51 protein-coding genes (1 of these 51 cut by a window edge) are annotated in these 56,209 nt (G+C 65.5%); 23 read left to right on the top strand and 28 right to left on the bottom strand.

Annotated elements, in window-relative coordinates; translation table 11 throughout:
* A protein-coding gene (locus JWQ90_RS18765; RefSeq protein ID WP_299696537.1) for a methyl-accepting chemotaxis protein crosses the window boundary here: on the top strand, positions 1-2,317 show its 3' portion. 266 nt of this gene lie to the left of the window's left edge; the window shows 2,317 of its 2,583 coding nt (coding positions 267-2,583); its start codon lies off the left edge, out of view; it ends in the stop codon at positions 2,315-2,317.
* A 141-nt stretch (positions 2,318-2,458) separates the two neighbouring features.
* Here the strand turns inward: JWQ90_RS18765 and JWQ90_RS18760 are convergent, their stop codons facing one another.
* Positions 2,459-4,606 (bottom strand): glycoside hydrolase family 3 N-terminal domain-containing protein, encoded by a 2,148-nt coding sequence (locus JWQ90_RS18760; RefSeq protein WP_299696536.1) that lies wholly within the window; start codon positions 4,604-4,606, stop codon positions 2,459-2,461.
* Between the two features lie 214 nt (positions 4,607-4,820).
* Here JWQ90_RS18760 and JWQ90_RS18755 point away from each other — a divergent pair, with 214 nt between their 5' ends.
* Genes JWQ90_RS18755 through JWQ90_RS18740 form a run of 4 tightly spaced genes read left to right on the top strand, consistent with a single transcriptional unit; the run spans position 4,821 to position 11,576 of the window.
* Positions 4,821-6,161 carry a glucoamylase family protein gene (locus tag JWQ90_RS18755; RefSeq protein WP_299696535.1) on the top strand — a complete coding sequence of 447 codons (1,341 nt, stop codon included), beginning with the start codon at positions 4,821-4,823 and terminating at the stop codon, positions 6,159-6,161.
* On the top strand, positions 6,161-7,498 hold the full coding sequence (locus tag JWQ90_RS18750) for a glycoside hydrolase family 15 protein (RefSeq protein WP_299696534.1): 1,338 nt from the start codon (positions 6,161-6,163) through the stop codon (positions 7,496-7,498). Before JWQ90_RS18755 ends, JWQ90_RS18750 begins: the two co-directional genes overlap by 1 nt.
* Positions 7,495-9,276 (top strand): ABC transporter ATP-binding protein/permease, encoded by a 1,782-nt coding sequence (locus JWQ90_RS18745; RefSeq protein WP_299696533.1) that lies wholly within the window; start codon positions 7,495-7,497, stop codon positions 9,274-9,276. Before JWQ90_RS18750 ends, JWQ90_RS18745 begins: the two co-directional genes overlap by 4 nt.
* Positions 9,276-11,576 carry a CocE/NonD family hydrolase gene (locus tag JWQ90_RS18740; protein WP_299696532.1) on the top strand — a complete coding sequence of 767 codons (2,301 nt, stop codon included), beginning with the start codon at positions 9,276-9,278 and terminating at the stop codon, positions 11,574-11,576. The genes JWQ90_RS18745 and JWQ90_RS18740 overlap by 1 nt, the downstream gene beginning before the upstream one ends.
* 57 nt (positions 11,577-11,633) lie before the next feature.
* On the opposite strand, the gene JWQ90_RS18735 is transcribed toward JWQ90_RS18740, so the two are convergent.
* Positions 11,634-13,274, bottom strand: a complete 1,641-nt coding sequence (locus tag JWQ90_RS18735) for a M23 family metallopeptidase (protein ID WP_299696531.1) — start codon at positions 13,272-13,274, stop codon at positions 11,634-11,636.
* A gap of 222 nt (positions 13,275-13,496) precedes the next feature.
* Here JWQ90_RS18735 and JWQ90_RS18730 point away from each other — a divergent pair, with 222 nt between their 5' ends.
* A complete protein-coding gene (locus JWQ90_RS18730) occupies positions 13,497-13,796 on the top strand; it encodes a hypothetical protein (protein ID WP_299696530.1) in 300 nt (99 codons plus the stop codon).
* Between the two features lie 82 nt (positions 13,797-13,878).
* Here JWQ90_RS18730 and JWQ90_RS18725 read toward each other — a convergent pair whose 3' ends face one another.
* From JWQ90_RS18725 to JWQ90_RS18715, 3 genes are all read right to left on the bottom strand, one after another.
* Entirely contained in the window at positions 13,879-15,267 is a 1,389-nt protein-coding gene (locus JWQ90_RS18725) for a TAXI family TRAP transporter solute-binding subunit (protein WP_299696529.1), read from the bottom strand.
* A 179-nt stretch (positions 15,268-15,446) separates the two neighbouring features.
* Positions 15,447-16,277, bottom strand: coding sequence for an HAD-IA family hydrolase (locus JWQ90_RS18720; RefSeq protein ID WP_299696528.1), 831 nt, complete (start codon positions 16,275-16,277; stop codon positions 15,447-15,449).
* A 44-nt stretch (positions 16,278-16,321) separates the two neighbouring features.
* Entirely contained in the window at positions 16,322-17,071 is a 750-nt protein-coding gene (locus JWQ90_RS18715) for a transporter (protein ID WP_299696527.1), read from the bottom strand.
* A gap of 125 nt (positions 17,072-17,196) precedes the next feature.
* Between JWQ90_RS18715 and JWQ90_RS18710 the strand changes: the two genes are divergently transcribed.
* Positions 17,197-17,376 (top strand): hypothetical protein, encoded by a 180-nt coding sequence (locus tag JWQ90_RS18710; RefSeq protein WP_299696526.1) that lies wholly within the window; start codon positions 17,197-17,199, stop codon positions 17,374-17,376.
* Between the two features lie 5 nt (positions 17,377-17,381).
* On the opposite strand, the gene JWQ90_RS18705 is transcribed toward JWQ90_RS18710, so the two are convergent.
* The 3 genes from JWQ90_RS18705 to JWQ90_RS18695 all read right to left on the bottom strand — a co-directional run bounded on the left by JWQ90_RS18705 (position 17,382) and on the right by JWQ90_RS18695 (position 18,807).
* The gene (locus tag JWQ90_RS18705; RefSeq protein WP_299696525.1) at positions 17,382-17,567 is read right to left on the bottom strand and encodes a DUF2158 domain-containing protein; all 186 of its coding nucleotides are present in this window, start codon (positions 17,565-17,567) and stop codon (positions 17,382-17,384) included.
* A complete protein-coding gene (locus JWQ90_RS18700) occupies positions 17,557-17,934 on the bottom strand; it encodes a hypothetical protein (protein WP_299696524.1) in 378 nt (125 codons plus the stop codon). Before JWQ90_RS18700 ends, JWQ90_RS18705 begins: the two co-directional genes overlap by 11 nt.
* A gap of 291 nt (positions 17,935-18,225) precedes the next feature.
* Positions 18,226-18,807: a phospholipase D family protein gene (locus JWQ90_RS18695; RefSeq protein WP_299696523.1), complete on the bottom strand. Its 582-nt coding sequence runs from the start codon at positions 18,805-18,807 to the stop codon at positions 18,226-18,228.
* 105 nt (positions 18,808-18,912) lie between these two features.
* Between JWQ90_RS18695 and lexA the strand changes: the two genes are divergently transcribed.
* Positions 18,913-19,572, top strand: coding sequence for a transcriptional repressor LexA (gene lexA, locus JWQ90_RS18690; RefSeq protein WP_299696522.1), 660 nt, complete (start codon positions 18,913-18,915; stop codon positions 19,570-19,572).
* 202 nt (positions 19,573-19,774) lie between these two features.
* Here lexA and JWQ90_RS18685 read toward each other — a convergent pair whose 3' ends face one another.
* Entirely contained in the window at positions 19,775-20,314 is a 540-nt protein-coding gene (locus tag JWQ90_RS18685) for a cytochrome b (RefSeq protein ID WP_299696521.1), read from the bottom strand.
* Positions 20,311-21,402, bottom strand: a complete 1,092-nt coding sequence (locus tag JWQ90_RS18680; RefSeq protein WP_299696520.1) for a catalase family peroxidase — start codon at positions 21,400-21,402, stop codon at positions 20,311-20,313. Before JWQ90_RS18680 ends, JWQ90_RS18685 begins: the two co-directional genes overlap by 4 nt.
* Before the next feature lie 424 nt (positions 21,403-21,826).
* Here JWQ90_RS18680 and JWQ90_RS18675 point away from each other — a divergent pair, with 424 nt between their 5' ends.
* The 8 genes from JWQ90_RS18675 (at position 21,827) to JWQ90_RS18640 (ending at position 32,503) form a co-directional block, all read left to right on the top strand.
* Positions 21,827-22,549, top strand: a complete 723-nt coding sequence (locus JWQ90_RS18675; RefSeq protein WP_299696519.1) for an ROK family protein — start codon at positions 21,827-21,829, stop codon at positions 22,547-22,549.
* Positions 22,550-22,719: 170 nt separating this feature from the next.
* Positions 22,720-24,780 carry a transketolase gene (gene tkt, locus JWQ90_RS18670; protein WP_299696518.1) on the top strand — a complete coding sequence of 687 codons (2,061 nt, stop codon included), beginning with the start codon at positions 22,720-22,722 and terminating at the stop codon, positions 24,778-24,780.
* Between the two features lie 55 nt (positions 24,781-24,835).
* A complete protein-coding gene (locus tag JWQ90_RS18665; protein ID WP_366919544.1) occupies positions 24,836-27,670 on the top strand; it encodes a bifunctional transaldolase/phosoglucose isomerase in 2,835 nt (944 codons plus the stop codon).
* Between the two features lie 162 nt (positions 27,671-27,832).
* The gene (gene gnd, locus JWQ90_RS18660) at positions 27,833-28,810 is read left to right on the top strand and encodes a phosphogluconate dehydrogenase (NAD(+)-dependent, decarboxylating) (RefSeq protein ID WP_299696516.1); all 978 of its coding nucleotides are present in this window, start codon (positions 27,833-27,835) and stop codon (positions 28,808-28,810) included.
* Between the two features lie 71 nt (positions 28,811-28,881).
* Positions 28,882-30,381 (top strand): glucose-6-phosphate dehydrogenase, encoded by a 1,500-nt coding sequence (zwf, locus tag JWQ90_RS18655; protein WP_366919546.1) that lies wholly within the window; start codon positions 28,882-28,884, stop codon positions 30,379-30,381.
* 8 nt (positions 30,382-30,389) lie between these two features.
* Positions 30,390-31,226 carry an HAD family hydrolase gene (locus JWQ90_RS18650; RefSeq protein ID WP_299696514.1) on the top strand — a complete coding sequence of 279 codons (837 nt, stop codon included), beginning with the start codon at positions 30,390-30,392 and terminating at the stop codon, positions 31,224-31,226.
* Between the two features lie 9 nt (positions 31,227-31,235).
* The gene (dkgB, locus tag JWQ90_RS18645) at positions 31,236-32,039 is read left to right on the top strand and encodes a 2,5-didehydrogluconate reductase DkgB (RefSeq protein ID WP_299696513.1); all 804 of its coding nucleotides are present in this window, start codon (positions 31,236-31,238) and stop codon (positions 32,037-32,039) included.
* A 218-nt stretch (positions 32,040-32,257) separates the two neighbouring features.
* Positions 32,258-32,503, top strand: coding sequence for a hypothetical protein (locus tag JWQ90_RS18640; RefSeq protein WP_299696512.1), 246 nt, complete (start codon positions 32,258-32,260; stop codon positions 32,501-32,503).
* 288 nt (positions 32,504-32,791) lie between these two features.
* Here the strand turns inward: JWQ90_RS18640 and JWQ90_RS18635 are convergent, their stop codons facing one another.
* Complete coding sequence (locus JWQ90_RS18635; RefSeq protein WP_299696511.1) at positions 32,792-33,133, bottom strand: hypothetical protein; 342 nt, start codon at positions 33,131-33,133, stop codon at positions 32,792-32,794.
* A gap of 110 nt (positions 33,134-33,243) precedes the next feature.
* On the opposite strand from JWQ90_RS18635, the gene JWQ90_RS18630 reads away from it, so the two are divergent.
* A complete protein-coding gene (locus tag JWQ90_RS18630) occupies positions 33,244-33,393 on the top strand; it encodes a hypothetical protein (protein ID WP_299696510.1) in 150 nt (49 codons plus the stop codon).
* Positions 33,394-33,507: 114 nt separating this feature from the next.
* Here JWQ90_RS18630 and JWQ90_RS18625 read toward each other — a convergent pair whose 3' ends face one another.
* On the bottom strand, positions 33,508-34,047 hold the full coding sequence (locus JWQ90_RS18625) for a hypothetical protein (protein ID WP_299696509.1): 540 nt from the start codon (positions 34,045-34,047) through the stop codon (positions 33,508-33,510).
* 109 nt (positions 34,048-34,156) lie between these two features.
* Here JWQ90_RS18625 and JWQ90_RS18620 point away from each other — a divergent pair, with 109 nt between their 5' ends.
* Positions 34,157-34,849 carry an AraC family transcriptional regulator gene (locus JWQ90_RS18620; RefSeq protein ID WP_299696508.1) on the top strand — a complete coding sequence of 231 codons (693 nt, stop codon included), beginning with the start codon at positions 34,157-34,159 and terminating at the stop codon, positions 34,847-34,849.
* A 6-nt stretch (positions 34,850-34,855) separates the two neighbouring features.
* Here JWQ90_RS18620 and JWQ90_RS18615 read toward each other — a convergent pair whose 3' ends face one another.
* The 5 genes from JWQ90_RS18615 to JWQ90_RS18595 form a co-directional block, all read right to left on the bottom strand.
* Positions 34,856-35,767, bottom strand: coding sequence for a sterol desaturase family protein (locus JWQ90_RS18615; protein ID WP_299696507.1), 912 nt, complete (start codon positions 35,765-35,767; stop codon positions 34,856-34,858).
* A gap of 122 nt (positions 35,768-35,889) precedes the next feature.
* Entirely contained in the window at positions 35,890-36,729 is an 840-nt protein-coding gene (locus tag JWQ90_RS18610) for an aldo/keto reductase (RefSeq protein ID WP_299696506.1), read from the bottom strand.
* 63 nt (positions 36,730-36,792) lie between these two features.
* Positions 36,793-39,234, bottom strand: coding sequence for an endopeptidase La (gene lon / locus JWQ90_RS18605; protein ID WP_299696505.1), 2,442 nt, complete (start codon positions 39,232-39,234; stop codon positions 36,793-36,795).
* A 62-nt stretch (positions 39,235-39,296) separates the two neighbouring features.
* Entirely contained in the window at positions 39,297-39,692 is a 396-nt protein-coding gene (locus JWQ90_RS18600; protein WP_299696504.1) for an Hsp20/alpha crystallin family protein, read from the bottom strand.
* A gap of 213 nt (positions 39,693-39,905) precedes the next feature.
* The gene (locus tag JWQ90_RS18595) at positions 39,906-40,517 is read right to left on the bottom strand and encodes an OmpW family outer membrane protein (RefSeq protein WP_299696503.1); all 612 of its coding nucleotides are present in this window, start codon (positions 40,515-40,517) and stop codon (positions 39,906-39,908) included.
* A gap of 214 nt (positions 40,518-40,731) precedes the next feature.
* On the opposite strand from JWQ90_RS18595, the gene JWQ90_RS18590 reads away from it, so the two are divergent.
* Positions 40,732-41,508: a Crp/Fnr family transcriptional regulator gene (locus tag JWQ90_RS18590; protein ID WP_299696502.1), complete on the top strand. Its 777-nt coding sequence runs from the start codon at positions 40,732-40,734 to the stop codon at positions 41,506-41,508.
* A gap of 115 nt (positions 41,509-41,623) precedes the next feature.
* Positions 41,624-41,971 (top strand): cupin domain-containing protein, encoded by a 348-nt coding sequence (locus tag JWQ90_RS18585; protein WP_299696501.1) that lies wholly within the window; start codon positions 41,624-41,626, stop codon positions 41,969-41,971.
* A 449-nt stretch (positions 41,972-42,420) separates the two neighbouring features.
* On the opposite strand, the gene JWQ90_RS18580 is transcribed toward JWQ90_RS18585, so the two are convergent.
* From JWQ90_RS18580 to JWQ90_RS18570, 3 genes are all read right to left on the bottom strand, one after another.
* Positions 42,421-43,539 (bottom strand): acetate/propionate family kinase, encoded by a 1,119-nt coding sequence (locus JWQ90_RS18580; protein WP_299696500.1) that lies wholly within the window; start codon positions 43,537-43,539, stop codon positions 42,421-42,423.
* A complete protein-coding gene (locus JWQ90_RS18575; RefSeq protein ID WP_366919545.1) occupies positions 43,536-45,899 on the bottom strand; it encodes a phosphoketolase family protein in 2,364 nt (787 codons plus the stop codon). Before JWQ90_RS18575 ends, JWQ90_RS18580 begins: the two co-directional genes overlap by 4 nt.
* Before the next feature lie 217 nt (positions 45,900-46,116).
* Positions 46,117-47,562, bottom strand: a complete 1,446-nt coding sequence (locus JWQ90_RS18570) for a PAS domain S-box protein (protein WP_299696498.1) — start codon at positions 47,560-47,562, stop codon at positions 46,117-46,119.
* 184 nt (positions 47,563-47,746) lie between these two features.
* Here JWQ90_RS18570 and JWQ90_RS18565 point away from each other — a divergent pair, with 184 nt between their 5' ends.
* Both JWQ90_RS18565 and JWQ90_RS18560 read left to right on the top strand, forming a co-directional pair.
* On the top strand, positions 47,747-47,974 hold the full coding sequence (locus JWQ90_RS18565; protein ID WP_299696497.1) for a DUF2934 domain-containing protein: 228 nt from the start codon (positions 47,747-47,749) through the stop codon (positions 47,972-47,974).
* A 62-nt stretch (positions 47,975-48,036) separates the two neighbouring features.
* Positions 48,037-48,618: an NAD(P)H-dependent oxidoreductase gene (locus JWQ90_RS18560; protein ID WP_299696496.1), complete on the top strand. Its 582-nt coding sequence runs from the start codon at positions 48,037-48,039 to the stop codon at positions 48,616-48,618.
* Between the two features lie 111 nt (positions 48,619-48,729).
* Here JWQ90_RS18560 and JWQ90_RS18555 read toward each other — a convergent pair whose 3' ends face one another.
* The 5 genes from JWQ90_RS18555 to JWQ90_RS18535 all read right to left on the bottom strand — a co-directional run bounded on the left by JWQ90_RS18555 (position 48,730) and on the right by JWQ90_RS18535 (position 52,954).
* Positions 48,730-50,157 carry a WS/DGAT domain-containing protein gene (locus tag JWQ90_RS18555; protein ID WP_299696495.1) on the bottom strand — a complete coding sequence of 476 codons (1,428 nt, stop codon included), beginning with the start codon at positions 50,155-50,157 and terminating at the stop codon, positions 48,730-48,732.
* A 77-nt stretch (positions 50,158-50,234) separates the two neighbouring features.
* Entirely contained in the window at positions 50,235-50,630 is a 396-nt protein-coding gene (locus tag JWQ90_RS18550; protein WP_299696493.1) for a hypothetical protein, read from the bottom strand.
* Between the two features lie 2 nt (positions 50,631-50,632).
* Positions 50,633-51,286, bottom strand: coding sequence for a BON domain-containing protein (locus JWQ90_RS18545; protein ID WP_299696492.1), 654 nt, complete (start codon positions 51,284-51,286; stop codon positions 50,633-50,635).
* Positions 51,287-51,326: 40 nt separating this feature from the next.
* Positions 51,327-52,220, bottom strand: a complete 894-nt coding sequence (locus tag JWQ90_RS18540; protein WP_299696491.1) for a universal stress protein — start codon at positions 52,218-52,220, stop codon at positions 51,327-51,329.
* 65 nt (positions 52,221-52,285) lie between these two features.
* Positions 52,286-52,954 (bottom strand): tetratricopeptide repeat protein, encoded by a 669-nt coding sequence (locus tag JWQ90_RS18535; RefSeq protein ID WP_299696490.1) that lies wholly within the window; start codon positions 52,952-52,954, stop codon positions 52,286-52,288.
* A gap of 163 nt (positions 52,955-53,117) precedes the next feature.
* Between JWQ90_RS18535 and JWQ90_RS18530 the strand changes: the two genes are divergently transcribed.
* Entirely contained in the window at positions 53,118-53,423 is a 306-nt protein-coding gene (locus JWQ90_RS18530) for a hypothetical protein (RefSeq protein WP_299696489.1), read from the top strand.
* 139 nt (positions 53,424-53,562) lie between these two features.
* On the opposite strand, the gene JWQ90_RS18525 is transcribed toward JWQ90_RS18530, so the two are convergent.
* The 3 genes from JWQ90_RS18525 to JWQ90_RS18515 form a co-directional block, all read right to left on the bottom strand.
* The gene (locus tag JWQ90_RS18525) at positions 53,563-53,979 is read right to left on the bottom strand and encodes a VOC family protein (protein ID WP_299696488.1); all 417 of its coding nucleotides are present in this window, start codon (positions 53,977-53,979) and stop codon (positions 53,563-53,565) included.
* Positions 53,980-54,013: 34 nt separating this feature from the next.
* A complete protein-coding gene (locus tag JWQ90_RS18520) occupies positions 54,014-54,394 on the bottom strand; it encodes a VOC family protein (protein WP_299696487.1) in 381 nt (126 codons plus the stop codon).
* 209 nt (positions 54,395-54,603) lie between these two features.
* Positions 54,604-55,752 carry an epoxide hydrolase family protein gene (locus JWQ90_RS18515; protein WP_299696486.1) on the bottom strand — a complete coding sequence of 383 codons (1,149 nt, stop codon included), beginning with the start codon at positions 55,750-55,752 and terminating at the stop codon, positions 54,604-54,606.
* Positions 55,753-56,209: the final 457 nt, after the last annotated feature.

Here is a 56,209-nt window from a genome sequence, read left to right as displayed (position 1 = left end):
AGGCCTGGACGCGCAGCTGGCGCCGGCGGCCTCCAAGGTCGAGGCCGCCTTTGCCGCCCTCTCCGAGTGGAGTGACTCCAGCGGCCAGATACTGGATCTGTCCGGCATGGTTTCAGGGCTGCACGAACAATGGTCCGGTCTGAGCGACGGCGGTGTGAAGCTGGGTGCTGCGGCTCCCAAGGCCTACGGCGCCGTCGCCGAAGGCCTCTATCAGTTGGCGCAGGCGATTGCCGACCGTTCGCAGCTGACGCTGGACCCGGTGCTGGAGTCCTACAACCTGATGGACGCCGCAGTCTTCCGTCTGCCGCTGATTGCGCTGGAAAGCGCGCGCCTGCGCGATGTCGGCAACAACGTCATATCGGCCGGCGTGATGTATACCGGTGACCGATCGACCCTCACCAGCCTCGGCTTTCTGGTCGACCGCGAGGCCGGCCTGATGGCGCGCAACCTCAAAGCGATCATCGCGTCGCAGCCGCGGCTGCAGGAATCGCTGGCCGAGCCCCTGGCCGCGGCCGTAGCGGCCACCGCATCGCTGCAGTCCGCCGTGCACACCGGATTGTTGGAGGCCAAGTCCATCGAAATGCCCGTCGCAGACTACCAGCGCACCGGCAACGCGGCGGTCGACGCCTCCCTGGGGCTGATCGATGCGGCGACCGCCGCACTCGACGTGCTGCTGCAGGAGCGCGTCGCCGGGCTGCGTTTCAAGTTGCTGTTCACCGTGGCGGCCGTAGTCGCCGTGATGCTGCTGGCCGGCTATCTGTTCGCCGGATTCACCCGCTCGCTCGGCGAATCCCTGCGCGGGATCGGCGATGCCGTTCGGGACATGAGCCAGGGCCGCTTTCCGGAGGCGGTTTCGGTGACCACGCGCGACGAGATCGGTGAGGTGGCCAAGGGTATCCATGCGGTGGTCGTGACATTGCGCAGCTTCGCCGCGGCGCAGCAGCAGATCTATAGCCGGCATCATGCCGGCGAGATCAGCTACCGCATCGCCGACGGCGAGTTCCAGGGCGGCTACGGCGAGATGGCGGCGAACGTGAACCGGCTGGCCGAGGCGCACATCGGTACCACCGACACCGTGGTCAGCCTGATCCAGCGTTATGCGCTGGGCGATCTTGCCCCGCAGATGGAGCGGCTGCCCGGCGAGATGGAGCGCATCAGCGATGCAATGGGCGGCATCCGCGAGCGGCTGACGGCGGTGCGTGACGAGATTCTGGGCCTGAGCGAGGCGGCCGCGCGCGGCGAGTTCACGCGCCGCGGTGACGCCGGGCGCTTCGAATTCGCGTTCCGCGAAATGGTGGAGGCGCTCAATGCGCTGATGAGCAATGCCGAGAACGGCCTGTCGGGCCTGGGCAAGCTGCTGCATGCGGTCGCCCGCGGCGACCTGACCCCGCGCATGCAGGGTGAATTCCACGGTCAGTTCGCATCCCTTCGCGACGACGCCAACTCGACCGTCGAGCAACTCTCGGGCATCGTCGAAAAGATCCAGTCCTCGTCGGCGGCCATCGAGACCTCGGTGCGCGAGATCGCCTCGGGCAACCAGGATCTGTCGTCGCGCACCGAACAGCAGGCGGCCGCGCTGCAGGAAACCGCGTCATCGATGGAGGAGCTGACCTCCACGGTCAAGCAGAATGCGGAGAACGCGCGCGTTGCCAACCAGTTCGCCATCGGTGCCGGCCGGGTCGCGGTGAAGGGCGGCGAAGTGGTGAGCCAGGTGGTCGGCACGATGAGCGAGATCAGTGCCTCGTCCAAGCGCATCGCCGACATCGTCGGCGTGATCGACGGCATCGCTTTCCAGACCAACATCCTGGCGCTCAACGCCGCGGTCGAAGCGGCCCGCGCCGGCGAGCAGGGCCGCGGCTTCGCGGTCGTGGCAACCGAGGTGCGCAGCCTGGCACAGCGCAGTGCGGCCAGCGCCAGGGAGATCAAAACCTTGATCCAGGAATCCGCCAATCGGGTGCAGGCCGGCTCGCGGCTGGTCGAGGAGGCCGGCACGACGATGAACGAGATCGTCGATTCGGTGAAGCGTGTCACCGACATCATGGCCGACATCACGCTGGCGTCTCAGGAGCAGAGCTCGGGTATCGAGCAGGTCAATCGCACGATCACGCATATGGACGAATCGACGCAGCAGAATGCGGCGCTGGTCGAAGAGGCCGCGGCCTCGGCCCACAACATGGAGGAGATGGCGCAGGCGCTGGGCGCGATGATCCGGCAATTCAAACTGAGTAGCGCGGCGGAACATGAACCCGCGGCTCCCAGCCAGCGCCGGTCAACGGCACCGGTGCGTCTGGCGATCCATCGCGGCAGGGCCGCCTGAGGTTCCTTGGGGACGGTCGGCGCAGGCCTGGAACTCGCAATCGCGGTCAAGGACCGCTCCTACAGGCCTGTCGCGCACCGGTGATACGCGACTGTAGGAGCGGTCCTTGACCGCGATTGCGAGTTCCAGGCCTGCGCAGAGCTAGTCCGTCAGCTGCAAATGCCCGAGCAGTAATCGCGAACGCTCGGCGCTAGCGCCGACCAGGATCTCGATATCGCCCGCTTCGAACACCGGTTTCAGATCGATGCCGAGAAAGCGCAGTTCCGAGGCGGGCAGCAGCAGTTCGACCGTGCCGGTTTCGCCGGGCTGCAGGCTGATCTTGCCGTAGCCTTTCAGCTCCAGCAGCGGCCGCGCGACGCTGGCGACCTTGTCGTGCGTGAACAGGAAGACGGTTTCTTCGGCGCCGTGCCGGCCATGGTTGCCGACATCGACACGCACCGTGATCACGTCGGCTTCGCTGGCGTTGTCGGGTGTGATGCGCAGATTGTCGTAGACGAAGCTGCCGTAACTCAGCCCGTGGCCGAAGGGGTAGAGCGGGTCGTTGGGTACATCCAGATAGCGGCTGGTGAAGGAGTCGCCCTGGCTCAGCGGCCGGCCGCTGTTGCGCTGGCCGAAGAAGATCGGCACCTGGCCCAGCGCGCGCGGCCAGCTCATCGGCGTGCGGCCGCTGGGCGAGACGATGCCGCTGACCACGTCGCTGATCGCGTTGCCGGCCTCGGTGCCGAGGAACCAGGCGGCCAGCAGCGCGTCGGCTTTCTCGGCAAGGAGCGGAATCACCAGCGGCCGGCCCGAGAACAGCACGACGATCACCGGCACGCCGCGTTCACGCGCGTGCTCGAACACCGCCTCGGCCAGCGCCAGCTGCTGGCCGGGCAGTTCGGGATAGGCGCGGCTGGCGGCTTCACCGCTCATCGCGGTGGCTTCGCCAAGGCACAGCAGCACCGCGTCGGTGTCGTTGCACAGCTGCAGCGCCGCGGGGATGCCGCTGCGATCGGCGCTGTTGATCGCGGTGCCTGGCGCGTGGCGGATTTCGGTATTCGGAAAGCCCTTGCGAATGCCGGCCAGCACGCCGACATGCGGCTCGTTCTCGCCGGCACTCCACCAGCAGCCGCGCATTTCGGGGCCGGCATCGGCGAGCGGGCCGATCACGCTGAGACGCTTGACCGTCGGTGACAGCGGCAAGGTGTCGCGCTCATTCTTCAGCATCGTGATCGCGCGCGCGCCGATGCGGCGCGCCAGCTGGCGGCGCTCGATCAATACCTCGGGCGCCTCGGCGCTCGCACCGCGACGGTAGGGATCGTCGAACAGGCCGAGGTCTTCCTTGAGCTTGAGTACGCGGCGCACGCAGACGTCGATGTCGTCCATCGTCACGGTGCCGCGCTCCAGCGCGATCGGCAGGCCCTTGCGATAGCCGTCGGCCATCATGTCGATGTCGACTCCGGCTTTCAGCGCCAGTGCCGCGGCGTCGGCCAGATCGGCGGCGACGCCGTGGCGCATCAGCTCGCCGATCGCGTTGTAGTCGCTGACTAGCACGCCATCGAAGCCGAGCTGATCGCGCAGATAGTCGCGCAGCAGCGCCTTGTGCGCGGTCATCGGAATGCCGGCCAGATCGGTGAACGCGGGCATGATCGTCGCGACGCCGGCCGCGACCGCCGCTACGAACGGCGGCAGGTGGACCTCGTGCAGTGTGCGCTCGGAGATGTCCACCGACGCGTATTCGCGCCCCGCCGTAACCGGGCCATAGGCGCAGAAATGCTTGGCGCAGGCGGCGATCGCATCGGCCGAGGACAGACTGCTGCCCTGGAAGCCGCGCACCTTGGCGCGGGCCATGCGCGATGTCAGATACGGGTCCTCGCCGGAACCTTCGGCGGTGCGGCCCCAGCGCGGATCGCGCGACACGTCGAGCATCGGCGCGAAAGTCATCGAGAGCCCGTCGGACGCGCCCTCCCTGGCGGCCTCGCGCGCGCTCAGCTCCCAGGCCGCATCGTCGAACAGTGCCGCTTCGGCCAGCGGTATCGGGAACAAGGTGCGGTGGCCGTGGATGATGTCCAGGCCGATCAGCAACGGGATGCCCAGGCGCGTCTGCTCGACCGCGATCTGCTGGACCTCGCGCGTCGGCCCGGGGCCGATGATATTCAGCAAATTGCCTATCGTGCCGTCCTTGATCGACTCGGTCGAGTCGCCGGCGATGATCGGGCCGGTCACCGCGTAGCCCGAGGCGGTCATGGTCAACTGGCCGAGTTTTTCGGCCAGCGTCATCTGGCTCAACAATTTTTCTATGCGGCTCATCGTCCCGTCCGGTTGGGTCGCTTGATCATCATGATAGGTCGCTGGCGCCGGTTCGCGTAGGTCGGCAATCCTTTGCCGACGTGTACCTTCAATGTGCAATCGCTGCCTCACGTCGGCAAGGGATTGCCGACCTACTGATGAGCACAATGTCGGCATGGCGATGTGCCAAGCTGGGCAAAGCAGGTCAGAATCGGCAGAACAGGAGACGATGCGGATGCCTAAAGGCGACCGGGCCCCGACGGCAAAAGTTCAGGGCGCCAGCAAGAAAAAAAAAGCCGATGCGCTCAGCGCAGCGGACCTGGCGAAGCTGCCCGATGACGCGCTGGTCGACGCGGTCCAGCGTCAGACGTTCCGGTTTTTCTGGGAGGGCGCGCATCCGGTCAGCGGCCTGGCTTCCGATCGCCGTACCACGCGCGACGAGCCAGTCGACGATCTCGTCGCGATCGGCGGCAGCGGCTTCGGCGTGATGGCGATCATCGTCGCGGTCGAGCGCGGCTGGGTCACGCGCGACGAAGCGGTGCAGAGGCTCATGCACTCGCTCGATGTGCTCGGCAAGGCGACCTGCTTTCATGGCGCCTATCCGCACTTCATCAATGGCCTGACCGGCGCGACCATCCCGTTCGGTCGCAAGGACGATGGCGGCGATCTGGTCGAGACCGCGCTGCTGTTCCAGGGGCTGTTGTGCGTGCGCCAGTATTTTCAGCGCGACACGCCAGAGGAGGCCTCGATCCGCAGCCGGATCACGCGGCTGTGGGAAGAAGTCGAGTGGGACTGGTACACCCAGGGCGGACGCAAGCTGCTGTATTGGCACTGGAGCCCGTGGAACGGCTGGGCGATGGACCATGAGATCCACGGCTGGAACGAGTGCCTGATCACCTATGTGCTCGCCGCCTCGTCGCCACGCTATTCGGTCGGCGCGGACGTTTATCACCGCGGCTACGCGGCCGGGCGCGATTTCATTAACGGCAAGACCTACTACGGCATCGAGCTGCCGCTGGGGCAGCCCTACGGCGGCCCCCTGTTCTTCGCGCACTACTCGTTCTGCGGCCTGGACCCTCGGGGTCTGAGTGATCAGTATGCGAACTACTGGGATCTGAATGTCGCCCATGTCCGCATCAATCATGCGCACTGCGTCGCCAATCCGAAAAAGTTCAAGGGCTACGGCGCCGACTGCTGGGGCCTGACCGCCAGCGATGATGCTTTCGGTTACGGCGCGCACGCGCCGGACAACGACAACGGCACGATCTCGCCGACCGCGGCGCTGTCCAGCCTGCCGTATGCACCGGCCGAAGTGATGAAGGCGCTGCGTCACTTCCTGAGCCGTCATGGCGACAAAATCTGGAAGCGCTACGGCTTCGTCGATGCTTTCAGCGAGCAGCAGGATTGGGCCGCCGATACTTTCCTGGCGATCGACCAGGGGCCGATCGTGGTGATGATGGAGAACCATCGCACCGGCCTGCTATGGAAGCTGTTCATGAGCATCCCCGAAATCCAGAACGGCCTGCGCAAGCTCGGCTTCAGCAGCCCGCATCTGGCCGACAAGGCGCCGCGCTGATGGACTCGTCCGGCAAGGGTCTGGAGCAATGGATCGCTCGCGAGTATCGCTACGCGGCGAGCGCGATGCAGAAGAGCATTTCCGCGGTCGACATCGTCAAGACGCGGCCGGGCTTCGGCCAAACGATCAGGCCGGCGAAGGGCTCGATCATCGCCTCGCCGGTACTGGCGGCCTACGATCCCGACCCGGATTATTTCTTCCACTGGTATCGCGATTCGGCCGTGGTCATCGACGCGCTGCGCCTGCTGCTGGAGGCCGGCGATGTCGGGCCCGAGGCACTGGCGACTTTCGGTGACTTCGTGCGCTTCGGCCTGTCGCTGCAGCAGCTGGACGGCGGTGATCGGGTCGCAGCAAAGGCATGGCGGGCGAAAGCGGCGCCGGATTTTGTGAAGTATCTGCGCGACGATGCGGATCTCGCCGGTGCGCGGGCCGAGTTCGTCGTCGCTGAGACTCGCGTCAATCCCGATGGCACGCTGGATATCTCCAAGTGGGCGCGCCCGCAGCACGATGGCCCGCCGCTGCGGGCACTGGCACTGCTGGGCTGGGTGCGCGGCCATGGCTTCGACGCGAGCCTCGAAGCCGAGCTGGCGCAGCTGATCCGGGCCGATCTCGCCTTCACCGCCGCGCATTGGCGCGAGCCGTCCTTCGATATCTGGGAAGAAGAGCGCGGCCTGCACTACTACACGCTGCGCGTCTCCGCCGCCGCACTGGAGCGCGGTGCGGCCTGGCTGGCCACGCGCTGCGAAGCGGATCGTGCGAACGCCTACCGCGAGCAGGCGGACGCGATCAGCCGGATGCTCGACGGTTTCTGGCTGGCCGACGAGGGTTACTACCGCTCGCGCATTTCGGAATCCGGCGCACGCTCGGCCAAGGATCTGGATATCGCGGTGATTCTGTCGGCGATCCATTCGGCCGGCTCGGGCGCGGCGCATGGCGTGCACGATCCGCGCATGCAAGCGACGCTGGCCAGACTCGACGCGCTGTTCGACGAGCAGTACCTGATCAACCGGCAGCGTCCGGCCGGCCTCGGGCCTGCAATGGGCCGCTATCAGGGCGACGTCTACTACTCGGGCGGGGCGTACTTCTTCTCGACCCTGGGCGCGGCCGAGTTCTGCTTCCGGGCGGCGCCTGGCGCGGCCGACGCTGCAGCGTGGATGGCGCGCGGCGATGCCTACCTGGCAACCGTTCGCCGGTACACGCCGGACAGCGGCGAGTTGTCCGAGCAATTCGATCAGCAGACCGGCGCGCAGACCTCGGCGCGTCATCTCGCCTGGAGCTATGCCGCGTTCATCTCCTGTATCGCGGCGCGCCGCGACGCCGTCGACGGGACGAGATGACCGCAGAGCCGACACCGCGAGCGGTGGTGGCTGCCGCTGCCGTTGCGCCGGCCACCACGGCGATCAGGTCGCCCGGCCTGCTGGCGCAGCTCAGGCAGATCCTGGGCGCGCTGTACGCATCGCCGCTGGGCAAGACCCTGCTCAGCCTGGCGATCGGCATCGTCGTGGTCGTCGCGGCGACGTCCTATGGCCAGATTCGCCTGAATGCCTGGAACAAGGCGTTTTACGACGCGCTGTCGCGCCGCGACCTCAAGGATTTCATGTTCCAGCTGGGCGTGTTCGCACTGATCGCGGGTGTGCTGCTGATTCTCAACGTCGGCCAGCGCTGGCTGACCGAAACCCTGAAAGTGCGGCTGCGCGAAGGCCTGGTCAGCGATCTGGTCGGGCACTGGATGGTGCCGCGCCGCGCGTTCTGGTTGGCCCATGCCGGCGAGATGGGCGTGAACCCCGACCAGCGCATGACCGACGACACGATGGTGCTGTGCAATCTGTCCACCGATCTGGCCGTGGGCCTGCTGCAGGCGACGATTCTGTTCGTCAGCTTCGCCGGCATTCTGTGGGTGCTGTCCGAGGATTTCAGCTTCCGCATCGGCGGTGCCGACTACGCGGTGCCGGGCTTCATGCTATGGGCCGCGGTGATCTATGCGGGCTTCGGATCGCTGCTGAGTTATTTCGTCGGCCGCAGCCTGATCGGCCGCAGTTCGAACCGCTACGCGCGCGAAGCCGATCTGCGCTTTTCGCTGGTCCGCATCAACGAGCATCTCGACGGTATTTCGCTGGCATCCGGCGAGGCGGACGAGCGGCGTCGCATTGAGTCCAGCCTTGGCGATGTGATCGCCGCGATGCGCCGGCTGGTGCGCGGCTGGACCAACCTGACTTGGGTCACCGCGGGTTTCGGCTGGATCACCATCGTCGCGCCGATCGTCGTCGCGGCGCCCCTGTTCTTCTCCGGCAAGCTGTCGTTCGGCGGCCTGATGGCGGCGGCCGCCGCGTTTACGCAGGCGCAGACCTCGCTGCGCTGGTTCGTCGACAATTTCAGCATCATCGCCGACTGGCGCGCGACCCTGCTGCGCGTTGCCGGTTTCCGCCAGGCGCTGACCGCGAATGAAAAGCAGCTGGATTTCGACAGCCGCATCACTTACGTCGAAGGCGCGCCCGGCACGCTGAAGATCGCGAATCTGAAGATCGAATCGCCGGCTGGCCGCGACATGCTCAAGGAGCAGGACATCGTGATCAGTGCCGGCGAGCGCGTGCTGATCACCGCCGACGCGGGCACCGGCAAGACCCTGCTGTTCCGCGCGCTCGCGGCGCTGTGGCCCTGGGGTGCGGGGCAGGTCACCAGCCCGGCTGGCGAGCAGATTTTCTACATGCCGCGCGGCACGCCGTATCTTCCGAGCGGAACGCTGCGTGAAATCCTCGCGTATCCGCTACAGGTGTCGAGTTTTGCCGACGCGTCCTACGCCCGGTCTCTGCAGCGCCTGGGCCTGGAGCGGCTGGTGAGCATGCTCGACAGCTCACGACGCTGGGACCGCGAACTGAGCCAGGACGAACAGCTGAGCCTGGCGTTCGCGCGTATCGTGCTGCAGGCGCCGCCCTGGGTGCTGATCGACGATGCCTTCGGCTCGCTCGACGACGATGTGCTGGCGCACGTGGTCGACGTGTTCGCCAAGGAGCTTGCGCATACCGGCGTGATCCATATCGGCGGCTCGGTGCAGGGCAAGGAGGCGATGTTTTCGCGCGTGCTGCATCTGGTCAAGACACCGGCGAGTGCCAGCTGATGACCGCGCGTCTGGCACAATCGCTGCGCTTTCTGCTGCTGATGATCGCCAGCGCGCCTGCGGCCGCGCTGGCGCAGAACTTCGATTTCAAAGCCCCGGCGAGCGCGGTCGATCCGAACACCCCCGCGGTGATGCGCGATCTCGCCGAACGGGTTCTGCCGGTGTACCAGGACGCGGATATCGAACGCTACCTGGCGACCTTGTCCGCCCTGCAGCTGGTCGCCGGCAATTACCTGGCCGCCAACGATACGCGGCAGATCCTGGCGGACCGGCGCCGCGCGATCGACGCGGGCCGCGCGCCCGGCCGCAGCCTGCTGATCGATCTGTACGCTCACGCCAAGGCGATCGAGACCGGCGACGCGGTGCCGTTCGCGCAGGCCTTCACCGAATCCTTTCGCGATGTCGTGCCGAAGCTCGGCGACCGCGATGCGTACACGGTCACGTCCTGGATGCATACGCCGCTGTCGTCGTATCAGGACGCGCTGCAGAGATCCTTCGACCGCCAGCGAACCCGCCCTGGCGTGAGCCAGGCAGAGGCCATTGAGCTGATCCGCAGCTACCTGTCGTTTGCGGCTTATCGCAGCTTCGGATCGCTGGCCGACAGCTTGGCCGCGGAGGATGACGCGCAGCGCTATGTCGTCGAGGAGAGCGTGCCGATCAAGGGCGCTGGTGGCGCCAGGCTGTATGCGCGTCTGGTACGGCCGAAGAACGCGCCCGGGCGCCTGCCAGCCCTGCTCGAATTCACCATCTTCGTCACCCAGGACGACGCCAGGGCGGCCGCGTCGCACGGCTATGTCGGCATTGTCGCGTATGCGCGCGGCAAGAATCCGCCGGTCGACGACGCGGCACCCGGCAACAGCAAAGCCCGCAGCGCCCGCTTCGTGCCGTTTCAGCACGACGGCGAAGACGCGCGCGCGGTGATCCAGTGGATTACCGCGCAGCCCTGGAGCGACGGCCGCGTCGGCATGATCGGCGGCGGCTACAGCGGCTTTGCCGCCTGGGCCGCGGCCAAGCGCATGCCGGCGGCGCTGAAGGCCATCGCGACCTCCGACGCGATGGCGCCCGGCATCAGCTTCCCGAGCGAAGGCCGGGTGTTCAAGAACAGCTCGCTGCGCTGGGCCTACACCAATGTGCACGGCGTCGACGACATCAGCCGCGACGAAGCACGCTGGGCCGCGCTCGACCAGGCCTGGTACAAGAGCGGCAAGGCTTATCGTTCGCTGGACCGTGTCGCGAAATTGCCGGATGCGGCAGTAGGCTCGGTCTTCCGAACCTGGCTGACCCATCCGAGCTACGACCGCTGGTGGCAGAAGTACGTGCCGTACCGCGAGCAGTTCGCCAAGCTCGATATCCCGGTGCTGTCGACGGCCGGCTATTACTCCAGCGCTGAAGTCGGCGCGCTGTACTACTTCAGCGAGCATCTGCGCTACAAGCCGGACGCGAACCACACGCTGCTGATCGGGCCTTACGACAATGCCACGGTTCTGGCCCGGCCCGCCGGCGCGCTGCGCGGCTACACCGTCGACAATGCGGCGCTGATCGATCTGCGCGAACTGCGTCTGGACTGGTTCGACTCTGTGTTCAAGGCTGCCGGCAGGCCGGCGCTGCTGAAGGACCGGATCAACTACCAGCTCATGGGCGCCAACGAATGGCGGCATGCGCCGACGATCGCGGCGATGGCCAATGCGACGCTGAAGTTGTATCTGGATATCGCGGACAAGAGCGGCCAGCCGCGCCTGTCGTCCAAGCTGCCGGCGGACACGCAGCTGATCGAGCAGACCGTGAAGCTCGCCGATCGCAGCATCGTTACGCAGCCGCCGACCACTGACATCCTGAGCAGGAACCTGCCGCTGAATGATGCGCTGGGCTTCGTCAGCGAGCCGCTGAAGGAGGCGACTGAAATCAGCGGCCTGCTGTCGGGCCAGCTCGATTTCGTGATGAACCGGCAGGATCTGGATCTGAATGTCACGCTCTACGAGCTGATGGCCAACGGCGACTATCTGCAGCTGGCCGATCCTTACGAATTCCGCGCCAGCTATGCCGCGGATCAGGCCAGCCGGCACTTGCTCAGAGCGGGCGAGCGGCAGTTGCTTAAGTTCAGCAGCGAGCAGCTCGGCAGCCGCCGGCTGCAGGCTGGCAGCCGCGTGGTGCTGGTGCTCGGCGTCAACCAGCGGCCGGATCGCGAGATCAACTACGGCTCGGGCAAGAACGTCGGCGAAGAGACCCTCGCCGACGGCAAGCCGCCCTTGCGTATCCGCTGGTACGGCGGCAGCTATATCGAGCTGCCGGTTCGCAAATGACTGATCCGGTCACCGACGCGCCGCAATAAAAAGGGCAGCTTTCGCTGCCCTTTTTTGCTACGGGTACTGCGCTTTTCTGCCTTTCCACGCGACCGGATAGCGTGCGCAGGGCGTCGTGATCGCTTCGTTGAAGCCGGGATAGCAGCCATCGCTGTTCGAAGCGTAGATGCCGAAGGGATCGATGAAGTACCACTCGTTGTCGGTGGTGTCGCGGCGCGAGAAGAAGATGTGCAGATGCGTGTTGACGTGCGGGCTCCAGACATAGCCCGGCTTGTCGCTGGTGCTGCCGGCACCGCCCGGCCCGGTGCAGCCGGCGTGCGCGATCACGCTGCCGGCGGCGACCTGCTTGCCGAGCAGGCTCATGTTGATCTTGTCGGCATCGCTTCCCCAGTACGCCGGATCGGGATGATAGGGCCCGCCCTGCGGGCAGCCGATCGCCTTCAGGTAGGTTTTGAACTGCGAAAGCTGCGGCTCCTTCAAAATGGGAACCGACGAGTTCCAGCTCTGATCCGCATCGTGCTGCGGCCCGTTGCGCAGATGCATGTAGATGGTGCGGAACGCGTCCTTGACGCCGCCCGAGTCGTGACTGACGACCATCGTATTGCCCGACCACGCGTCCCAGCCGATGAAGATCACGGTGCCGGCGGCGGCAGCCTTGACCTCGAAGCTGTGGGTGTCGTCGCGGCTGAAATCGATCGCGTGATGCCAGCTGCCGGGGCTGTATTCCCAGGGGCCATGCATCTTGACGGCTGCATCGGTGAACGGCAGCGTGAACAGGCCCGCGTCCTTGAATTCGAGCGCCGACATGCGCGCCAGCCGCACCGATCCGTCGAACGTCAGGCAGGGCCAGCGATACGCAACCACCGCGCCCGGTGCCGGCGTGCCGGCGCTGCCCGGCAGGCCCTTGCAATGCAGCGCGGTGCTGGTGATGCCGTAGTTGTAGCTGCCCGTCGGCATCACCACCTGGTTCAGGCAGTCGCTGTCGCAGTTGCCCACGTACGGAAACATTTTCGTCAGTCGCAGGCCGCTGTCGAAATAGTGGCGGTCACGGCCCTTGGCCATTTCAAGATCGTTGCCGTAGGACCACCATTGCGCGCCGCTGCCGGGGCGCCACACGCCGTAGAATTTTCCATCGTGGATCTCGATGTCGGCGAGGCGCAGGCCCTGGTCGAAATAGGCCTGGTCCTTGGCCTTGAAATCGGTGGAACTCAGCCCGGCGACCCACCACTGCGCGCCGCTGCCCGGATGCCAGACGCCGGTAAACTTTCCGTCGGCGATGCGCATGCAGATCAGCCGATAGCCCTGGTCGAAATAGCCCTTGTCCTTGGCCTTGAACTCTTCGGAACTCAGGCCGGTGGCCCACCATTGGCCGCCGCTGCCGGGCCGCCATACACCGGACAACTGGCCGTTGTGGACTTCGATATCGACCAGACGCAGGCCCTGGTCGAAATAGCCTTTGTCCTTGGCCTTGAACGCATCGACGCTGAGGCCGGTCGCCCACCATTGCGCGCCGCTGCCGGGATGCCAGACGCCGGTCATCCGGCCGCTGGGCTCGATGCGCATGCTGCTCAGGCGATAGCCCTTGTCGAAGTAGTCCTTGTCCTTCGCCTTGAAGTCCGTCGTGGTCAGGCCGGTGGACCACCATTGGCCGCCACTGCCGCTGCGCCATACCGCCAGATAATTCATTCCGTTCGACATGTGAATCTCCTTGTGCACCCTTCGGTTTTTTGTAACAAGCCAGAAACCATCAGAACCGTTCCTGTCGATGGGTAGGACGTAACGGGCGCAGGGCGCGGCTCACGAAGCCCTGCTCGCGACGTGCGCCAGTTCACACAGCGCCCGAAGCCGTGCCGTGCCCGGAGCTGCAAGCTCGATGCGATAGAATCGGCTTCAGCGGCACCCGCGCCGCGGCGAGACGACATGATCAAACGCCGAGATCCGTTCGACGAGTTTGCGGTGCTGATTCGCGGCGAGACCGCCACCGCGCTCGGCCTGGCTGGCCGCAAGCTGCAACAGGCGCTGGACGAGCTGGCGGCTTTCGATCGCGACGGCCCGAAGAACCGCTATCAGCAGCGTGAGGATCTGGTACGCGAAGCGGCGGCGACGCTGTACGGCTACGTGATCCAGAAAGAACTCAACGGGATCGCCGATCACGAGGCGCTGAACAAGGCCTACGCGATTCCGGCCGAGATCTGGCAGCAGATGGGCGGTGCCGGGTAGGTCATCCGTAGGTCGGCAATCCCTTGCCGACGTGTACGGTCGATGCGCAACGAAGGCTTCACGTCGGCAAAGGATTGCCGACCTACGGGTTTGCCGGGTGAGCCAGGCCGCTGCCGGTGTTCTGCGCCAGGTTCTCGCGCACGAAGCGGATGTGGCGTCTCAGCACGTAGATCTGGTCGGCAAAGGCGCCGGGTGTATTGAAGCTGATGATCGCTTTCTCGATCTCGTCCAGCCGGGTCAGCAGGGCCGCGCGCTGCTCCGGCGTGATCGGCTGCAGCGCGGCACGCTCCAGCGTCATCAGCTCGCCATAGCGCTTGTAGATGCGGCTGTTGATGCGCCAGCCATACAGGTTGGGCGCGTAGCGCAGGCCCGGGATCAGCACCACCAGGACCGGCACCAGGATCACCGCGGCGCGGCTGACCAGGCTGGCCAGCCAGAACGGCAGATAGCGATACGCGATGCCCTTGCCGGATTTGTAATAGCGCGCCGCGTCGTTGCCGATCGGGTAGTCGTGTTGCGCCGGCGACGGGAATTCGCCGGGATTGGCCAGCAGCGTGCCTTTGCCGTGCACTTCATGCGCGGCTTCCACCAGCAGGTCGGACAGGGCCGGATGCAGTTCGGAATGCGCGAGCAGCTCTACCGACGGCGCGAGCATGGTCAGCGGCTGCGGCGGCAGATTCTCGCCGAGATCGAAAGTGCCGGCGGGCAGCTGCAATTTGCTCAGGTAGCGAAAGCGGCGCTCATAGGCGTCGGCCTGTACGAAGTCGAACAGCCGCACGGCGTCGGCGTGCATCAGCTCACGCAGGATCGCGATGCTGCTGGAGTCGCCGGACAGGAAGATCGCGTCGACCTGGCGCGACAGCAGTGCCTTGCGTGCGTCTTCGCCTTCGAGATCGAGCAGCGTGGTTTTGTCGCCTGGCTCGATGCCGTTGGCTTTCAGCAGTGCGAGCGCGAGAAAACGCGTGCCGGTGCCTTCGCCGCCGATGGCGAGGCGCTTGCCCTCCAGCTCGGACAGGCGCGTAACCGGCTTGGCGCTGCGGTAGAACACTATCAGCGGCTGCGGGAACATGCTGCCGAGCGAGATCAGGTCGCTGGTGTCGGCCTTGGTGGTGACGCCGGCCTGGACCAGCGCGATGTCGACACCGCTGTCCGGGTCGGTGAGCATGCCGAGATTGTCCAGCGAGCCTTTCGACGGCACGATCTCGAGATCGATGCCGTTGCGCGCCAGGATCGCCTTGTATTTGACGGCAACGGCTCTGAAGTTGCTGCTCTCGGCGCCGCCCGCCATGACCAGCCGGCTGGGCGGCGCGGGCCTGACGAAGTGCAGCGTCGCGGCGATAGCGGCGGCGCTGATCAGGATCACCGGCCCCAGTGTCGCGGCCAGATCGCGCCAGGAAATCCGCTGCACGCGCAGCAGCTGTTGGCGCCAGCGGGCGATCTCTTTTTTGCTGGGGCCTGATTTTTCGGTCACAGGTAGGTCTTGATGGATCGTCTGATGGATCGGCTACGTAATCCGCACATGGTAGCCGGTCGCGCCGGCGTCTCGAATGATGAAACCGACAGGCGCTCGAACCGTAGGTCGGCAATCCCTTGCCGACGTGTACCCTTCAATGCGTAATCGAGGCCTCACGTCGGCAAGGGATTGCCGACCTACGGGTTCTTCACGTTCTCGGCGCGATTGGCGAACAGCAGTTGCCGCGCGAGCCCGACCAGCTCATCCAGCGTGGTGATCACGCTGTCCGGCCGGTGCGGGTAGCGCGCGGTGCCGGGGAAGATCTTGTCGATCCAGGCCGGCTCCCAGCCGGCGCCGTTGTAGAAGATCGAGGTCACGCCGGCGTTGTTGCCGGCGACCACGTCGCTGGCGCTGTCGCCCACATACCAGCAGCTGCCGTCGGCGGGCAAACCGGTTTCTTCCAGCGCTTTCAATATCAGGTCGGGGAAGGGCTTGCGGCGCGCCACGTCGTCGCCGCAGACCATCGTGTCGAACAGATCGTGCCAACCGCAGTTGTCGACGGTGTAGATCTCGTGGGCCATGAAGCGGCGCGCTCGGTTCGACAGCACGCCGAGCTTCAGCCCCAGGCCGCGCAGCGCCAGCAGCTGGTCGCGGGCGCCGGCTTCCATCGGTTTAACCGCGCCGAAATAACGCTCGTAACTGTGATCGAATTCGCGGTGCGCGATCTTCTTGGCATCCTCATCGTCACCGAACAGCAGCTCGAAGATATCGGTGCGCGAGATGCGCCGCTCGGACTTGATTTTGGGATGCAGGCTGGCGTGTTCGCGGATATAGCGCACCAGCTTGGCGTCTTCCAGCGTCTTCGATTTTCCGGGCGGGACCAGGCGCTCGATCAGGCCGAGCGGGCCCAGCCGCGGCAGCACTTCGTCGAGCGCGTAATACATCGCATCCATCGTGTCGACCAGGGTTGCATGCCAGTCGAACAGGATCAGCTTGGGCCGCGCCCGCGGCAGCTGCAGAATGCTCATGGTTCGGATCTCCTTTATTCGAAGTAGACCTACACGAGGTCAACCTACTCGAAATAGACCGAAACACCGAAACCCGATTGCAGATCGGTGCTCTTTGCTGTCAGGCCCAGGTCCGCATAGACATCGAGTTGCACGTTCGGCAGCACCAGCCAGGTGAAGCCGCCGCCACCGACGTAGTCGTCATCGCCGCGGGCCAGGGTCGCGCCGGCCTCGACGAAGGCGCCGACCGTGTCACTCAGCTCGAAAGAAACATCGGGCGACAGCGTCCAGGTGTTGCGGCCGTCGTTGTGGTCGACATTGGCATACAGCGACAGCGCCTGCTGGTCGCCGAGCGCAAAGCTGGCGCTGGTACCCAGCGACACGGTCGGCTTGCCTTCGCTGAACTCGGTGTCTCCGGTCGGGAACATCAGGCTGCCGAGAAATGCCATCGAACGCCGCCCGTCATTGCCCGGCAGGCCGAGCTTGAGCGCGACTCCGGTATCGCCGCTGCCGTCCGCATGGTGGCTGCCGGACGTGTCGTGCTGATCCAAGCGGTTGTACAGCGCCGTGATCAGCTGCAGCTCGGCATGAGCTGCAGCGCCGACCCGTACCACGGTATCGAATCCGTACTGCGTAGACCGCAGGCCGGAGCCCGAGTCGTAGCTGAGGTCCGGCAGGCCCTGCTCGATGGCGAAGCCGCCGACCGGAATCGTACTGGTCGGGAACGAGATGCCGGGCCGGTCGAACTCGGGCACCTCGGCCCAGCACGGCGGCACCGCAAGCAGCAGGCTCAGAATTGGCAGGCGACTCGGCATCGGTACTCCCTCGGCACCTTTTGAGACGGAATCGGCGGCGCGCCGCCATTGGACCGGGCACAGTAGTGCCGCCCGCGATAGTCCGGGTCAACTATCGAAAAACCTCTCACCAAGGAGAACGATCGATGTCCAACAGATTGAGGTCCAATATCAAGATTATGGCGGCAAATCCGTCCTTGGCGGCGGACAAGCAAGCGGCCAGTGCGGCGGTCAGCGCGATCGAGCGGCTCGCCAAGGCCCGGCTCGATTCGATCAAGCAGGCGATCGAAGCCAGGCATATCCAGAGCCGGGCGCGTGCCTGCTGAACGCGCTAGGCTGTTTCCGCGGCCGGGCCGGCGTCGGCTCTGAGAACCAGCAGAGGGTAGGGCTCGCGATACGGCTTGTTGTTGTCGCGCCACACGCAGACCGCTTTCCATCCTTCGATCGATTCCACCGTCATCGAGGCGCCGCCGGTTTTGAGCCGAACCGCGTCGCCGACCTTGATGTCACTCGACATCGAAGTTCTCGGAAGTCTGCGTCTCCACTGCGACGCCGAGATGCGGCAGTTCGACCGGCGAGATCACGAACGTGCTGTCCTCGTTGTCCTGCTTGATCACGAAGCCGAACGTGAAGCTGCCGACCACGGGCAGCCAGAATACCGCGGGGTCGTTGGTCGAGTCGCCAACCCAGCCGGCATTGGTCGCCGCTTCCTTGGCGCTGTCCCAGGCGTCGAGAAATTCTTCCATGTCGGGCGGCGGGACGTCGCTGCCATGGACGCGCGCCTCGGCATCGTTGATGGCGATCTCGCGCACCGTCTCCCGCACCGTCTTCAGGTACTCCCAGTTGAAATCAACGGGGACTACGTCATAAGCGAACCACTTCATAAGACACCCTGGAAACCTTCAACGGGCGACTCTTTTATCACAAGCGGCATGGACGCTCGTCGAAAACGACTCAGCCGGGTGCATCGCCACCGTGCTCTGCGGATAAACGCCGCGCAAATAAAAAACCCCGCGAGCCGGGGGAGGGACTCGCGGGGGTACAAGCTCCGGCTCGGGGGATGCCGGATCCGCCGTAGGGGGAGTAGGCGGAAAGCGTGTATAGGGGGAGATTCACGCTCAAGGTCTTGGAGGGCGGCTCGAGGAGGTAGTTCAACGCGATCTTGTTACGAAATGTTAGCGCTCGAACAGGCGCATATCGCCGCTGCGTGACACTTCGTTGCGCATCAGCGGACGCGATTCTTTCCACAGGCGGCGCCACTCGGCATCGTATTCGCTGGCAAAGCTCGCATGGTTGCGCACGACCATCGCGTTCTCTGCATTGGCCTTCGCCGCTGCCGAGGTATAGCTGAACGAGCCGGTCTGCACGGTATGGGAGTCGATGACCATGAACTTGTCGTGCATGGCGGCATACTCCGAATCGATGCGCACCGGGATGCCGGTGTTGGCCAGGAACTGGGCGGCGCCGTAGCGTTCCGTCAGGTTGGACTTGTCGAGTACCGCCTGCACGTCGACGCCGCGCCGTTTCGCGGCAAGCAGCGCCTTGGCGATCGGCTTGGAGGTGAACGCATAAGCCGCGAGCCGGATGCTTTGGCGCGCGGTGCCGATGGTCTCGATTACCAGCTCCTCGGCGTTCAGGTCGCCGATGCCAGGCGAGAATGCGACCGCGATCTCGGCGGCACCGGCCGGTCTTGCGCTGATCAGCACCGCGGCGGCGGTGAACCAGACATAAATCCATTTCAGAGGAGCGGTTTTCATGGAGATGCACCGAGGCGGGACGAGATGGTGGTTGCGCCCGGAGACCGGGCAGGGGGATACTACCACTAATGGTAGTACCACTGATGGCCGACAGAAAAAATAAATATGCAGCTCCCGGCACTGACCGAAAAACAGACCAGGGTCCTGGCCTTCCTGCAGCAGTACGTCCAGCAGAAAGGCCGGCCGCCGACGCAGACCGAGATGGGCGATGCGCTGGGCTTCACCCGCTCGATGGCGCGGCTGCATCTGGCGGCGCTGGCCGAGAAGGGCTACATCGCGGCTGAAGACTCGACCGCGCGAGGCCTGACGATCCTGCAGGGCACCGTCGCGGCGCTGCCGCCGAACAGCCTGCCGCTGATCGGCCGGATCGCGGCCGGCACGCCGGTGATGAGCGACGAGAACGTCGAGGAGTACCTGACGGTCGAGCCGACGCTGTTCCGGCCGCGCGCGCAGTTTTTGCGCCGGGTCGAGGGCTGGTCGATGCAGAACGCGAACATCTTCGACCGCGACCTGGTCGGCATTCATCAGACGCACGAGGCGAGCAATCGCCAGATCGTCGCGGTGCGTATCCCCGATCCCCAGACCGGCGACATGACGATGGCGCTGAAGCGGTACACCAGGCAGGGCCGGTTCGTGGTGCTGCTGTCGGAGAACGACGACCAGCAGCGCTACGCCCCGATCCGCATCGACACCGACAACACCGAGTTCGCGATCGAAGGCCTATACGCCGGCCTGATCCGCTATGCCGGTGGTCCGCTGCCCTGAAAAAGCGTCGTACCGTCGGCCATCCTGTGCCGACGTGTACTCCGGATGCGCCATTCCCGACTCTGCACCTGTAGGAGCGGGTCATACCCGCGACCGTGCCGTTCAAGGCCGGAGTCGCGGGTATGACCCGCTCCTACACCGGCTTTTTTTTGGGAGGTAGTGATCGCGCATCCGGGGTACACGTCGGCAAGGGATGGCCGACCTACGGGCGGCGCAGCGAGGCCATCGACGACAACACGCCGTCACGCCGTATCAGCCCATGAAACAGCGCCGCGCCCAGGTGCAGCAGCACCGTGAAGAACAGCAGGTATCCGAGCAGCGAGTGCAGGCTGCGCAGATGCGCATACCACATCGCGTCGGCGTGCATCAGCGGTGGCAGCTGCAGCCCGCCGTAGATCAGGATCGGATAGCCCTCGGCGGACAGCATCGCCCAGCCCACCATCGGCAGCGCGAACATCAGCGCGTACAGCAGCACCTGCGAGGCGAACGCGGCGGCGCGTTGCAGGCGCGGCAAATCGGCAGGCAGCGCTGGCGCCGGATGCAGCAGGCGATAGACAAGCCGGATCGCGGCGAGCAGCAGGATCGTGATGCCGATGCTCTTGTGTACGCGCAGCAGCGCCGAGTACCGCTCCGGCGCGCCGCCGATCATGCCGGCGCCGATGAACAGCATCGCGATGATCAGCACCGCCATACTCCAGTGCAGCAGCCGCGCCAGCGGCCTGAAGCGAGCGTGCAGCTTCATGGCGCGCTCCCGGCCTTGCGGTCATTGATGGCGCTGTCGCCGGGTGGTTCGCCGGCGCGTCGCCGGTAGGAGACCGCATAGGCCGAAGAGCGCGCGCTGAGCAGCGGATCGTCCGAGGCTTCGATGCCGGACGGCAGCACCAGTGGGTCATAGACGATGTCGCGGCAGCTGCCCTGGGGTTCGCTGCTGGCACCGGTCAGCGTCAGCCTGCCGACGTCGATGCGCTCGCGATCGGCGGGCCAGGGCTCGGCGGCCCGGTCGCTGGCGTCGCCGGCCGCAGCGACGGTGACGATCAGATGCCAATGCAGCGGGCCCTGATCGAGCCGGGTCAGCAGATCGTCGAACAGCGCGTCGCGGGCTGCCGGCTCGGCAGCTGCGGCAGTTCGCGGAGCGAAAGGCAGCTCCGGCTCCATGGACCAGCGCACCCGATGCCGGCGGTGATCGGCGGCGACGAATACGAAAGCATTGATGCCGTTGTAAGTGTCGTTGGCGAAGCTCGACGAGCGCGGGCTGGCTTTGAGCCGCTCGCCGAAGGCGGCGGCCTCCGGATACCGCGCCTGGAATGCCTTCATCGCATCGGGCCTGGGTTTGCCGGTCTGCGGATCGGGGTGCGAGGCCTCGGTCAGTTCCTGAAAAGCCTGCGGCGTGGACACCGGGAAGCCCGGAATATCGTTCATGCCGGTACGCCATTCCTGGCCGTCGGGCAGACGCAGCTGCAGGGCCAGGCTGCGGACCGGCACGCTGTCGTCGGCGACGTAGGGATCGCCGCCGGCGAGCGCCAGACGGCCGACGACTTGCGCGCGGGTGGCGGTGAAGAATTCAGCCGACGACAGCCGGGCGCCGTCGCCATTGCCTTCGAAATAACCGCTGACGCAGATGCCCTTGGCGTGATTGCGGCGGAAGCCGGGATGCGGGTCCGCATTGGCCTGCAGCGCGTCGACCATCGCGCTGCCTGTCAAGCCGCGGCTGCCCAGCCATCCGCCGGCATAGCCGAACGCGCTGGCGAAGATCAGCAGCACCAGGGCGATGATCGCAAGCTTCAGCAGTACCGGTGCAGGCGATGCGGAACGGGGCGTGGATGGCGGCATGCGCGGTCATTCCTTTGAGCGGTCGCGGGTACCCGGCTGGAGCCGAAGCAGACTGGCGCGGTTAATTTAGCGCAGTGCCACGGCCTGCGCTGCTGCAATCAGGACGGCGGTTTCGTGACCCTGTGGCGCAGAACCCGTAGCGTGGGCACGCTTCGCTTTGCCCACCCTACGAGCGACCGTGGATTCCCTAGGTTCATGGAGAGCCCCGTGTTCCTTGCGGACCTGCCGACGGACCCTGAACCCCTGCGTAGGCTGGGATGGAGCGAAGCGGAATCCCAGCGTTGCGGCCCGAATCCAGCGCTGGGTTTCCGCTTCGCTGCAACCCAGCCTACGGGTGGGTCGGGCGCTCGGTTCATGGAAAGCCTTATGCAACCATTGTCTTCCTGCATAGTCCACCTACGCATACAACGGACAAGGAACAGTCTTGAAGCCCGGGATTCTGGCGATCGACATCGGTGGCAGCGGCCTGAAAGCGGCCGTGCTGGATCAGCGCGGCAGGATGCGCAGCGAGCGCGTCCGCGTCGAGACGCCGCATCCCTGTCCGCCGAAGCGGCTGGTGGATACCGTGGTTGCGCTGGTCCAGGGCCTGCCGGCATTCGATCGAATCTCGATCGGTTTTCCGGGCGTCATCCGTAATCGCAAGGTGCTGACGGCGCCGCACCTGGACACCGGACTCTGGGCCGGTTTTGCGCTCGCTGACGTGCTGTCGAAAAAACTCGGCGGTCATCCGTCCCGAATCATCAATGACGCCGAAATGCAGGGCCTTGCGCTGATCCGCGGCAAGGGTCTGGAGCTGGTCATCACGCTCGGTACCGGCGTCGGCACCGCGCTGTTCCGCGACGGCGAGATGACGCCGCACATGGAGCTTGCGCATCATCCGCTGCGTGACGACAAGACCTATGACGAAGTCCTGGGCGATGCCGCGTTCCAGCATGGTGGCGCAAAGCGCTGGAACAAGCGGCTGCGCCAGGCGCTGGCGCTGCTCGAGGTGCTGCTGCATCCCGACCGCATCATCATCGGCGGCGGCAACGCGCGGCATGTCGACGCCGACGATCTGCCGCTCTCGGTCAGCATCGGCTCGAACATCGCCGGCATCGAGGGCGGTGCCGCACTGTGGCGGGTCGGCCAGCGGCGCGCAAAAAAATGAAAGCGGCCGTTCGGCACGGGTGTACTCGATCACTCGCCTCCGCGTGCGCTATAAGCGTCTACTTTTGCAGTCGCCAGGCGCTCACGACGGGCAGGGCTCATTCAGCTCGGCTGCCAGCCCAGCTGCGTAACATCGGCGCCTAGCTCATCGCAGTTCAACGGAGCATGAACATGATTGAAAACCCGAGCGATCGCCTGTGCATCGACACGATCCGCACACTGGCGATGGACGCGGTGCAGAAAGCGAACTCCGGGCATCCGGGCACGCCGATGGCGCTGGCCCCGGTCAGCTATACACTGTGGAAGCAGTTCCTCAAGTATCACCCTGAACATCCGGACTGGCCGAATCGCGATCGCTTCGTGCTGTCGGTCGGTCATGCGTCGATGCTGCTGTACTCGCTGCTGCATCTGGCCGGCGTGACGGAGATTGATGCTGATGGCAAGCCCAGCGGCAAACCGGCGGTGAGTCTCGACGACATCAGGCAGTTCCGCCAACTCGACTCGAAGACGCCCGGCCATCCGGAATACCGGCTGACGAGCGGCGTGGAAACCACCACCGGCCCGCTGGGCCAGGGTTGCGGCAACAGTGTCGGCATGGCGATGGCCGAGCGCTGGCTGGCGCAGCACTTCAATCGCGACGACGCGAAAATTTTCGACTACAAGGTCTACGTGTTGTGCGGTGACGGCGACATGATGGAGGGCGTGTCCAACGAGGCCGCCTCGCTGGCCGGCCACTTGAAGCTGTCGAACCTGTGCTGGATCTACGACAACAACACCATCAGCATCGAAGGCCATACCGAGCTGGCATTCAGCGACGATGTCGCGATGCGTTTTCGCGGCCTGGGCTGGAACACGCTGCATGTCGCGGACGCCAACGATACGGCAGCGCTGGCCGCCGCGATCGAGGCGTTCAACCAGACCACCGACAAACCGACTCTCATCGTCGTCGACAGCGTGATCGGCTACGGCTCGCCGAACAAGCACAACACCGCGGCCGCGCATGGCGAGCCGCTGGGTGTCGATGAAATCAAGCTGACCAAGAAGGCCTACGGCTGGCCGGAGGATTCGAGCTTCCTGGTGCCGGAAGCAGCGCGCCATGTGTTGCGCGACGCGATGGCCGAGCATGCCAAGCCGGCTTACGACGACTGGCAGAAGGCCCTCGAGCAGCTCCAATCCTCCGAGCCCGCGCTATACGACGAATTGCAGCGCATGCGCGCCGGCCAGATGCCGCAGGCCTGGGCACAATCCGAGCTGAGCTTCGAGCCCAACGCGAAAGGTATTGCGACGCGCGAGGCCGGCGGCAAAGTGCTCAATGCGTTTGCTCAGCAGCTGCCCTGGTTGATCGGCGGCTCCGCCGATCTGTCGCCGTCGACCAAAACCAATCTGACGTTCGAAGGCGCCGGCAGCTTCCAGGCGAAAAGCTATGGTGGCCGCAACCTGCATTTTGGCGTGCGCGAGCACGTGATGGGCTCTATCGCCAACGGCCTGGCGCTGTCGTATCTGCGGCCGTATACCTCGACTTTCCTGGTGTTCAGCGACTATATGAAGCCGCCGATCCGGCTGGCTGCGATCATGGAGCTGCCGGTGATCTTCGTGTTCACGCACGATTCGATCGGCGTTGGCGAAGACGGCCCCACGCATCAGCCGATCGAGCATTTGGCTATGCTGCGCGGTATCCCGGGCCTGATCACGCTGCGGCCGGGTGATGCCAACGAAGCCGCGGAGGCCTGGAAGCTGGCACTGTCGCTGACCCGGCAGCCGGCGTGCATCGTGCTGACGCGCCAGCCGCTGCCGACGCTGGATCGCAGCCGATACGCCGCCGCCAGTGGCCTGGCGCGCGGCGGCTATGTGCTCGCCGACGCGGACGGCGGCAAGCCCGAGGTGATCCTGATCGGCACCGGCAGCGAAGTGTCGCTGTGCATCGAGGCGCACGAGCAGCTGAAAGCCGCGGGCATCCGCTCGCGCGTGGTGTCGCTGCCGAGCTGGGAGCTGTTCGAGCAGCAGGACGCTGCGTATCGCGAGCAAGTATTGCCGCCGTCGGTCACCGGCCGCGTCGCGGTCGAGCAGGCCGGGCCGCTGGGCTGGGATCGCTACGTCGGTATCAGCGGCGCCAAGCTGGTGATGACAAGCTTCGGCGCATCCGCACCACTGGCCAAGCTGCAGGCGAGGTTCGGCTTCACTGTCGACAACCTGGTCAAGCTCGCTACCGAACAGGCATCGAAAACAAAATAAACCGTCGATTGCGCACCCACGTCGGCAAGGGATTGCCGACCTACACGAAGGACATATGATCGTGAGCACACTTAAAAAACTCAGCGAGGCCGGGCAGTCGCCCTGGCTCGATTTCGTCAGCCGCGAGTTCCTCAACAAGAGAGGTCTGCAGAAACTGGTTGCCGAAGATGGCCTGGGCGGCGTGACCTCGAACCCGTCGATCTTCGAGAAGGCAATGGGCCAGGGCAGCGACTACGACAGCAGCCTGCAGGCGTTTCTGGACCGGGCCGATGCCGATGTCGTCGACGTCTACGAGCATCTGGCGATCCAGGACATCCAGGCCGCTGCCGATGCGCTGCGCCCGGTCTATGAGCGAACTCAGGCGCTCGACGGCTACGTCAGCCTCGAGGTCTCGCCTTATCTCGCCTTCGATATCGCTGGCTCGCTGGTCGAGGCACGGCGGCTGTGGAAGATGGTCGATCGGCCGAACCTGATGATCAAGATCCCCGGAACCGCCGACGGCGTGCCGGCGATCCGCCAGCTGATCGAGGAGGGCATGAACATCAACGTCACCTTGCTGTTCTCGCTGGACTCGTATCGCGCGGTCGCCGAGGCCTATGTTGCCGGCCTGGAAGCGCGGGCCAGAGCCGGCAAGAGCGTGGACCGCATCGCCAGCGTCGCCAGCTTCTTCGTCAGCCGTATCGACGGCAGGATCGATGCGGCGATCGACGCCAGGCTCAAGGCGGGCGCGGGTGCCGACGAAGCCCTGCTCAAATCGCTGAAGGGCAAAGTGGCCATCGCCAACGCGAAGATTGCGTATCAGGACTACGAGCAGCTGATCGCCGGCGCGCGCTGGAAGGCGCTGGCAGCGAAGGGCGCGCAAGTGCAGCGCCTGCTGTGGGCCTCGACCGGCGTCAAGAATCCGGACTATCCCGACACCTTGTACGTCGATACGCTGATCGGCCGCGACACCGTCAACACGATGCCGCCGAAGACCATGGATGCGTTCCGCGATCACGGCACGGTCGCTGAAACCATCAACCAGGATATCGAGTCTGCCAAGCGCGTACTCGCCGATGCCGAGCGTCTGGGGCTCGATCTCGCCGGTGTAACGGCGGATCTGGTCGTCGACGGCGCCAAGCAGTTCACCGACGCGGCCGACGCGCTGCTCGCCGCGGTCGGCGCCAAGCGCAGCACGTTTCTGGGCAAGCGCCAGAACACCGTGAGCTACGACTTGCCGGATACGTTGGCCAAGGCGGTAGAGAAGTGCCTCGATCACGCACGCAAGGACGGCTGGCAGCGCCGTCTGTGGAAAGGCGACGCCAGCCTGTGGACCAGCGGCGACGAATCGAAGTGGACGGGCTGGCTGCCGGCAGCGGAAGGCACGCAGGTCGATGCCAGGCTGCTGTCGCAACTCGGCCGCGACATCGCCGCCGAAGGCTTCCGCGACGCGGTGCTGCTCGGCATGGGCGGATCGAGCCTCGGCCCGGAGGTGCTGTCGCTGACGCTGGGATCGGCGAAGGGCGCGCCGCGCCTGCAGGTGCTCGACTCGACCGATCCGGCGCAGATCGCCGCGGTGCAAAGCCGCATCGATATCGCGCGCAGCGTCTTCATCGTCTCGAGCAAATCCGGCGCGACGCTAGAGCCTGAAATCCTGCGCGCTTATTTCCATGCCGCCGTCGTCAAGGCGGTTGGCGCCGACAAGGCCGGCCGGCAGTTCGTCGCGGTCACCGATCCGGGCTCCCAGCTGGAGGCGGCTGCCCGGCGCGATGGCTACCGCGCGATCATCAGCGGCGATCCCGCGATCGGCGGACGCTACTCGGTACTGTCGGCTTTCGGCATGGTGCCGCTCGCTGTCAGCGGCCACGACGTCGCTGCGTTTTACGAGCGCACCCGGCCGATGGTTCGCGCCTGCGGGCCGAGCGCGCCGCCGGCGATCAATCCCGGTATTTATCTCGGCGCGGTGATCGGCGAAGCGCTCAAGGCCGGGCGCGACAAGCTGACAGTGTTTGCATCGCCCAAGCTTTCGAGCATCGGCTACTGGCTGGAGCAACTGCTGGCGGAATCCACCGGCAAGCAGGGCAAGGGCGTCGTGCCGGTCGCGGCCGAGCCGATCGGGGCACCGGGCGTTTACGGCAGCGATCGTCTGTTCGCGTACCTGAAGCTGGCCGGCGACGACAGCCGCGATCTCGATGCGCAAGTCGATGCGCTGGCCAGGGCCGGACATCCGCTCGTGCGCATCACGCTGGCCGACGCCGGCTTGATCGGCCAGGAGTTCGTGCGCTGGGAAGTCGCCACCGCGATTGCCGGCGCGGTGATCGGCATCGATCCTTTCGACCAGCCCGATGTCGAGGCGAGCAAGATCAAGACGCGCGCGCTGACCGACGACTACGAGAACACCGGCAAGCTGGCCGCGGAAACGCCGCTCGCCGAAGACGGCGCGCTGGTGTTTTACGGCGACGCCGCGTTGAAAGGCGACGGCAGCCTGAAGTCGATCATCGCCGCGCATTTGGCGCGTCTGCAAGCCGGCGACTACGCCGCGGTGCTCGCCTACGTCGAGCGCAACGCCGCGCACGAGGCGCTGATCGAAAGCATGCGCGTTGCCATCCGCGATGCCCGGCACAACGCGACGGTTTCGGGCTTTGGCCCGCGCTTCCTGCATTCCACCGGCCAGGCCTACAAGGGCGGACCGAACAGCGGCGTGTTCCTGCAGATCACCTCGGACGCGGCCAAGGATCTGCCGATCCCGGATCGCAGGATCAGCTTCGGCGTCGTCGAACTGGCGCAGGCCCAGGGCGATCTCGGCGTACTGCGCGAGCGTGGCCGGCGCTGGCTGCGCATTCATATCAAGGGCGGCGACGTCGCTGGTGGTCTCGAGCGCATCGCACACGCGGTCCGGCAAGAGGTATGAGCTTTTCCCCTCTCCGTTGGAGAGGGTGGCCCAAAGGGCCGGGAGAGGGTGGACGCTTGCAGCTGCAAGCATCCCTCTCCCGTCGCTGGCGCGACACCCTCTCCCAGGAGAGGGAATGCAACCGATTACTTTCAACCGATTAATTTCAACAGGGAACCCGCCATGCAACTCGGCATCATTGGACTAGGTCGCATGGGCGGCAATATCGCCCGCCGCCTGATGCGCAAGCATCACCAGACCGTCGTCTACGATCGCAGCGCCGACGCGGTCGCCGCGCTGGTCAAGGACGGCGCCGCCGGAGTCGACAGCCTGAAGGCGATGGTCGCCAGCCTGGCCAGGCCGCGCGCGATCTGGGTGATGCTGCCGGCCGGCGCGCCGACCGAAGACACGATCACGCAGCTTGCATCGATGCTCGATCCGGACGATACGATCATCGACGGCGGTAACAGCTTCTACAAGGACGACATCCGCCGCGCCAGAACGCTGGCCATGCAGCAGCTCCACTACATCGACGTCGGCACCTCCGGCGGCGTCTGGGGCTTGGAGCGCGGCTACTGCATGATGATCGGCGGCGACAAACCAATCTTCGAGCGGCTCGAGCCGCTGTTCGATGCGCTCGCTCCGGGCTACGGCACGATCGACCGCACGCCGAACCGCAAGGCCGCCAACGATCGCGCCGAGCGCGGCTATATCCATGCCGGCCCGGCGGGCTCGGGCCACTTCGTCAAGATGGTTCACAACGGCATCGAGTACGGCCTGATGCAGGCCTATGCCGAAGGCTTCGACATCCTGAAGAACAAGAATTCGACGATGCTGCCCGAGGATCAGCGCTTCGATCTGGATATGGCCGATATCGCAGAAGTCTGGCGCCGCGGCAGCGTCGTGTCCTCGTGGCTGCTGGACCTGACCGCGTCGGCGCTCGCCGGCGACGCCTCGCTGGCCCATTACACCGGCGAAGTCGCCGACAGCGGCGAAGGCCGCTGGACCATCGATGCCGCCGTCGAGCAGGCGGTGCCGGTGCCGGTGCTGGCGACCTCGCTGTTCGCCCGCTTCCGTTCGCGCGAAGAACACACCTATGCCGACCGCCTGCTGTCGGCGATGCGCTTCGGCTTCGGCGGGCATGTCGAGATCCCGCAGTAATGGTGGGCAGCAAGGCCGACGCGAAGCAGCTTGCCGCCGCAACATCCGTGTCGAAAAATAAACCGCCGAAGATCAAGCCCGATCTGAAGCGGGCAGCACTGGCGCCATCGGCGACCCTGTTCCTGTTCGGTGCCGCCGGCGACCTGGTCAAGCGGCTGCTGATGCCGGCGCTGTGCAATCTGCGCCGTGACGGCCTGATTGACGACAGCCTGCGCATCGTCGGCGTCGACCACAATCCGCGCAGCGATGGCGAATACGCCGACAGCCTGCGTGATTTCATCCGCGATGAAATCAAGAATCAGAAGCTCGATCCCAAATTGTGGGGCAAGCTCGCCAAGCGCATCTCGTATCTGCAGGGCGATTTCCTGGCGGATGCGACCTACCAAGGCATCGCCGCCAGGATCAAAGAGGCGAGCAGCGGCAACGCCGTGTTCTACCTGGCCACCGCACCGCGCTTCTTCGGCGACGTGGTCGAATGCCTGGGCAAGGCCGCTCTGCTGCAGGAGACCCGCAGCGCGTTCCGCCGCGTGATCATAGAAAAGCCTTTCGGCTCCGATCTCGCATCCGCACAGCAACTGAATACGCGCATCCTGAACGTGATGAATGAGAAGCAGGTCTATCGCATGGACCATTTTCTCGGCAAGGAGACGGTGCAGAACATCCTCGTCAGCCGTTTCGCCAACGGCATCTTCGAGGCGATCTGGAATCATCACTACATCGACCACATCCAGATCACCGCGGCGGAAACCGTCGGCGTCGAGCAGCGCGGATCGTTTTACGAGAACACCGGCGCGCTGCGCGACATGGTGCCGAATCACCTGATGCAATTACTCGCGATGGTGGCAATGGAGCCGCCGTCGGCGTTCGCGGCCGATGCGGTGCGCGACGAGAAGGCCAAGCTGCTCGGTGCGATCCGGCCGACGATGCCCGACGAGGCGATCGCCAACTCGGCGCGCGGGCAATACACCGCGGCCAAAATCGACGGCAGACAAGTCCTGGCCTACCGCAGTGAAGACAAGGTGGAACGAAGCAGCGAAACCGAAACCTTCGTCGCGCTGAAGCTGATGATCGACAACTGGCGCTGGGTCGGCATGCCGTTCTACCTGCGCACCGGCAAGCGCCTGAGCGCGCGCGATACCGAGATTGCAATCTGCTTCAAGCCGGCGCCGTATGCGCAGTTTCGCGGCACCAAGATCCGCCAGCTCAAGCCCAACTATCTGATCATGCAGATCCAGCCGAACGAAGGCCTGTGGCTGGACTTCCACGCCAAGCGTCCCGGGCCGACCGTCGAGATCGCCGATGTCGACATGGGCTTTTCGTATGCCGACGCCTTCGAGCTGCAGCCCTCGACCGGCTACGAGACGCTGATCTATGACTGCCTGATCGGCGACCAGACCCTGTTCCAGCGTGCCGACGCGATCGAGTCCGGCTGGCGCGCGGTGCAGCCTTTCCTCGACGCCTGGGCCAAGGGCGAGGGCGCCGTGGAAGGCTATGCTGCCGGCAGCGCCGGCCCGAAAGGCGCCGACGAACTGCTAGCCCGCGAGAAGCGCAGCTGGCATTCACTCGGATGACGACCGCCATGAGCCAGGATTCGCTGCCGCCGATCGAGCTGTTGATTTCCGATGTCGACGGGACGCTGGTGCATGCCGACAAGATTGTCGGTGCCGCGACCGTCGCCGCCGTGCAACAGCTGCGCGCTGCCGGCGTGCCGTTCACCATCGTCAGCAGCCGGCCGCCGCAAGGCATGCTGTACCCGAAGCACATGCTGGGCATCGATCAGCCTTACGCCGCATTCAACGGCGGCACGATCGTCAATCCCGACGGCAGCCTTGCGCAGGCCAGCCGGCTGACACTGGCGGCCGCGACCATCGCGCTCGACATGCTGCTGGGGAACCAGCTCGAAACCTGGGTCTATGCCGACAACGAATGGTTCGTGCTCGATGCCGACGGCGAATACGTGCCGCGCGAGCGCCGCACGATCGCCTCCGAACCGGTGCTCGTGAAAAGCTTCGAGCCCTACCTGGATCGCATCGACAAGATCGTCGCCGCCAGCTCGGATCATCCACGGCTCGCGCAGATCGAAAAGGATCTCGCCGCAGCGGTCGAAGGCCAGGCGCGGGCGGTGCGGTCGCAGGCCTATTACATCGACGTCACGGATCTGAAAGCGACCAAGGGCTACGCCGTCGCCGCGCTGGCGCAGCGCATCGGCGTGCCGCTGGAGCGGGTCGCGGTAATCGGCGACGCCGACAACGATCTGCCGATGTTCGAACGCGCCGGCCTGGCGATCGCGATGGGCCAGGCCACGGACGCAGTGAAGGCGCGCGCCGCCTTCGTCACCGACAGCAATGTCGACGACGGCGTCGCCAGTGCAATACAGCGCTACATCCTGCCGCGAGTTCATGGCTCGAAACCCTAGGAGAACCCTATGAGCATTCCCGCATTCGGTGTCGGCACGTTCCGGCTCAAGGACCAGGTGGTGGTCGACTCGGTGCGCACCGCGCTTGAACTCGGCTATCGCGCGGTCGATACCGCGCAGATCTACGGCAACGAGGCCGAGGTCGGCCAGGCGATTGCCGACAGCGGCGTGGGTCGCGGCGAGCTGTTTCTGACCACCAAGATCTGGGTCGACCGCTATTCGCGCGACAAGCTCGTCCCCAGCCTGGAAACCAGTCTGGCGAAGCTGCGCACCGATTGCGTCGACCTGACTTTGATCCATTGGCCGTCGCCGGGCGGTGCCGTGCCGGTGGCCGAGTTCATGAGCGCGCTGGCCGAGGCCAAGGTCCTGGGGTTGACCCGGCAGATCGGCGTCTCCAATTTCACGATCGACCTGATGAAGCAGGCGATCGACGTGGTCGGTGCGGACGCGATCGCGACCAACCAGATCGAGCTGCATCCTTATCTGCAGAACCGCAAGCTCGCCGATTTCGCGCGCAGCCAGGGCATCTCTATCACTTCGTACATGACACTGGCCTATGGCCAGGTGTTGAAGGACGCGCTGATGCTCAGGATCGCAGACAAACACCGGGCGACGCCGGCACAAGTGGCGCTGGCCTGGGCGATGCAGCAGGGTTACGCGGTGATTCCGTCGTCGACGCGGCGCGAGAATCTGCAGAGCAATCTGAAATCCCTGGATCTCAAGCTCGACGCCGAAGACATGGCGCAGATCGCGACGCTGGACCGCGGCCATCGGCTGGCCAACCCGGCGAGCCTCGCGCCGCTGTGGGACTGAGGCCCACAGCGTAGGTCGGCAATCCTTTGCCGACGTGTGTCCCCCGATTGCTTGAGCACGTCGGCAAGGGATTGCCGACCTACTTAGATCAACACCAACAGGCAAGCAGCACGACCTCGGCATCTGGACCGACGCAACTTTCGACTACCTCGATCCGTCCGAACGGCGCGCGCGGGAGTATCTCGTCGAGCAGGGCCTGGGCGACGGAGATTGCCGCGATGATCCAGCAGCACCACAAGATCACGCGGCACAGCGCGGCGAACGGCGAACGCGTCGAGGCGTTTCGCAAGGCCGACTGGATCGACGTGAGCCTGGGTCTGCTCCCGTTCGGTCTGAGCCGCGAGTTTCGGCGGCAGCTGAAGGCGAGCTTCCCGAACGCCGGTTTCCACAAGCGCCTGGTGCAGCTCTCGACGAGCCGGCTGAAGACGCATCCGCTGAGCCCGATGCCGATGATGCGCTGGTGACGTCGCGCCATCCGTCGCGACGATCGGGCCGTTGACGCGGGGCGCCAGCGGCCGGCGATGCAATGCGATGCATGCTCAGTGCTGACCTTGTGTGCCGCGCTGCAGTACCGGCGTTCTTCATGCGACGACGGCGCGGTTGCGCGGCACCCTGGTCAGCCCGGCTTTCAGCTCGCTACCTTGGTAACTGCACTGTAGGAGCGGCTCTTAGCCGCGATTGAGGCTTCACCGGCACAATCGCGGCTAAGAGCCGCTCCTACAGTGCCAGCAGCGAGCTGCGAGCTCGAATGATTAACCGCGGCAAAAACCTTCGCCTTGCTTGATCGTCAGGCAATCGCGCTTGTCCATCAGCCATTTCATGCCGGTTTCTTTTCCGCCGGTGGCGCGGATCGTTTCGGTTTTGCCGTCGCGCTGGAACTCGATGTGATCGCCGACCCCATCGCCTTGATAGGTCGCCGGGCCATCGAGCGACTGGATCTTGACCGTGTAGCCAGCGCCGTTCTCCGACAGCCACAGCAGCGTGCCTTCCGGGCCGGTCCATTGGCCCAGCCAGCGCTGCGGAATCTCGGCGGTAGCTGGCGCGTCGTGCTGCCCATCGCAAGCCGCGAGCAGCATCACGGCGGCGATCAGCACGGCATGGCAAGCCGCTCTGCCGAGGTTCTTGATATTATGAATATAATGTATAGAGATCGGGATCATCGCATGAAGCTAACGGAACCGAGGAGTCCGTTCGATGGACGTACATGAGAAATTCGCCGGGCTCAGCCGAAGGCAGCGCGGTGTCGGTGGGCCGGCGCATCGCGTTCGCGGAAGCCAGGCTGGTGGATGCTCATGGCAAGCTGCTGGCGACGGCCAGCTCGACCCTACTGGTGATCGACAAGCTGCCGGCCTGATCGAAACCTGTAGGAGCGGGTCATACCCGCGACTGAGGCCTGCAAGAGCACAGTCGCGGGTATGACCCGCTCCTACAGCTTTGCCCGCCCACAGTTGAAAAAACCTGCAGGCTGCTAGACCTCGGGCTTCCAGCGATAACGGTCCATCGGCGCGTATTCGCTGGTCAGCGTGCCGTCAGGCCTGATGATCTGCAGCACCACGTCGCCGAGGCCCGCGCGCAGCTTGTTGCTGGCCTCATCGAAGGTGTCGCGATTGACGATCGCGACGCGGGCGCGGCGCGGCGTACGCTTCAGCCGGCTGATCGCCTCCTCGTCCTCGATCATCACGGTGCCGACCGGCGGAGGAGCGGGCGAGTTGGCAAAGCGCGGGGCGCTGGAGATGCCGGCGCGCGCGAGGCTGTCTTTCTCGTCTTCCAGCGCGGTCTCGATCGCCAGCAGTTCGGAGGTCAGTTGCGCTTCCCTGGATCCGAAGCTCTCCAGCACTTCCAGGGCGATCCGCTGCCGGGCGATTTCCAGTTCCCGGCGCATGTATTCGCCGGCCTCGACCCGCAGCGCACTGAGCGCGTCGTTGGTCTGGTTGAAGGCCCGCTTCAACTGCGGCAGCTTGCCGGGGCCATCCAGCAATTGCAGCTGCGCTTGCTTGTCGTCGCTCATCTCGACCTCTGTTTCGAAAGGGTTCGTTCGGGAATGCTGCAGGGCTTGCTAAGACCAACGCCAGTAAAGATAGCGGATCATGAGCCATCGCAGAGCAGGGGAACACGGAATGAGCGCCGAGGCGCAGGTACCGCAGTGGGCGGGCGAGTTGTGGATGGCGCCTGACTTCGTGCTGCTGCACGGCAGCGCTGGTACGACCTCGATGCATGCGCACTACGCACACCAGTTGCTGCTGTCACCGGCGTCAACGGTGACGGTGGAGCTGGAGGGCGAGACCATCAGCCGCCACCGGCTCCTGATCGAATCGATGCGCGAGCACTCGATCATCACCGCGCCGGCATCGATGTTCACGGTTTTTGCCGAGCCAGTGACGATCGCGGCCGAGATGCTGCGCTCGGATGTCGATACCCGCGCGCCGACGCTGGAATCCCTGGCTGAAATCATGCGCCGGCTCGCCCGGCGCCCCGCGGCCGATCCGCGCGTCGGCGATGCACTGGCGGGTATCGATCTGCTGCTGGCCGGCAAGGTCGGCGCAGGTGAACTGGCGAAGCGCGTCGATCTGTCCCTGAGCCAGCTGGAGCGCCTGTTCTCGGCTGAACTCGGCCTGCCGATACGGCGCATGGTGCGTTGGCGACGCCTGCGGCTGGCCTTGGCGCTGGCGCTGCAAGGCCAGCCGCTGACCGCGGCGGCACGCCAGGCGGGCTTCGCCGATTCGGCTCATCTTTCGCGAACCATGCGCGCGATGTTCGGCGTGCGTGCCGACCGGATCTTGCCGGGAATGCGCTTGAAGCTGATCGACTGAGACGCGCTATCGCCGGCCCCGCAATCCGGCGGGCAGCGCCGGGGTCGGAGCTTCGATCGCGCCGCATCGGAAGGGTTCGATCAGCTGCGCGACATAGCCGGCCGGATAGTCCGGGCGAGCGCCGATGCCGAGATCATCGCTGGCGAGGCGATAGCCATTGCCGTCGAACGCGGTACCTAGCAGATGGCGGTCCCAGAACGTGAAGAACAGGCCGAAGTTCACATCGCCGGAGACGCCGTAGCGGATGTGATGAAAGCGGTGCAGCGGCGCCCAGGCGAACACCTGGCGCAGTACGCCGAGCCGCAGGTCGAGGTTCGCGTGTTGCAGCAAAAGCTGGATCGCGATCGCGTAGGCGAGCACCGCGGCGACGTCGATCGGCATGCCGAGCAGCAACAGCGGCGCGACGCCGGCGAGCGCCTCCACCACCTGGTGCAGCGGATGTTTCATCAGGCCGTTGAGGCCGTACAGGCGCGTCACGCTGTGATGCACGCAGTGCAGGCGCCACAGCCATGGCCAGCGGTGGCTGAGCCAGTGCACCAGCGTGATGCCGAAGTCGGCGACGACGATCGCCATCAGCAGTTGCAGCGCGAACGGCCATCGATCAGGCCACAGGCTGGTGTAGGGCCGAAAGGCGGCGGCCTGCGGAATCGCGGCCAAAGACAGCGCCGCCATTGCCTCGTTGACGATCGCATGCACCGCGTCACGAGAGCGGTCGGCGCGGCTGCGGTTCCAGTCGCGCTGATACGGCAGTGCAGTTTCGGCCGCGAAGATGCAGGCGAGGGCCGCCGCGAACAGGGCCGGCAGCCACAACAGAGACAAACCGAGTGTGCCGATCAGCAGCGCCGCCAGACCGATGAAAGCGAGCCAGAACAAGGGCCCCAATATGAACGGGAAGACGAGCTGGAACAGAACTTTCATGGGTCGGCCGGGGAGGATGCAGCCGACAGTGTCCGGTGGAGACGAGCGGCGCGCTTGAACAAACCGCGCATCCAAAAAAAGAGGCTGCGCAATCGCAGCCTCTCTTGCTCAGCTGGCCCGGCTCACTTGGCGCTGCCGCTGAGTGCGGTGAACTCCCGATCCGACAGTTCGATCCTCGCTGCGTCGACGTTCTGACGCAGGTGCGCGACTTTCGACGTGCCCGGAATCGGCAGCATCACCGGGCTGCGCTTCAGCAGCCAGGCCAGGGCGATCTGGCCCGGCGTCGCCTGATGCGCGGCGGCGATGCTGTCGAGCAGCTTGGCGGTCTGGGTCAGCTCGCCGGCTCCGAGTGGAAACCAGGGGATGAAGCCGATGCCCTGCTGAGTGCAGTAGTCGAGCACGTCTTCGCTGCCGCGGTCGACCAGGTTGTAGCGGTTCTGCACGCTCGCAACCTTGAACACTTTCGACGCGGCCTTGATCTCGGCGACCGAGACTTCGCTGAGCCCGGCGTGGCGGATCACACCCTCGTCGAGCAGTTGCCGGATCGCGCCGAACTGCTCGTCGCGCGGCACTTTCGGGTCGATGCGATGCAGCTGCCACAGCCCGATCTGCTCGACGCCGAGCCGGCGGCGGCTGGTATGCGCCTGCTGGATCAGGTATTCAGGGCGGCCGACCGGTGTCCATCGGTCCGGCCCGGTGCGCGTCAGCCCGCCCTTGGTTGCGACCAGGATCTTGCCGTAGGGATGCAGCGCTTCGCGGATCAGTTCTTCGGACACGTTGGGGCCGTAGGAGTCGGCGGTGTCGATGAAATCGACGCCGAGTTCCGGCAAAGCCTTCAGCGTGCGGATCGCCTCGGCGCGGTCCGCCGGGTCGCCCCAGATGCCGCGGCCGGTGATGCGCATCGCGCCGTAGCCGAGGCGGTTGATCTCGATTTCGCCGCCGATTTTAAACGTAGTGGTCATCGGGTTCCTTTCGATGTGGCTTTGATTGCAAGCGGCGGGTCGCGACCCGCCGTTCTGCGCTTGTTACGCGGCGGCGGCCTCGATCGCCGCCGCCACCGCCTGATCGACACTTTCCAGCCAGACAAATTCCAGATCCTCGCGCACGTCCTGCGGGATGTCCTCGAGGTCGCGCTTGTTGCGTGCCGGCAGCATCACGGTCTTGATGCCGGCGCGATGCGCGGCGATGACTTTCTCCTTGATGCCGCCGACCGGCAGCACCAGGCCGCGCAGGCTGATCTCGCCGGTCATTGCGACGTCGGCGCGCACATTGCGGTCCATCAGCAGCGAGGCCAGCGCGGTGAACATCGCCACACCCGCGGACGGGCCGTCCTTGGGCGTCGCGCCGGCCGGCACGTGCACGTGGATGTCGGATTTCGACAGCCGCTCCATGTCCAGGCCGAGTTCGGCATGACGCGACTTCACCAGCGTCCACGCCGCCTGCGCGCTCTCCTTCATCACGTCGCCGAGCTGGCCGGTCAGCTGCAGGTGGCCGCTGCCGGGCACCCGGCTGGCCTCGATGAACAGGATGTCGCCGCCGACCGGCGTCCAGGCCAGGCCGGTTGCGACGCCGGGCACGCTGGTGCGCTGCGCGACTTCGTTCTCGAAATGCGCCTGGCCGAGTATTTCCTGCAGCTGTTCGCGATCGACCGTGACTTGCTCAGCGGTGCCCTCGGCGATTTTCATCGCCGCGGAACGGAACACCGTGCCGATCTCGCGCTCGAGGCTGCGCACGCCGGATTCACGCGTGTAGTGCTCGACGATCTCGGTCAACGCGGCATCGCTCAGCGCCACCTGCTCGGGTTTCAGGCCATTGGCCTTGCGCTGCCGCTCGATCAGATAGCGCTTCGCAATCTGCAGTTTCTCGGCTGCCGTGTAACCGGAGAGCTGGATGATCTCCATGCGGTCGCGCAGCGGCCCCGGAATCGTGTCGAGCTGATTCGCGGTGGCGATGAACATCACTTTCGACAGGTCGAAAGGTAGGCCCAGATAATTGTCGCGGAACGTGCCGTTCTGCTCCGGGTCGAGCACCTCGAGCATCGCCGACGAGGGGTCGCCGTGAAAACCGCCGGCGCCGAGCTTGTCGATCTCGTCGAGCATCATCACCGGGTCGCGCGTGCCGGCCTTGCGCAGTGCCTGGATGATGTTGCCCGGCAGCGAGCCCATGTAGGTGCGGCGATGGCCGCGGATCTCGGCCTCGTCGTGCACGCCGCCCAGCGACACGCGCTGGAACGCGCGGCCGGTGGCGCGCGCAATGCTCTGGCCCAGCGAGGTCTTGCCGACGCCGGGCGGGCCGACGAAGCACAGGATCGGGCTGCGCCCTTCGGGATTGAGCTTCTGCACCGCGAGGAACTCGAGGATGCGGCGCTTGATCTTGGCCAGGCCGAAATGATCGTCGTCGAGAATCTCGCGCGCCTTGGCCACGTCCACACCGTGGCCGCCGAGCTTGGACCACGGCAACTCGACCAGGGTGTCGAGATAGGTGCGCACCATCGAAGCTTCGCCGCCGCCGCCGTTCTGCATGCCGCGCAGCCGGTTCAGCTCCTTTTTTGCCTGCTTTTCGACGTCTTCGGGCATGCCGGCCTCGGCGATCGCCTTGGCCAGGTCGTCGAGTTCGGCGACGCCGCCTTCGTCATCACCGAGTTCTTTCTGGATGGTCTTGAGCTGCTCGCGCAGCATGAACTCGCGCTGGCGCTTCTCCATCGTGTCCTTGGTCTGCTGGCCGATGTCGCGCGACAGCCGCAGCACCTCGACGCGATGCGCGAGCAGCCACTGCAGCTTCTGCAGGCGCTTCAACAGATCGAAGGTCTCGAGGTATTCCTGCTTCTCGGCAGGCTTGATGTCGAGATAGCCGGCGACAAAGTCAGCCAGCTGCGACGGCGACTCGATGGCGTGCACGGTCGGGATCATCTCGGCCGCCGCATCGGGCAGCAGCTGGATCGCCTCGAGCGCGCGCTGTTTCAGCGTATGGAACTGCGCCTCGATCTCGGTGCTGCTGATGTTCAGATCCTGGACGCGCTCGATACGCGCGGCCGGGAACGGCAGATCCTTCAGGAACTCGACCACGCGGAAGCGCTGCTCGCCCTGCAGCACCAGGTGGTGCTTGCCGTCACGAGCGGTGACGAAGCGCAGGATGCTGGCGACGGTGCCGACGCGATACAGATCCTCATCGCCCGGCTCGTCGGTCTGCGGATCTTTCTGCAGCAGCACGCCGACCGGCCGCTGGGTGCGCGCCGCCTCCTGCGCGGCGGCGACCGCCCAGTCGCGGCCCAGCGCCAGCGGCAGCACCATGCCGGGGAACAACACCATGTTGCGCACCGGCAGCAGGATGATCGCATCGGCAGGCAACTCGGTCTGGGCCGGCGTGGAGGCGCGCTGCTTGGCCGATGCCGCGCCCGCGGCGGCAGCGGCGTTGTCCGCGCTGCGCGGGATGTTGTTGGCGTTCGGCGACGGCAGGATCGGGTTCATTATCGACGTCCTTCGGAATTCGGAATCTGGGGATTGCGGGTATCGGGGATCAGCGCCGGTGCTCAGCGCTTGTGCAGGCCGAGCGTGAGACAGCCGTTTTCGAGCCGGCGTTCGACCAGCTCGAAGCGGCCCTGCAGCGCGATGCGGCGTTCAAAGCGGCCGGCCGGCAGCTCAAGCCGATGGATCGCGGCGCCGCGCAGCTCGCGCGGCAGGGATCGCAGGCCGGCCACGATCAGCATGTTGCCGTCGATGATCAGCTCGACGTCGTCGGGCGCGACGCCGGGCAGGGCGACGATCACCCACAGCGCATGCCCGCTTTCGAACACGTCCACCGGCGGCTCCCAGCCCGCCTGCGCGGAGCCGCGCGCGGGGTGAAAGAACTGCCGCTGCAGACGATCGGCACGCTCCAGCACATCGCAGGCCTCGGCCCACATCCACAGCGTTTCATTGCGGCTCATCGTCGTCCTCGGCTTGCGCGTGGGGTAGTAGATGGCGGCGATTTGCGCGCGTTCAACCGCCGGCGGACAGCTTGTTCCACCTGGCCCGGAATGTCGGTCATCCCGCTAACCGGAGCCACCCGTAGGTCGGCAATCCCTTGCCGACGTGAGGCCTCGATTACGCATTGAAGGGTACTCGTCGGCAAGGGATTGCCGACCTACGGCGATGTGCCTTTAGAACTGGTAGCCCAGCGCCATTCCGTAGCCGATCGGATCGATCTCCACGTCACCGATGGATGCACCGTCGACCGTCGCCTTGGTGTCGATGTCGATGTAGCGCAGGTCCAGCATCAGGCTCCAGCGCGGGCTCAGCACGAAGTCGACGCCGGCCACCGCGGCAATGCCGGTGGAGTCGGACAGGTGCAGCTTGGTGCCCTCGAGCGCGCCCTGGGTGCTCTCGTCGAAGAAGAACGTGTGGTTCACTCCGACGCCGACGAAGGGGTGCCAAACATCGGATACCTGCGGATACCAGACCAGCGACAGGGTCGGCGGCAGATGCCGCGTGTCCGCCACCTTGCCGCCGCCGTTGAGCGAGATGTCGTGCTGATAGGGCACCGCCAGCAGCAGATCGATCGCGATCGTCGGCCTGAGGAAGTAGACCAGGCTGCCGGTGATGCCCAGGCTGCCATCGACGCTGACCACGTCGTTGTTGTCCGACTTCGGATCGATGTAATGGGTCCCCGCGCGTGCCAGCCAATCACCGCTCTGATAAGCCTGCGCGCCTGCGGCAAAACCTGCCGCGGAGAGTCCCAGAGTTATTGCCACTGCATATGGTGTCGCGTTCATTTCCCGTCTCGTTGGCGGCACGATGCCGCGGCGAGACTGTCGGCCGTTCTGTCGGTGCGGGCATTGATCTGCATCAGTAGAGTGCCGGCGCAAGTCTGCTTTGCGCACCGTCGCCACTTGATCCACCACTTGATCCATGTTTGATCGGGATCAAGGCGCCAGCACCGATCAGACAACAAGATAAGCCGACTGATCCAGCACAGCCGTAACGACGATGACTTGCATTGCGAGATACCAGGGCGGCAACCGCCTGCTCGACACCATCCCGACCGCCGAGCGCGATCGCGTACTGCAGCGCTGTCAGCCGATCACCGTCGAGCAGGGCGAGACCATCGGCTTTCCGGGCGAGATGATTCACTACGTCTATTTCCCGATCGATTGCGTGGTGTCGCTGAGCAAACCGACATCCGGCCAGGGCCCCCGGGCTTTCGCGCTGATCGGCAGCGACGGCGTCGTCGGATCGGCACCGGTTGCCGGCACCGCTACATGGCGGATGCGGGCCAAAGTGTTGTGCGGTGGAAATGCCTTATGGATACGCTCCGGCGATTTCCACGTCGTGCTGGACCAGGCGCCGGAGTTGAAACGCAGGCTGGACCTCTGCGCCGCAGCGCTGCTCGCGCAACTCGAACAGGCGGCGACCTGCCTGGCAGCACATAACCCGGAACAAAGGCTGGCCTACTGGCTGCTGATGATTCAGGACTGTCACCGCAGAGACAGCTACTACGCGACACACGAGATGCTCGCCGATATCGAAGGCGGATCGGTGCGTGCCGTGGCCGCCGCGGCGGGCCGACTTCGCAGGAGCGGGCTGATCACCGACGAGCGCGGCCACATCGTGATCCTCGATCGCAGCGGCCTGGAGCGCGCCGCCTGCGGCTGCTACCGGGCCGTCACCGATAGAATCCTGCAGATCGGGAGCAAGGAACACACGCGGCAAGCGGCCACGGCGGGCGCCGATCCCGTAGGTCGGCAATCCCTTGCCGACGTGTAAAGCCCGATCCGCAACCATGCCCGCAGGTCGGCAAGGGATTGCCGGCGAGTGAAGTGACGCGCTCAGTTGCCGGCTGCGCTAGCCTATGTTCCATCATGAGCTGGGAGTTGACGTGATGAAGACATCGCTGTCCGAGTTGCTCTCCAAAATCCCGGGCGCGCCCTCCGAGCAATGGCCCGAAGGCGAGCGTTATGCGCTGGGCTTGTCGCATGGCTCGATGTCCGTGGGGCTTTACGCGCCGGTCGGCTCCGATCCGCAGCAGCCGCACAAACGCGATGAGCTGTACCTCATTCAATCCGGCACCGGCGATCTCGTCATCGGTGCCCAGATTCATTCGTTTGTGCCGGGTGATGTCTTCTTCGTCGGTGCCGGCACCGAGCACAGGTTCCAGGATTTTTCCGAGGGCCTCAATGCGTGGGTCGTTTTCTGGGGGCCGCAAGGCGGAGAGCAATCGATGCCGTAGAGACGGTGTAGGAGCGGGTCATACCCCAATGTCACTAGCTTAGTGAAGAAAATCCCGTCTCCCGCTTGCGGGAGAGAGACCGCCGCAGGCTTGCACCTGCCGGCTTGAATCCCGGAACCGGCCAGCCCCTTCCCCCGCCTGCGGGGGAAGGTTGGGATGGGGGCGCGACGACAGCGCCGCGCCTTCCGCCCCCACCCCGGCCCTCCCCCGCAAGCGGAGGAGGGAGAGGTTCCTGGGTAGGGTGGCGCGGAGCGCCGGGTGAGGGGCTTCTTCCCGCCGAACAGCCCCTCATCCGCCCCTTCGGGGCAGCGTCGAACGCAAGCGGGAGAAGGGACTGCAACGCTTAAGGTAGCGACATTGGGATCATACCCGCGACTGTGCCATTCAGGGCCTGAGTCGCGGGTATGACCCGCTCCTACAGAGGCCTCGGTTGCGCATCGGCTACGGGTTCAGTTCTGCGTGCCGGTGACTGCCCAGGTATGCCGCGCGATCTGGTGATCCTCCTGCGATGTCAGCTTGAGTATTTCGCAGCGTGACGAGCTGTGATGGATCTGGCGATATCCATCGCGATTGCACTGCTCGTCCAGATTCACGCCCAGGCACGACAGCCCGGCGACGATCGCGGCGCGCATCGCCGGGTCGTGCTCGCCGATGCCGCCGGTGAATACCAGGGTGTCGATGCCCTGCAGCGTCGTGATCATTCCCGCGATTTGCTTGCACACCGAGCGCGCGAACATGTCCAGCGCCAGGCGCGCGTCGGCGTTGCCGGGCGCCGCTTCATGCAGGCGGCGCAGGTCGCTGGCGATGCCGGAGATACCGAGCAGGCCGGAGCGATGATCGAGCAGTTCTTCGAGCCGGGCCAGGTCGTAGCCTTTTTCGCGCATCAGGTAGATCAGCACGCCGGGGTCGATGTCGCCGCAGCGCGTGCCCATCAGCACGCCGCTGTTCGGCGTCATCGCCATGCTGGTGTCGACCGATAGCCCGGCCTTGATCGCGGTCACGCTGGCACCGTTGCCCAGATGCGCGACGATCAGCCGCTCTGGCAGCCGGCCGGCCAGCTGGTGCACGATGGATTCGCAGGACAGGCCGTGGAAGCCGTAGCGGCGGATGCCTTCGGCTAGCAGGTTTTTCGGCAGCGGCAGCACGCGCGCCGCGTCGGGCAGGCCGCTGTGGAAGCCGGTGTCGAAGCAGGCGACCTGCGGTATCTCGCGGAAATGCTCGCTCGCATAGCGGACCACCGATAGCGCCGCGGGCATGTGCAGCGGTGCGAACGGCGTCGCCGCCTTCAGTGTCTGCAGGCTGGCGGGATCGATCATACAGGGCTGCTGCAGGCTGGCTCCGCCGTGCACGATGCGGTGACCGATCGCGTCGGGCCGCGGGATGCCGGCCTGTTTCAGCAGCGTGTCGATCTGGGCGAACGCGGCGGCCTGGCCGCTGTTCTCGACCTCGTGCTCGAACACCTGCTCGGTCTGCGAGCGCGACACGCGGTAGCAGCCGAACTTCAGCGACGAGGAGCCGCTGTTCAGCGCGAGTATCCGCATCGCGGTCTCGGGGACGACGGGCGTCACGGTTGCCAGCGCCAGTTCAGTACCTCGGGCATGTCGTCGCCGTGCTCGCTGATGTAGAGCTTGTGGCGCTGCATCGTCGTCCAGTAGCGCGCCTCGGCCGCGGCGACCCTGCCGGCGAAACGCGGGATGCGCCGGATCGCGTCCAGCGCGAGCTGGTAGCGGTCCAGATTGTTCAGCACCACCATGTCGAAGGCGGTGGTGGTGGTGCCTTCCTCCTTGTAGCCGCGCACGTGGATGTTGTGATGATTGCGGCGCCGGTAGCACAGCTTGTGGATCATTGCCGGATAGCCGTGATACGCGAAGATCACCGGCTTGTCGGTGGTGAACAGCGCGTCGAACTGGTGCTCGTCGAGGCCGTGCGGATGTTCGCTCTGCGGCTGCAGCACCATCAGGTCGACGACGTTGACGACGCGGATGCGGATGTCGGGCTCGTACTCGCGCAGCAGCTTCACCGCGGCCAGCGTCTCCAGCGTCGGCACGTCGCCGGCACAGGCCATGACCACGTCGGGCTCGCCGGCGTCGTTGCTCGCCCATTGCCAGATGCCGGCGCCGGCGCTGCAGTGGCGTACTGCGGCGTCCATGTCCAGCCACTGCCAGTCGGGCTGCTTGCCGGCAACGATCACGTTGATGTAATCGCGGCTGTGCAGGCAATGCGCGGCCACCGACAGCAGGCAGTTGGCATCGGGCGGCAGGTAGATGCGCACGATGTCGGCCTTCTTGTTGGCGACGTGGTCGATGAAGCCCGGGTCCTGGTGCGAGAAGCCGTTGTGATCCTGGCGCCACACGTGCGAAGTCAGCAGGTAGTTCAGCGAGGCGATCGGCGCGCGCCACGGAATCTGCCGCGTCACCTTGAGCCACTTCGCGTGCTGGTTGAGCATCGAGTCGATGATGTGGATGAAGGCCTCATAGCAGGAGAACAGGCCATGCCGGCCGGTCAGCAGGTAGCCCTCGAGCCAGCCTTCGCAAAGATGCTCGCTGAGCACCTCCATCACGCGGCCTTCGCAGCCCAGGTTGATGTCGACCTCGTCGATCCCGGCCATCCACTGTTTGCTGGTGACTTCGTACACTGCGTCGAGCCGGTTGGACGCGGTCTCGTCCGGGCCGAACAGCCGGAAGTTGCGCTGCTCGAGATTCAGCTTCATCACGTCGCGCACGAACCGGCCGAGCACGCGCGTCGCTTCGGCCTGCACGCTGCCCGGCGCGTCCATCGCGACCGCGTAGTCGTGGAAGTCGGGCAGCTTCAGCATCTGCAGCAGTTCGCCGCCGTTGGCGTGCGGGTTGGAGCCCATGCGGCGATGCCCGGTCGGCGCCAGCTCGGCGTATTCCTCGCGAAAATGACCGTGCGCGTCGAACAGCTCCTCGGGCCGATAGCTCTTCAGCCAGGCCTCGAGCTGTTGCACGTGTTCGGGATTCTTGAAGCTCGCGATCGGCACCTGGTGTGCGCGCCAGGTGTTCTCCACCGGCATGCCGTCGACGATCTTCGGTCCGGTCCAGCCCTTGGGCGTGCGGAACACGATCATCGGCCACAGTGGCCGCTCCAGCGCCGCCGGCGCATCGGCCGCGCGCGCCGCGTTCTGGATCTGCTGGATGCGCAGCAGGATGCGGTCCAGCGTCGCCGCCAGATCCTGATGCACCTGCATCGGCTCGTCGCCTTCGACGAAGTAGGGCTCGTAGCCGTAGCCGCGCATCAGATCGCTGAGTTCCTGGCGGCTGATGCGCGCGAGTATCGTCGGGTTGGCGATCTTGTAGCCGTTCAGATGCAGGATCGGCAGCACCGCGCCGTCGCGCGCCGGATTCAGGAATTTGTTCGAGTGCCAGCTCGCCGCGAGCGCGCCGGTTTCGGCTTCGCCGTCACCGACGACGCAGGCGACGATCAGGTCGGGATTGTCGAATGCGGCGCCGTAGGCATGCGCCAGCGAATAGCCCAGTTCGCCGCCTTCGTGGATCGAGCCCGGCGTTTCCGGCGAGACGTGGCTGGGCACGCCATTGGGCCAGGAGAACTGGCGCAACAGCCGCAGCAGGCCGTTGCGGTTGCGCTCGATCGCCGGATAGCGCTCGGTATACGAGCCTTCCAGGTAGGTCTGCGCGACGATGCCGGGCCCGCCGTGACCGGGGCCGATCACGTAGATCATGTTCAGATCGTGCTGCTTGATCAGCCGGTTCAAGTGCACGTACAAAAAATTCAGGCCCGGCGTCGTGCCCCAGTGGCCGAGCAGGCGCGGCTTGATGTGCTCCAGCAGCAGCGGCGTTTCGAGCAGCGCATTGTCCTGCAGGTAGATCTGGCCGACCGACAGGTAATTGGCGGCGCGCCAGTAGGCGTCGATTTTGTGCAGAAGCTCGGGAGAGAGTGCGGGGGTCAATAGTGCGGGTGTCATCGGGTGCTCTGGCAGGCTGCCGCGCGATTGCGCTGGACGTCGGTCCCTACCTTCGACGCTTTGCGCTGAACCGGCCATGATCCAGGTCAAGGACTGCCACCCGGGCTACGAAGTCTGAATCGCGGTCAAGGACCGCTCCTACAGTCGCGTATCACCGGTGCGCAATAGGCCTGTAGGAGCGGTCCTTGACCGCGATGCCGGCCTACGGCAACGGCAGCCACAGCGTGAACACCGCGCCGCGCCCCTCGCGGTTGCGCGCCTGGATGCTGCCGCCGTGCGATTCGAGGATGCGGCGGCAGATCGAAAGGCCCTGGCCGAGGCCTTCGGGCTTGGTGGTGAAGAACGCGGCGAAGACCTGCTCTGCATCGGGCCCCAGGCCAGGGCCGTTGTCCGCGACACTGAGGCTGACGCCGGCCGGCGCGGTGGTCGTGCCGATCTCCACCTCGAGCACCGGCGCCAGGTCCGGCACCGCCACCCAGGCCTGGATCGCGTTGCGGATCAGGTTGATCAGCACCTGCTCGATCTGGATCCGGTCCAGCAGCAGCCGTGGCAGCGCCGGCGGCGCAGTGACCGTCACCCGGAGCCCATGGACTTTCAGATCGTGCTGCAGCAGTTCGATCGCCTCGTCGACGCAGGAAGCGATGTCGTGTAGCTCGCTCTCGACTTCGCCGCGTCGCACGTAGCGGCGCAGCCGGCGAATCACCTCGGCCGCGCGATCCGCCTGCTGGGCGATTTGCGACATCGATTCGCGCAGCAGCTCGGCGTCCGCGGTCGCCGAGTCCACCATCCGGATGCAGGCGCTGGCCGTGCTCAGGATCGCGGTCAGCGGCTGGGTGATCTCGTGCGCGAGGCCGGCGGCCAGATCGCCCATCGAGTGGATGCGGCTCAGGTGCGCGAGTTCGTCCTGGCGCCGGCGCGACTCGATCTCCATCAGGTTGCGGTCGGTGCTGTCGCGGATGATGCCGGTAAAAACACGCTCGCCCGAGGTCACCACTTCACCCACCGATAGCTCGAGCGGGAACTGGGTGCCGTCCTTGCGCAGGCCGCGGACTTCGCGGCCGATGCCGATGACTTTCTTGCGATGCGTGCTCAGGTAGTTGTTCAGATAGCCATCGTGCTCGGCGCGATACGGCGCCGGCATCAGCATCGACACGTTGCGCCCGATCACTTCGCCGGCGCGGTATCCGAAGATGCGTTCCGCGGCGCGGTTGAACGACTGGATGTCGCCGCTCTCGCCGATGGTGATGATGCCGTCTACCGCGGTGTCGAGGATCGCCTGCTGGCGGTCCAGGGCCTCGATCAGCTCGGCCTGGATGCTGCGCGTGACGCGCAGATCCGAGCCGGTGATGACCACCTGCTGCGGCTTGCCGTCGGCATCGCGCAGCGCCGAGTAGCCCCAGTGGACGCCGAAGCGCGTGCCATCGGCTGCCTGCCAGTGCCCTTGTTGATCCGGCACCGCAGCTCCGGCTGCGGCGCTGGCGAACGCCGCTCGCATTTTGTCGGCCTGCTCGGGTGCTGCGAGTGTTTCCCAGACGAGGCGCCCCTGTGCAAGAGCCGGACTCAGGCCGATCGCCTGCTCGCAATGCTCGTTCAGCAGGCGGATGCCGCCACCGAGATCCACGATCGCGACGAGCAGTCTTCCGGGCATAGGCGGCTCCTTGCGATGGCGGAAACGAGGCCGATCCTAACGTGTGTTGTCGGTGGGCAGCTGAATCACCGGCCCTCGATGCTCGCCCCGGCGTGCTCGGCTGGTTTGACCGCCGTCAAGGCGCGCTGCGCCCTGGGCGCCGCATGCTGAGCCCACATTAGCAGCCAAGCCAGCAGGTAACGTCATGAATTCTTCAAGCGAGCCGGTGGTCATCGCGCCGGCACCTCACATTCCCGCCCATTGTCGCCGTGTCAGCGCCGATCAGCACTTCGATCTGATTGCGGACGCCGCCTATTTTCTGGCCCAGGCCCGCGGCTTCGCGCCGGGCCACGATCGCGACGACTGGCTGCAGGCCGAAGCGCAGATCCGGGCGAAGTTTCTCGGCGACTACTACTGCGATACCGGCCCGTGAAATAGCAGTATCACGCCGCGTGAGCCGCTTGGCTTGCGCCATCACCACTACAGGATCACGTCATGGGCAAGCGCATCGCGATCATCCAGGGGCACCCGGACATAAGCGATCATCACCTCGGCCACGCGCTGGCCCGGGCGTATTGCGAGGCGGCCGAGAGAGCGGGGCACGAGGTGCGGCAGCTCAATGTCGCCGAGCTGGACATCCCGATGCTGCACAGCAAGGCGGAATGGGAAAGTGGCCCGGTGCCGGACGCGGTGCTGGCCGCGCAGCAGGTGATCCTGTGGGCGGATCATCTGCTGGTGGTGCATCCGCTGTGGCTGGGCTCGATGCCGGCGACGCTGAAGGCGTTTCTGGAGCAGGTGTTCCGCCCCGGTTTCGCGGTCGATCCCGCGGCACGCGGATGGAAGCAGTGCCTGGGCGGCCGCTCGGCGCGCGTGATCGTGACCATGGGCATGCCGGCGCTGGTGTACCGCTACTACTTTTTGTCGCACGGGCTCAAGAGCCTGGTTCGCAACGTGCTCAAGTTTTCCGGCATCGGCCCGGTGCGGACGACGCTGATCGGTACCGTCGAGGGCAAGCACGAGCGCATTCACGCGAAGTGGTTGCCGCTGATGAGTCGCTACGGCGCGCAGGGCCGGTAGGTCGGCAATCCTTTGCCGACGTGTGCGCCCGATGCGCAACCGGGGCCTCACGTCGGCAACGGGATTGCCGACCTACGGTTCAAGCGAGTTTTGGTTGCATCAACGAAGCGATCAGCCCGCCGCCAGCAGCTCGTCGATCTCGGCTTGAAACGCCGCGATGACGCGATGCGGCTCAGCCAGCACCGCGCTGTCGCAGCACAGCCCGATGGTGACCTGGCCGGTGTAGCTCAGCATGCTGACGCCGATGCCGACTTCGCCGGTCTGCGGCGGCCAGAACACCACGCTCTTGAGCCCGGCTCCGGCAAACACCAGCTCATCGTCCGGCCCGCGCAGATTGGACACCACCGCGGCCGCCTTGCCGGCGACCCGTTCGACCAGCATTTTTTCGACGAACACCGGCAGGTGGCCGAGTGCGCGCAGCGACATCAGCATCGCGCGCGCCTGCTGCGAATGCTTGAGCTTGCGCATCTGCCGCCCGACCAGCGCCAACCGGCGCAGCGCGCACTGCTCGCCGACCGGGAGATCGAACAGCACCAGGCCGAAGCAGTTGCCGAAATCGCCGTCCGCGGGCGAGCGCAGATCCACCGGTATCGAGACCCGCAGTATCGCGCGGCGCGCCACCGGGCCGGCCGCGCGCAGATAGCGGCCGAAAGCGCCGGCCAGTGCCGACAGGAACAGGTCGTTGAGCGACACGCCGTGGCGATGGGCGAGGCGGTGCAGCGGCTCCAGCGACAGCGGGGCGCTCCAGTCGATGCGCCGGTCGCCGCACAGCGCTTGCCGGAATGGCGCGGGTGTGCGGTCGCGCAGGCTAAGCACGCGCAGCGTCGATGCGGTGCCGGCGGCAAACAGCGCCAGGTCGCGGATCGCGTCCGCCGGTTGCTCGCGGGCGCGCGCCAGCCGCGCCTGGATCGCGCTCCAGCCCGCGTCCAGCGACTCCAGGCCGTGGATCGCGAAAGCCAGCGGGCCGCGGCGGGTTCGTGTCGCGTGATGGGCTTGCGGCGCGCTTGCCGCCTGGCCGTCGCCGGCACCGTCGGCGAGCTTCAGCAACAGCTGCATCAGCGAGACGCCGTCGGCCATCGCATGGTGCGCGCGGAACAGCAGCGCGACGCGGCGGCGGCTCTGCCGGAACAGGCTCAGCTGCCACAGCGGCCGCGAGCGGTCGAGTTCACGGCTCAGCTCGCGCGCGATCATCACGCGCAGGGCCGCATCGTCGATCGGCGCGCTCGAGCGGCGGATCTGGAAGTGGTAGGCGCGCTCGAAGTTCGTGTCATCCACCCAGACCGCCGGCTGGCATCCGTCGTCGGCGTACTGCCGGAACCGCGGATGGCCGTGCAGCCGCGTCGCCAGCGTGTCGATCAGGCGCGGCAGGCTGCGCACCGGGTCGAGCTGCAGCACCGCGGCCACGACCATCGGGTTGCAGGGGCGGTCCATCGTCAGCCAGGCCAGATCCACCGACGACATCGACTCGGAGTCCGGCACCAGCTGCGTGCCGGAGCGATCCAATGTGAGTTCATCCCGTTTGTGTCGTTGTGCGTGCATGGTTCGATTCCTTCCAGCCTGAAGGCGCGACGGCCGGCCGGCATTGATCCCGGTCAAGCATCAGCGCCCGGGACGCTTCACTCGACGACGCGCCAACGATCGTCCTTGCGGCAGGCCAGACCTTGTACCCGGGTCCGGTGCTGATCGATCGTCGCTACCAGCTCAAAGGAGCGGCACGGCCCCGCGGCGGTTTTGAAACGCTTCGCGATCTGCAGTTCGTAGCGGTTGCGGCTGGCATTGTTCTGCCAGCGATCGTTGGTCGTCGGGTCTGTTGCATCGAAGCCGTCGGCGAGCCGGGCAAGATCGTTTGCGTCCAGCCGGGCTTCGAGACGCGCGTGCAGCTCGCTGGAACGGCTGATGCCCAGCGGCGATTCGTCGGCCAGCGCCGCCAGCGCCGGCAGCGCCGCCGGACCCAGCGCCAGCAGGGCCGCGATCCACGGCCTGCAGACGGAGCGCGGCAGCTGGCGGCTCATGTTCAGTGCCCGATCTCGATCCGGTTGACGACTTTCATGGTGCCCGCCGCCGACCATGCCGCGTTCTCGGCCGCCGCGCGCTCGATCATCGAATGCACCTGGCCGCCGAGCACCACGGTGTGGTCACTGTGGACGTGCACGGTGATGCGCTCGGCCTCGATATCGGCGGCGCGCTCGAACGCCGCGCGGATCTCGTCCTGCACCTGGCTGACGCCATCGGCTGCGAGCAGCGTGATCAGGTTGTTCACCGACGTCACACCCCGGATGCCGGCCACGTCGGCCTCGGCGGCGCGCCGCTGGCTATCGCGGTCGACCACACCGCTCAGGCTGAGCCTGCCTTGTTCCACCGTCACCGAGATCGCGCCGCGCGGCAGCTGCGAATCCCATTCGATAACTCTCACCGCTCTGGCGGCGATCTGTTCGTCGTCCAGTGCCGCGGTCTGCTGGCGTTTGACGTCCAACTCCTGTGCGACGGCCTTGACGCCCTTGACGCGGCGCACCACGTCTTCTGCATGGTGTTTCTGCGCGTGGCTGGCGACATAGCCGCCCAGCGTCACCACACCGTGGTGCACCAGCACGCCGACATGTGTGGCGTCGATCGCCAGATCGGATTCCAGCTCGTCGATGACGGCCTGCTTCAGTTGTAAATCGTCCATCGGATACTCCGGCTGCGGGTGATCGTGTCGTGAGGGAAATTCAGGCTTCGGGCTTGATCGCCAGCACGTCGCAAGGCGAGCGTTCCAGCACCGCTTCGGCGGTCGTGCCCATCAGCAGCCGGTCGATCCAGGGATGCTGGCTGGCGCCGAGCACGATCGCGTCGGCGCCCTTTCTGGCCGCCAGCTCGACGATCTCGGTCGCCGGCGGCCCGACCAGAAAATGCGCGCGTTCGCTGGGGATCGCGTATTCCTTGGCCAGCGCGTCGAAGGCGACGCGGTCGGCGCGGATCAGGCTGTCGTAGATCTCGCCGCTGAAATCGCCGGCGATGCTCACCGGCAGAATGAAGGCATAGGTGACATGGAGCTCGGCGCCGCAATCGGTCGCCAACGCCTGTGCATGGCCGAGAATCAGCCGGTTGAAGCGCGAGACCGCGTTATCGCCGCCGGATACATCGACGGCGGCGATAACGACTTTCGGCACGGCGTGATTGAGCGAGCCGACCAGCAGCAGCGGGCTCGGGCATTCGCGCAGCAGCTGCCAGTCCAGCGGCCGCAGCAGAATCCGCCGCAGCAAGGGCTCGTGGTGCACATCCTTGACGATCAGATCCGGCGCATAGGCGGCGATCTGCGCGAGCAGCTCGGTCTTCAGCGGATTCGCCCAGCAGACCTGGGTGGTTGCACTGATGCGCCGCGACTTCAGGCCGAGAATCTCCTGCGCCAGCCAGTCGCGGCGTTGCGCAAGATAGGCCTCGCGCAGCTTCTCGCCGCTGGCAGGATGAGCCTGCAGCGCCTTGGCGATGCCGGGGTCATAGTCGATGAGGCTGATGTGCAGCGATGCCCCGGTGGTCTGAGCCAGCCAGCTGGCGCGCTCGAAAGCCGCGGTGCGGCGCATCGACGGACTGGCGAGCAGCATGATGCGTCTGAAATGGTTCACGGTGGTCACTTGTATTTGCACAGTTGCAGGGTCGCCGATGCGCCGGGCCGTGTTGTTGATCCGGATCAATGGCAGCTCTGCGGCGCGATCGCGTCGGGCCGCGCGGCGGCGGCACGCGCGCGCTGCAGCAGCGACGGCAGCAGCGTCTCCGGCACGTTGCCGGCGCCGTAGTAGCGCTCCAGGCGCGAGTGCACCTGGCTGAATGCCTGCTGCGCCTCGTCGAAGCGGTGCAGGTCGTAATACAGCAGCCCGAGGCGCTGCTGGGTCTCGGCGATCTCCAGATCGTCGGGCTCGGCGGACAGGTCGAGGATGCCCTGTGCGCGCAACAGCAGTAGTTCGGCATGCGCGGTGTCGCCGCAGATCTGCTCGATCAGCGCCTGGCGCAGCAGCACCGGCACCAGCATCGGGTCCAGCGGGCCGAAAGAACTTTCGGTGATTGTGGATGCCTGTTCGGCAAGCCGGATGGCTTCTTCAAAGCGGCCCTGATCGGCGCGCAATTGTGCAAGATGGTCCAGCGCACTGGCCTGTTCCGGTGTGCCCGGCCTGATCCGCGCCGCCAGGTCCGCGGCCGCCTGGCAGCGATAGTCGGCGCGCAGATAATCGGCGTCGCGCAAGGCCTGCTCGCAGGCATCGTTGTAAGCCCAGAGGTCCGGAACCGCGGCCAGCAGCGGCGTCGCGGAGGCGGCTGCAGACACGGCTCCAATAAGCGCCAGCAAGGCGGTCAGGGCTTTCATCGTCGGTGCTCGCTTGAACGGGTCAGCCAAGCCTGAGCGTTTCGGCCGCGCTTCTCGATGATCCAGGTCAAACCTCGTGTGTCGTCCGCGTCACTTGACCGCGGTCAAGGTCGAGCGCCGCGGGTTTGCTGACACTCGGCTTCCCCAGTGCTGGAGCTACACCATGAACATGCCCCACAAAATCACGCAGCCGCAGACGCGGCAACCCCGACCCTCTTTGACGATCAAGGAGATCGACAGCATCCGCGAACTGCGTGATGAACTGATGCTGCAGGCGCATCTGTTCAAGGCCGAGCTGAAAGATCGTTGGGACGAAACCGAAACCCAGTGGCATCAGCTGCAGAAAAAGATGGTGCCGCTGCGCGACGCCGCCGGGAAATCCGGCGCCGAGCTTGGATCAGCGTTGACGCTGCTGGCTGATACGGTGCGTGATGCCTACCAGGATCTGCGCAATGCGATGCCGCGCTGACAGCGGGCGGTGACGCGAAACCCGGGGCACAGGCCCCGGTTTTTTTGTGTGTGAAGACGTCACTTCGCCGTAGGTCGGCAATCCCTTGCCGACGTGAGGCGGCGATAGCGCATCCAGGGACCAAGGCTGCATGCGTTTGTCAGGCCGGCGTCTCGTGGCCCGCCAACTCGAGCGGAGAGAGCGCACTGATCGTGACGTAGTATCCGTCCGGGTCCCGGAGCGAGAACTCTTCTGTTCGAGTACCCGGGTTCGTGTGCGGCTCCTCTTCGAGCCGGGCGACGAGCGTGCGTGCCCTACGCAGTGCCATATCGAAATCGTCGACGCGGAAGAACAGGAGGAGCCCGTTGCCAGGTGTCGCATGGTCCGGGCTCGTCAACGACGGATGCTCGTGCGCGCCCCACTGGTGGAGGCAGAGCAAGACAGTTCCATCCGAATCGAGGATCTGGCCAAAGTAGGCATGGCCCGGCCGCGTCTCGGGCAGGCCGAAGAGTGACTGGTACCATCGGAAGCTGCTCGGCACATCGCGTACACCGATGATCGTCCAGGTGCGTTTCATGACATCTCTCCCGTCGGCCTAACGATTCGTCGTTTCAAGTCCAGAGGTTTGCATTCTTGGGAAAGCCTGGGCGCTGGACGCGAACGACACAGTATCGTTGCCCGGTCGGAGCCTGCATTACCACCCAACGCTCCAGGCGCTTGACCACGCTGGCACCTAATTCTTCCAGCCGAGCCACTTCAGCAGGGATGTCATCGGTTTCAATGTCGATGTGAACCCTGCTCTCATGTTCGACGCGCTGAATCTGCACGATAGGCTCGTCAGCTGGCGTCACCAGCATGCGGTAATTGCCGCGAGTGCCTGGGTGATCAGGGTCGATCGCGCGACCCAAAGCTCCAGCCCAGAAGCTGGCGGCCTGATCAATGTCAGGTGTATTGCAGTCGATCAGCAGCGCACAGAGTCGGGAATAATGCATGGCGCTTCCCCCAAATTTAGATATCGAGAGACACTCGAACAGTTTGGAACAGTCGGCTCCAGTCTGATCCAGACTTGCAGCGCGTAAGCGTCCGCATCGAGTTAAAGGAAAGCTCCATATGGCGCCCAAGGCCGACTTCAAGTCCGGGCTGCTGCAGTCGCTTGTTGAACCTATCCTTTAACGCGGTCCTGCCACAAAAGTGGGTCGGTTCACAGTGACGAGAACGCCTCATGAATGTCAATGGCCAGTGCACGCGGCTGCTCCAGCGCTGCAAAGTGACCCCCGACGGGCATTTCAGTCCACCTGGCGACGTTGAACACGCGCTCCACCCACTCGCGCGGCGGGTTGACGATCTCCTTGGGAAACCGCGCGTAGGAAAGCGGCGGGATGATCCGCTCGCCGGAGTCGAATCGAAGAGGCTGACGGGAGTTTTCTTCATACATGCGCAGCGTGGATGCGACGTTGCCGGAGAACCAGTACACCGACACGTTGGTCAGCAGCTCATCAAGGTCAAACCTCTGCGTCAGTTCATCGCTACCGTCGCTCCAGGCGAAGAACTTTTCGAGCAGCCAGCCAGCCAGGCCGACGGGTGAATCGGTCAAGGCGTACGCCAGGGTCTGCGGCTTGGTTGCCTGAACGTGGCTGTAACCACCCTCTCGCTCGGCCCAACGGCCGCGGGCCGCAAGCCACTCAGTTTCCGCCGCGGAGAGCGGACGATCAGTCTCGGTCAGCGGTGGCTGGAAGCTACCCGAGATGAAGTTGAGATGGAGCGCCCGCACCGCTTGCGGGTAGAGGCGCGCCAGCCAAGTACTGACACCCGAACCAATATCCCCGCCTTGTGCAAAGTAGCTTGAATAGCCAAGCTCCGTCATCAACCTGTGCCAGAGCGTAGCGACTACGCGGCTATTCGTACCTGGACCGGCGGGGGCTTGCGAAAATCCGAAACCGGGCAGGGAGGGGACGATGACATCGAAGGATCGATGCCCGGGCAAGCCATTGTTCGCAGGATCGGTCAGCATCGGGATGATCTTGTACATCTCGACGAACGAACCTGGCCAGCCGTGCGTGAGCACGATGGGAGGTGATCCGCGATCAACACCTTTTACGTGCAGGTAGTGCACGGCTCGCCCGTCCATCTCGATGCTGAACTGGGGTAGGGCGTTCAGCCTGCGCTCTGCAGTTCGCCAATCAAATTGATCGCGCCAGTATTCCAGAACATCTCGCAGCACCCTGAGCGGCATACCAGATGCCCATGTTCCTTCGCCAACCTCATCGGGCCATCTGGTCATGCCTAGGCGACGAGCAAGGTCGCCAACCGCAGCGTCTGAGACATTGACCGTGAATGGCGCAATTTTCACTGTGATTTCCGAGTGAGAAACTATTCAGCGGGACGGTATGCATTGTGTCAGAGCGGATAGGAGCAGGAGCCTGCTGCACATGGCAGTGCCGTGCGCGGAGGTAGGCGACCTCTCTGGTCAGCCGCCGCCGGTCGTACTTCTGATGCCTAACGCCCCGCTTTCACGTCGGCTTGAAGCGCGGGGCATCTACCCTCCGTGCCAGTTGATACTGGGTGGCCGCCTGTTCCCTGCGGACCTGCTCACTGGGCATGACCCGCCGTCGTCAAGCTCGAGCGAAAGCGGCGGGTCACGACCCGCCCTACGGTCTGCGCAAGGTTCATAGAGAGCCCCGTGTTCCTTGCGGACCTGCTCACGGACCCTGAACCCGCTGATGGTAGGTCGGCAATCCTTTGCCGACGTGCTCAAGGGATCAGGGCGCACACGTCGGCAAAGGATTGCCGACCTACGTCGTTTGCGA

The sequence above is a fragment of the Hydrocarboniphaga sp. genome, from assembly GCF_028291725.1.
Taxonomy (GTDB): Bacteria; Pseudomonadota; Gammaproteobacteria; order Nevskiales; family Nevskiaceae; genus Hydrocarboniphaga.
Note: the sequence above shows the minus strand (reverse complement) of the source record. Positions and strands in the feature narration are given on the sequence as shown.

Excerpts from the sequence above, each read along its gene's own strand:
- JWQ90_RS18760 (WP_299696536.1), bottom strand. The coding sequence starts at position 4,606 with ATGAGCCGCATAGAAAAATTGTTGAGCCAGATGACGCTGGCCGAAAAA.
- JWQ90_RS18755 (WP_299696535.1), top strand. The coding sequence starts at position 4,821 with ATGCCTAAAGGCGACCGGGCCCCGACGGCAAAAGTTCAGGGCGCCAGC.
- JWQ90_RS18750 (WP_299696534.1), top strand. The coding sequence starts at position 6,161 with ATGGACTCGTCCGGCAAGGGTCTGGAGCAATGGATCGCTCGCGAGTAT.
- JWQ90_RS18745 (WP_299696533.1), top strand. The coding sequence starts at position 7,495 with ATGACCGCAGAGCCGACACCGCGAGCGGTGGTGGCTGCCGCTGCCGTT.
- JWQ90_RS18740 (WP_299696532.1), top strand. The coding sequence starts at position 9,276 with ATGACCGCGCGTCTGGCACAATCGCTGCGCTTTCTGCTGCTGATGATC.
- JWQ90_RS18735 (WP_299696531.1), bottom strand. The coding sequence starts at position 13,274 with ATGTCGAACGGAATGAATTATCTGGCGGTATGGCGCAGCGGCAGTGGC.
- JWQ90_RS18730 (WP_299696530.1), top strand. The coding sequence starts at position 13,497 with ATGATCAAACGCCGAGATCCGTTCGACGAGTTTGCGGTGCTGATTCGC.
- JWQ90_RS18720 (WP_299696528.1), bottom strand. The coding sequence starts at position 16,277 with ATGAGCATTCTGCAGCTGCCGCGGGCGCGGCCCAAGCTGATCCTGTTC.
- JWQ90_RS18715 (WP_299696527.1), bottom strand. The coding sequence starts at position 17,071 with ATGCCGAGTCGCCTGCCAATTCTGAGCCTGCTGCTTGCGGTGCCGCCG.
- JWQ90_RS18710 (WP_299696526.1), top strand. The coding sequence starts at position 17,197 with ATGTCCAACAGATTGAGGTCCAATATCAAGATTATGGCGGCAAATCCG.
- JWQ90_RS18705 (WP_299696525.1), bottom strand. The coding sequence starts at position 17,567 with ATGTCGAGTGACATCAAGGTCGGCGACGCGGTTCGGCTCAAAACCGGC.
- JWQ90_RS18700 (WP_299696524.1), bottom strand. The coding sequence starts at position 17,934 with ATGAAGTGGTTCGCTTATGACGTAGTCCCCGTTGATTTCAACTGGGAG.
- JWQ90_RS18695 (WP_299696523.1), bottom strand. The coding sequence starts at position 18,807 with ATGAAAACCGCTCCTCTGAAATGGATTTATGTCTGGTTCACCGCCGCC.
- lexA (WP_299696522.1), top strand. The coding sequence starts at position 18,913 with ATGCAGCTCCCGGCACTGACCGAAAAACAGACCAGGGTCCTGGCCTTC.
- JWQ90_RS18685 (WP_299696521.1), bottom strand. The coding sequence starts at position 20,314 with ATGAAGCTGCACGCTCGCTTCAGGCCGCTGGCGCGGCTGCTGCACTGG.
- JWQ90_RS18680 (WP_299696520.1), bottom strand. The coding sequence starts at position 21,402 with ATGCCGCCATCCACGCCCCGTTCCGCATCGCCTGCACCGGTACTGCTG.
- tkt (WP_299696518.1), top strand. The coding sequence starts at position 22,720 with ATGATTGAAAACCCGAGCGATCGCCTGTGCATCGACACGATCCGCACA.
- JWQ90_RS18665 (WP_366919544.1), top strand. The coding sequence starts at position 24,836 with ATGATCGTGAGCACACTTAAAAAACTCAGCGAGGCCGGGCAGTCGCCC.
- gnd (WP_299696516.1), top strand. The coding sequence starts at position 27,833 with ATGCAACTCGGCATCATTGGACTAGGTCGCATGGGCGGCAATATCGCC.
- JWQ90_RS18650 (WP_299696514.1), top strand. The coding sequence starts at position 30,390 with ATGAGCCAGGATTCGCTGCCGCCGATCGAGCTGTTGATTTCCGATGTC.
- dkgB (WP_299696513.1), top strand. The coding sequence starts at position 31,236 with ATGAGCATTCCCGCATTCGGTGTCGGCACGTTCCGGCTCAAGGACCAG.
- JWQ90_RS18640 (WP_299696512.1), top strand. The coding sequence starts at position 32,258 with ATGATCCAGCAGCACCACAAGATCACGCGGCACAGCGCGGCGAACGGC.
- JWQ90_RS18630 (WP_299696510.1), top strand. The coding sequence starts at position 33,244 with ATGAGAAATTCGCCGGGCTCAGCCGAAGGCAGCGCGGTGTCGGTGGGC.
- JWQ90_RS18625 (WP_299696509.1), bottom strand. The coding sequence starts at position 34,047 with ATGAGCGACGACAAGCAAGCGCAGCTGCAATTGCTGGATGGCCCCGGC.
- JWQ90_RS18620 (WP_299696508.1), top strand. The coding sequence starts at position 34,157 with ATGAGCGCCGAGGCGCAGGTACCGCAGTGGGCGGGCGAGTTGTGGATG.
- JWQ90_RS18615 (WP_299696507.1), bottom strand. The coding sequence starts at position 35,767 with ATGAAAGTTCTGTTCCAGCTCGTCTTCCCGTTCATATTGGGGCCCTTG.
- JWQ90_RS18610 (WP_299696506.1), bottom strand. The coding sequence starts at position 36,729 with ATGACCACTACGTTTAAAATCGGCGGCGAAATCGAGATCAACCGCCTC.
- lon (WP_299696505.1), bottom strand. The coding sequence starts at position 39,234 with ATGAACCCGATCCTGCCGTCGCCGAACGCCAACAACATCCCGCGCAGC.
- JWQ90_RS18600 (WP_299696504.1), bottom strand. The coding sequence starts at position 39,692 with ATGAGCCGCAATGAAACGCTGTGGATGTGGGCCGAGGCCTGCGATGTG.
- JWQ90_RS18595 (WP_299696503.1), bottom strand. The coding sequence starts at position 40,517 with ATGAACGCGACACCATATGCAGTGGCAATAACTCTGGGACTCTCCGCG.
- JWQ90_RS18590 (WP_299696502.1), top strand. The coding sequence starts at position 40,732 with ATGACTTGCATTGCGAGATACCAGGGCGGCAACCGCCTGCTCGACACC.
- JWQ90_RS18585 (WP_299696501.1), top strand. The coding sequence starts at position 41,624 with ATGAAGACATCGCTGTCCGAGTTGCTCTCCAAAATCCCGGGCGCGCCC.
- JWQ90_RS18570 (WP_299696498.1), bottom strand. The coding sequence starts at position 47,562 with ATGCCCGGAAGACTGCTCGTCGCGATCGTGGATCTCGGTGGCGGCATC.
- JWQ90_RS18565 (WP_299696497.1), top strand. The coding sequence starts at position 47,747 with ATGAATTCTTCAAGCGAGCCGGTGGTCATCGCGCCGGCACCTCACATT.
- JWQ90_RS18560 (WP_299696496.1), top strand. The coding sequence starts at position 48,037 with ATGGGCAAGCGCATCGCGATCATCCAGGGGCACCCGGACATAAGCGAT.
- JWQ90_RS18555 (WP_299696495.1), bottom strand. The coding sequence starts at position 50,157 with ATGCACGCACAACGACACAAACGGGATGAACTCACATTGGATCGCTCC.
- JWQ90_RS18550 (WP_299696493.1), bottom strand. The coding sequence starts at position 50,630 with ATGAGCCGCCAGCTGCCGCGCTCCGTCTGCAGGCCGTGGATCGCGGCC.
- JWQ90_RS18545 (WP_299696492.1), bottom strand. The coding sequence starts at position 51,286 with ATGGACGATTTACAACTGAAGCAGGCCGTCATCGACGAGCTGGAATCC.
- JWQ90_RS18535 (WP_299696490.1), bottom strand. The coding sequence starts at position 52,954 with ATGAAAGCCCTGACCGCCTTGCTGGCGCTTATTGGAGCCGTGTCTGCA.
- JWQ90_RS18530 (WP_299696489.1), top strand. The coding sequence starts at position 53,118 with ATGAACATGCCCCACAAAATCACGCAGCCGCAGACGCGGCAACCCCGA.
- JWQ90_RS18525 (WP_299696488.1), bottom strand. The coding sequence starts at position 53,979 with ATGAAACGCACCTGGACGATCATCGGTGTACGCGATGTGCCGAGCAGC.
- JWQ90_RS18520 (WP_299696487.1), bottom strand. The coding sequence starts at position 54,394 with ATGCATTATTCCCGACTCTGTGCGCTGCTGATCGACTGCAATACACCT.